Below are 56,725 nucleotides of genomic sequence, written 5' to 3' on the forward strand. Positions count from 1 at the left end.
GTTGGGGAAGATGATCCGCGCGCCCTGCTCTTCGATGATCCAGCGGGTATTGGCCAGGTCTTCGGCCAGCACATAACCCACATCCAGTTCCGAAAAGTTTTCGATGTCCGCCGGCAGGTTCAGGCGGAACGCATCGCTGTGCTTGATGATTTCCCGTGCCACGCTGAACAGTTGCAGACCGTCCAGGCCCTGCTCTGCCATTTCCGGCTCGGTGCCTTCGATGATCTGCTTCAGACGGGTTTCCAGCAGCGACACATTGACCCCGGCGTTCTGCCCGAATGGCCGCGCCTTGCCCAGTTCCAGCGTGAAGGACTCGGCCCCCAGCTTGTCATAGGTGTAGGAGCTGAACACGATCGACGGTTTGTTCTGCAACAGCACCGCTTCCATACCGGCGGCGCGCAGGCGGGCCAGTTCAAGACGGGAATGCTGGCGACCTTCCTTCCACGGATACAAAGCGAACTGCTCGATCTTCGAACCGCGAATCGCGGTGTGCAGGTCGTAGTGCAGGCGCTGACGATCAGGAAGGCTGAAGAAACTTGCCGCCAGGCGTTCCAGCTCGCAGGCGCGCAGGGCTTCGGAACCGCTGCTTTGTTCGTGACGGCCGTTGAACAGCCGATTGACGTCCTGCTCGACGAAACGCTCGCCCTTGCGAATCGCTTCCGGGTTGCCGAACAGGAACAGAATGCGTGCGCGCGGCTTCAGATCGCCGCGAGCGATGTCATGCAGCAACCGGTCGAGCAATTCGATCGGTGCCGTTTCGTTGCCGTGGATGCCTGCCGACAGCAGCAGGTCCAGGCCATTGTCGCGCGCTTCGGGTGGCCGGACTTCCAGCGCACCCTCGCTCAACCAGCGCATGCGCACGCCTTCGACAGTCAGTTGAGTCTTCTCCGCCGGTTCGCGGCCGGCGAGGGTCAGTTCAAGCAGTTTGCCGAGGGCGAGCATAGAGCGGTTTCCTTAGTGGTCGTGATTGCAATCCGGGCCGTGCACGTGGCCGTCATCGTCGCCGAGATCAGCCGGTTCCATCTCCAGTTGCAGACTTACCAGATTAGTCGCCAATGGGCGCAACAGCAGGTTGGCGTACTCTTCGTCGCCCTCTTCGACGTCCACGCCGATCAACAGTTGGCCGCGGCCGTCCTGCTGGATCCACAGCTCTTTGCCTTGCCACATGACCGCGACGCGGGTGCAGGAAGTTTCCAGTTGCTTGCCGTCGGTGTCTTCAAGGATCAGCCGCAGGGAATCGCTCATGTCTTTTTTACGCTCTGTTGGGGAGACAAGCCGCGCGCCGCGTTCAGGCAACGCGCCGGCCATCAATTGATCTGGAATGGATAAACCGCGCCCAGTTTAAGGATTTGCGTCAGTTCATCCAGTGCCGTCCGGCATTCAAGCAGCAATTGCGGATCCGCCAGATCGCTTTCGGTCAGGCGGTCGCGGTAGTGCTTTTCAACCCATGCGGTCAACGAACCGTACAACGGGGCGGTCATGATAACCCCTGGGTTGACGGCCGCCAGCTCGGTTTCGTTGAGCGCGACGCGCAGTCGCAGGCACGCCGGGCCACCGCCGTTCTGCATGCTTTGCTTGAGATCGAAGACTTTTACTTCGCGGATCAGGCCGCCGGAGCTGGTCAGGCCTTGCAGGTAATTCCACACGCGCTCGTTGCCACGGCACTCTTCCGGCACGATCAGCAGCATCGAACCGTCAGGACGCGACAACAGCTGGCTGTTGAACAGGTAGGAACGCACCGCGTCGTCCACGGTGACCGCCGAACGCGGCACGCAGACCGACTGGAAGTTGCCGCCGACCTTGGCCAGTTTGGCTTGCAGTTCGGCCAGCATCTGATCGGTGTCGAGGAACGCGTCCTCGTGATAGAACAGCACCTCGCCGTTGCCCACCGCGATCACGTCGTTGTGGAACACGCCCTGATCGATCACCGCCGGATTCTGCTGCGCGTAGACCACGCCGTCGTCACGCAGGCCGTGCAAACGAGCGACTGCTTGCGACGCTTCGAGGGTCTGGCGCGCCGGGTATTTCTGCGGTGCCGGGTAACGGGTGTCGAACGCACTGCGACCGAACACGAAGAACTCGACGCCGGCCTCGCCGTACTCACGGCAGAAACGCGTGTGGTTCGCTGCACCTTCGTCGCCAAACTGCGCCACTGCCGGCAATGCGGCGTGGTGAGCGAAGTGTTGCTGGTTGGCGAACATCGCGCCCAGCACGCGACTGGTGGTCGGGTGCTCGATGCTGCGGTGGTATTTGCAGTTCAGGTTGGCGGCGGTGAAATGCACGCGACCGTCAGCGGTGTCGGCACTCGGGCTGACCGTGGCGGCGTTGGCCACCCACATGCTCGACGCCGAGCAGCTGGCAACCAGCAGCGGCATCGCTTCTTTGGCGGCGCGCTCGATCACCTGAGCGTCGGTGCCGCTGAAACCCAGACGGCGCAGAGCAGCCACGTCCGGACGTTCCTGCGGTGCGAGAACGCCCTGCTGAAAGCCCATTTCCATCAGCGCTTTCATTTTCGCCAGGCCTTGCAGCGCCGCTTCCTTCGGGTTCGAAGACTGCTGGCTGTTGCTCTGGGACGCAACGTTGCCGTAGGACAGACCACCGTAGTTATGGGTCGGCCCCACTAGACCGTCAAAATTGACTTCATAGGATTTCATCAGCGAGGCTCCACGAGAATCTGTTGTTATAGGCATCGGGTAACAATTCAATAAGACCGAGTCGCGGCCTTCGCGAGCAAGCTCGCTCCCACAGGGATCTCATCGCCCTTGTGGGAGCTGGCTTGCTGGCGATTGGCATCACGCCATCTTCACGCCAGGCGTCAGCGCCGCCGGCAACACCAGGCTCGGGGTTTCCAGCGAGGCCACCGGGTACGCGCAGTAATCCGCCGCGTAGTAGGCGCTGGCGCGGTGGTTGCCCGAAGCGCCGACACCGCCGAACGGTGCGCTGCTCGCAGCACCGGTCAGTTGCTTGTTCCAGTTGACGATCCCGGCACGGCTTTCCAGCCAGAACTGCTGGTAGCGCTCTTCGGAATCCGACAGCAGGCCAGCGGCCAGACCAAATGCGGTGTCGTTGGCTTCGGCAATCGCCGCCGCGAAATCGGCGTAGCGGATCACTTGCAGCAACGGACCGAACAGTTCTTCGTCGGAGCGATCGGCAACCGCCGTCACATCAACGATGCCCGGGGTCAGCAGCGCCGACTGCGCCTGCGGCTGAGTCATCGCCAGCAGCGACACTGCACCGTTAGCCAGCAGATGCGCCTGGGCATCCATCAACGCTTTTGCCGCGCCGAGGGAAACCACCGAGCCCATGAACGGCGCCGGCTGCTGATCGAACGCGCCGACCTCGATGGTCGAGCTGACTTCCACCAGACGCTTGAGCAGGCTGTCGCCCCACGCGCCTTCCGGCACCAACAGACGACGGGCGCAGGTGCAACGCTGACCGGCGGAAATGAATGCCGACTGAATGATCGTGTACACCGCTGCGTCGAGGTCCGCGACCTGATCGACCACCAGCGGGTTGTTGCCACCCATTTCCAGCGCAAGAATCTTGTCCGGACGACCGGCGAACTGCTGGTGCAGGTGATTGCCGGTACGGCTCGAACCGGTAAAGAACAGACCGTCGATGCCTGGATTCGCTGCCAGAGCGATACCGGTTTCGCGGGCGCCTTGCAGCAAGTTCAGGACACCGGCCGGCAGACCGGCTTCGATCCAGCACTTGACCGTCAGCTCGGCGACTTTCGGGGTCAGCTCGCTTGGTTTGAACAGCACGCTGTTACCCGCCAGCAGCGCCGGCACGATGTGGCCGTTCGGCAAATGACCGGGGAAGTTGTAAGGGCCGAACACCGCCACCACACCGTGAGGCTTGTGGCGCAATACGGCGGTGGCGTCGCCCAGCGGGCCGCTCTTCTCGCCGGTGCGTTCGCGGTAGCTCTGCACCGAGATCGCGATCTTGTTGACCATGCTGGTGACTTCGGTCGCGGCTTCCCACAGCGGTTTGCCGGTTTCCTCACCGATGGTGCGGGCCAGTTCGTCGGCATGGTTTTTCAGCGCAGCGGCAAAAGCCTCGAGCACGCTGATACGATCTTCCAGGGTACGACGGGCCCAGCCCGGGAACGCCTGACGCGCAGCCTGCACGGCCGACTCGACCTGAGCGGCAGTAGCGCCCTCCCCCGACCACAGCACTTGCTGGGTCACCGGGTTCAGCGATTGAAAGGCCTCGCCCTGACCGGCCAGCCACTCACCTGCGATGTATAGCGAATTCATTATTTCGACTCCCGGGCAGCAGACAACGCCACGGCGCGAACCTGATCGCCAGCGTTGAGTTGAAGACGTTTGGCGGTCAGCGGATCGACCACCAGAGTGCCGGCGGCCAGACGGGCCGGCGCAGCCGTGATGCGGCAGTCTTCGCGTTTGCGGTTATGGATGATGAACGGCGTGGCGTCGTCGCCCGGCGTGCCGATGGCCAGCACCAGTGCTTCGCTGTCACGCACCGCGCGGATCTTGCTGGTCTCGCACTCGATGGCCGGGCCGGCGTCGAAGATGTCGACGTAACCCTGATAGCTGAAACCTTCGCTCTTGAGCATCGCCAGCGCCGGCTCGGTGTCCGGGTGCACCTGGCCGATGACGTTGCGCGCGTCCGGCGACAGGAAGCAGGTGTACAGCGGGAATTTCGGCATCAGTTCAGCGATGAACGCCTTGTTGCCGACACCGGTCAGGTAATCGGCCTGGCTGAATTCCATCTTGAAGAAGTGACGGCCCAGGCTTTCCCAGAACGGCGAACGGCCAGCGTCATCCGACACGCCGCGCATCTCGGCGATGATCTTGTTGCCGAACAGTTGCGGGAATTCGGCGATGAACAGCATCCGCGCCTTGGACAGCATGCGACCGTTGAGGCCGGTGCGGTAGTCGGCGTGCAGGAACAGCGAGCACAGTTCGGAGTTGCCGGTCAGGTCGTTGGCCAGGAACAGCGTCGGGATCTCGCGATAGATGTTCAGTTCCTGCGAGGCGCTGACGGTCAGGCCGACGCGGAAGTTGTACCAAGGCTCGCGCAGACCGACGGCGCCGGCGATGGCGGAAATCCCCACCACGCGACCGTCATCGTCTTCGAGCACGAACAGGTAGTCCGCGTCGCCACGGCCGGCTTCACCGCGAAAGGTCTTCTCGGCCCAGCCGACCCGATGGGTCAGGCGCTCTTCGTTGGCCGGCAAGGTGGTCAGGCCGGTGCCGGTGCTGCGGGCCAGGTCGATCAGAGCGGACAAATCGCTGCTGCGTACGGGACGAACAATCATGCTATCTCCTCAAACGGGCCGCCGTGGCCACCCGTGAAACTCGCTAAGGCGTTAAACCGCCACCAGGCGCACGCTGGCACCTTCACCGACGCCCAGGGCTTCGGCCGCTTCCAGATCCAGGGTCACCGGTTTGCCCGGCGCGTAATCCAGCTCCAGCAATACCGCGCGGTAATCCTGCAACTGGGCATTGGCCACCAGATACTGGCGACCGGCACCTTTGACCGGCTCGCCGATCTTCACCGGCACCACACGGCTCTGGGCGATCGAACGGATCCCCGAGACACGCGCATGCAGGGTCGGGCCACCATCGAAGATGTCGATGTAGTGATCGGTCTCGAAGCCTTCGCGCATCAGGATGTCGAAGGTGATCTGCGCACGCGGGTGCACCTGGCCCATCGCTTCCTGAGCGGAGTCTGGCAGCAGCGGCACGTAGATCGGGTAATGCGGCATCAGCTCGGCGAGGAACGTGCGGCTTTTCAGGCCACACAGGCGCTCGGCCTCGGCGTAGTTCAGGTCGAAGAAGTTGCGACCGATGGCGTCCCAGAACGGCGAGTCGCCGTTCTCGTCGCTGTAACCGACAATCTCGGTCACCACCGAATCGGCGAACCGCTCCGGGTGGCTGGCGACGAACAGCAGACGGCCACGGGAGTTGAGTTCAGACCACGGCGAACCCACCAGCTCGCGCTGCACGTAGAAACTGGTCAGCAAGCTGTTGCCGGTCAGGTCGTGGCATTGCGAGAGCACGTGGATCTTGTTGTGGATCTTCAGCTCGCGGGAGGCGTGCACGAAGGTCTCGTTGCGAAAGCTGTAGAACGGCTCGGAATAACCGGCCGACGCGACGATTGCCGAGCAGCCCACCAGTTTGCCGGTGGCGGTGTCTTCGAGGACGAAGAAGTAACTTTCTTCACCGTTGAAGCTCACTTCGGCAGCAAACGAGGCTTCGCTCGCAGCGATCTTGTCGCTCAGGCGTTCAACGTCATCCGGCAAGGAAGTGACACCAATCGGGCTGTCCGCAGCCAGACGCTGTACCTCGCCCAGATCAGCCATTTGCGCAGGGCGCATCACCAGCATGGTGTCACTCCTTTCTCTTATAAATTCACAGAAAAAAAACCAGGCACTGACTGCATAAACAGAGATCAGTGTGGGAGCGGGCTTGCTCGCGAAGGCGGTGTATCAGTCAGCGTAGATGGCGACTGCCACTCCCTCTTCGCGAGCAAGCCCGCTCCCACATTTGATTTTGCCCGGCATCAAAATTGGGTTCGGCGCCTGATCAAGTCAGGTGCCGAAGGGTCTATCAGGCTTGAGTCAGTTTCGCCGCAGCACGTTCGAAGCGATCCAGACCGGCGTCGATGTCCGCGTCTTCAACCACCAGGCTCGGGGCGAAACGGATCACGTCCGGGCCAGCCTGCAGAATCATCAGGCCTTCTTGCTCAGCGGCGTTGAAGATGTCCTTGGCCTTGCCTTTCCAGGCATCGCTCAGCACGCAACCGATCAGCAGACCGAGACCACGCACCTGGGTGAACAGGCCGTACTTCTCGCCGATCTGTTGCAGGCGAGTCTTGAACTTGTCGTGCTTGGCGTTGACGCCGTTCAGCACCTCAGGGGTGTTGATCACGTCGATCACCGCTTCAGCCACGGCGCACGCCAGCGGGTTGCCGCCGTAAGTTGTGCCGTGAGTGCCGACGACCAGATGTTTGGCCAGCGCTTCGGTGGTCAGCATTGCCGCGATCGGGAAACCGCCGCCCAGGCTCTTGGCGCTGGTCAGGATGTCCGGAACCACACCGAAATGCTGGTAGGCGAACAGGTTGCCGGTGCGGCCCATGCCGGTCTGCACTTCGTCGAACACCAGCAGCGCGTTGTTTGCGTCGCACAGTTCACGGGCGCCTTGCAGGTAAGCCAGCTCGGCCGGCAGCACGCCGCCTTCGCCCTGGATCGGTTCCAGAACAACCGCGCAGGTCTTGTCCGAAACAGCGGCTTTCAGCGCCGCCAGATCGTTGTACGGCACGTGGGTGATGCCGGTGATTTTCGGGCCGAAACCGTCGGAGTACTTCGACTGGCCACCAACGTTCACGGTGAACAGGGTGCGGCCGTGGAAGCTGTTGAGCGCGGCGATGATTTCGTACTTCTCGGTGCCGAAACGGTCGAACGCGACACGACGGGCCAGCTTGAAGGCGGCCTCGTTGGCTTCGGCGCCGGAGTTGCAGAAGAACACGCGCTCGGCAAAGGTGGCGTCGATCAGCTTGTGCGCCAGGCGCAGGGCCGGCTCGTTGGTGAACACGTTGGACACGTGCCACAGCTTGTTCGCTTGCTCGGTCAAGGCACCGACCAGCGCCGGATGCGCATGGCCCAATACGTTGACGGCGATGCCGCCGGCGAAGTCGATCAGCTCGCGGCCGGACTGGTCCCAGACGCGGGAACCGGCGCCACGCACAGGAATGAAAGCGGCAGGCGCGTAGTTGGGAACCATAACCTGGTCGAAATCGGCGCGTTGTACCGCAGCGTGCTCAACGGACATCGGAGTCTCCTGATGAGGGCCACCCGCCTGAAACTGGCGAGCGATGGGGGGATTGTAAGGACAGTTTTCAGCCCGGCCTTGTCGCCAAGCGACAACTTCTTATAGCGCAAACCCCGGATTTTCCCGGGTTTACGGCAATGCGACATATAGCGTCGCAAAGGCGCAGTTTAAACTGCCGCCAGCCATTTCAGCAGTCCTGCGAGCCTATCAATTGCGAAGGGCTGGCCTGTCATACATATGTACCACCTGACACGGGATGCATTTTGCTCTGCTTGAGCTCTTTTTCGACGCTCAAGGACGCCAACGATGCCTTCCACCACCGGGCAACCGCCCGCCAGTTCGCCCACGCCCGGTGCGACCGCGCAAAACCCCGCTTCGCACTATGAACCGCTGGTGAACGCGATCCCCGAATGGCTGGGCAAGGCGTCGCCCGCCCGGCGCACGGCCTTGAAGAACAGCCATCGCGCCCTCCCCGATCCGATCAGGTCAGCACCCGCAGATGAACATCAAGCGCTTAGAAGCGCCATAACGCGGCACATGACCGCGCAGAATGCCGTCGATCAGATGCTCGAACGGGTACAGAACGCCAGCAGCTTCGCCGAGCCGATTCTGACCGAGGCGCTGAAATCGCGTTTCGACCTGGATCTGAACGTCAACGACACCTTTCTGCAGTTGTACATCCCGGTGAAGGCAGCAGGCATCACCACCGGCACCCGGACGTGGACGGTGTCACTGCTGGATGCAGCCCTGCATAACTTCGAGGCTGGCGAAACAGAAGCAGATGCCTACACCAGCGGCTCCTCGTTCATCACCCGGCCGTCGGCGACAGGGCAATTCGAAACGCTGGTACCGCTGAACGCAAAACCCGGTATCCCGGCCTTCTCCCATCTTTGCCGGGAGCTGGATATCGGCGCTCGCTACAAGGTTTATCTCGAAGAAAATCTCGCCATCTCCAGCCCGGTAGCGGCTGCGGTCCTGCGGCACAGAGTCAATACAGCGCAAAAAACCGCATTGCGCGCGGCGCTGAAGATGGCGCGCATGCAGGGCGATATCGGACATGCGAATCGGCATTCGATTGAACGATTGCTGGATGGTGCGTCTACCGTATTGATGAACGGTCAGCCAATGCGCTGCCACGACTTGACGATGATGTCGGTCGCCCTGACCGGAGTCGTGATATTTGCACCAGACCTCGAACGCGCAAAAACCGCAGTCACGGTGGTGGCTTACTTTCCGGATGATCCTGAACATCCGGTAAAGGAATACCGCTCCACCGCAGACCTTGCCAAGGAACTGACCCGGCAATTACGCGATACGGAGTACCAACGATTCTTCAGCCGCTTCGTCGCTCACGAGCAGCGTGGACAATTTTTCGGCCAGCTCAGGCAACGACTGAGCGAAACCAAATGGCACCCACCACAGGCCGACAGCCAATTGCCGCCCTGGCGCGACACCCCCGTCGAAAAGCCTGACCTGCAATGGGCAGTCACGCCCTTCGTCGGCCAATTTCTGGAACACCTTTACCAAGGCAAGTTGAACAAGATTCTCAACGATGCCGCAGTGATCGCAGTTCCCACCGCCATGGTCGATCGCAACGCACGCTGGAAACGCTGGGATTCATTTGTCAGTGTCGCGGCGTCGATCCTGGAAACCGCCGCGTTCGTCGTCCTGCCGTTCGTACCGTTTCTGGGCGAAATGATGATGGCGTACATCGCTTACCAACTGCTCGACGAGGTTTTCGAATCGGTCATCGAATGGGCTGAAGGCCAGACAACCGAAGCCAGCGAACATTTCTTTGCTGCGCTCGAATCACTGATCCAGCTCGGCGCTTTCGGCGGTGGCACCGGCATTGCCATGGCCGAGCTGCCCAAGGTGTTGCCGGCCGAAGTCGTGGCGTTCATGGACCGCTTCCGGCCGGTGAAACTGCGCAACGGCAAAACCCTGTACTGGAAGCCGGATCTGCAAAACTATGCCCGCGACACCGTGCCAGCGGCAGATTCCACACCCGACGCACAGGGTCTGCATCGGCACGAGGGTAAAAAACTGCTACCGCTGGATCAGGCACATTACGTCGTCAGCGATCACGAAGTGCCCGGTAAGTGGCGCATCGAACACCCTGCCCGCACCGACGCCTATGAACCCGTCGTGCGGCATAACGGCGAGGGGGCGTTTCACACCGAGCTGGAAAACCCGCTGCAGTGGGACAGCACCACTGCGTTGCAGCGAATCGGCCACAGCGTGGAGTCGTTTACCCCGACGCAGCGCGAACGCATTCTGAAAGTCAGCGGTTATACAGAAGACGGTTTGCGCAAAATGCACGTGAATCAGGAGCGCATACCGCCGCTGCTGGCCGACACCCTCGAGCGTTTCAGGATCGACCAGGATTTGCAGACGTTCATCGAGCAGATGAGCAGCGACGATCCAGCGACTTATCGAAAGGCCGATCCGCTGATCCAGCTTCAGTTGCTCCACGAACAGGACTTGTGGCCGGACTCCCGGCGTCTGCGCCTGATCGATGCCGGGGGCAAAAGGGTCTGGCAGTCCTCCGGCGATGCGCAGCCCACACTGACCGAGATTCACGCTGACCGACTGGTAGACGGCGACTTGCTCAAGACCCTGTTGCTGACCCTCGACGAGGGCGAAATCAACACCCTGCTCAATGAAGACTTCGGGCAAAAAATCGCCCTCGATGTGCGCACTCGCCAACTCCGGATCCGGCTCGCGCAGATTGCCGAACAACAGCGGCCAGCCCTGTTCGAACAACGTTATGCGTCACGCCAGCCGCGCAATGTCCCTCTCGAACAACAGGTAGCCAGATACGCACCAGAGCTGCCAGCCCGAATCATCGAAGAACTCATTCACACCGCCACCGGCACCGAGCTGCTGCAACTGGGCGAAGGGCAAATTTCAGAGCGTCAACAGCAGCTTTGCGAAACCGCCCTGCACGAACTGCGCATCACCCGCGCCTATGAAGGACTGGAAATCGATTCGGTGCGCAACCCGGATTCCGAAACCCTGGCACTGCACAGCCTGCCGCTACTGTCGGGTTGGTCAGATGCTGTGAGTCTGGAAGTCCGCGACCAGTCGTTTACAGGGAACAGAGTCGACACCACCGGCCCCGTGGGTGCGGCCATCGAGAAAATTCTGGTGCGCCGGGCCGATGGCACGTGGCAGCCGTTTGATCAGACCGGACTGGAGTTGCACGGCCCGACAGATTTCTACACCAGCGTGCTGCAAGCCTTGCCCGACGCCCAGCGCCAGGCCCTGAACCTGCAGATCGGCGAAGGACCAAAACTCCGGCAACTGATTCGCGACAATCCCCTGCCCCGCGCCAATCTGCGCCTCACTCTGGCAGTCGAAAGCGCTCCCGCCAGTGAGGTCGACACCTTGCGTCTGCTGGGCGCTGAAGGTTATTCACGCAATGTGTCACCCGACGATTCTCCGCCCACTCTGGAAGCGCGGGTGCGCGATGTTTTTCCCGGCATCACCGAGGATGGTCAGCGGGCGATGGTGCAGCATCTGCAAAGCCATCTGGAGAACCCGATTGCCGAGCTGTCGCGCCTGCGCCTCGAATACGCACGTCTGGAGATCGACCTTGATCAGTGGCGACTGAGAGACGTGCTGGTCGATCCTGTAACCGGCCAGGAACTGTCTCTAGCCCGGCGAGCAGCGGCCGCACGCGATCGACAGCTTTTCTCCCGAACCCTGCTCAGTTGCTGGCGCCGGGAAACCCCGCAGCGCTTTGGCTACCGCATGCGTTTTATCGAACCGTTGCTGGGCGATCTGCCGGCGCTGACGGCAGACTTCAGTCACGTCGTCAGCCTGGAGCTCTGCGGCAGTGGAACATCGGCGGACATCGAGAACTTTATTGGTCGCTTCCCTCGACTGACCCGTCTGGATCTACAGCACTTCGACCTGCACAACCTGCCGCAAGGCCTCTCGACCATGCCGACCCTGCGCCAATTGCGCCTGCGTCAATGTGGAATCGTTCTGACCCCGGAAAACCAGGCGCTGCTGACGTCACTCGACGAGCTGGTTGAGCTGGATCTCAAGGACAATCCGCTGGGGACGAGCTTTGACGTGACCTTCATGCCATCGCTGACCTACCTCAACCTGTCCCGCACCGGGATTTCCGAAACCCCACCCGGTTTGATCGACCATCCGCAAATCAGAAGCGCCTGGCTGACCGACAACCGGATCAGCACGCTGCCGCCAGCGCTGTTCGAGTTCTCGCCCGTCGCCGGCGCCGGATACGACTTCTCCGGCAATCCACTCTCCGCTGTCACACGCGAGCAAGTGAAGACCTATTTCACCGGCACCGGCGTCAATTTCGGCGTGCGCGCCGAACAAGCCGATATCGCCCGCACCAGGGCGCTTTTTCCGGATATCGACGAAGGCCAGGCCAGCAACCTGATTTATCGCTTGCCCGGTTCACTGATCCAGGGTCGCTTGCAACTGACCGCGTGGGAAACCGAGCTGGCCACATTGAACGCGGACCTGAACGTTTGGGCGCGGGATACCCCCGACCGCCACCCGGTAAGTGGCGCAATGCTTGAGGCCAACGAGCGCTTCACCGAACAGGACGCACGCGAGACTTTCGCCGGCAAGTTGCTGCGCCTGTGGCGTCACCGCTCGAAAATCCATCCGCACGCCAGGGCCGATGTCTTCACGGCCGATGCCCCGTTCATCGGTGACCTGCCGGAGCTGAGCGCCGACTTCAGCCACATCACCGCACTGACCCTCAACGGCAACAAAGGCCTACGTGGTGACGCGCCGTTTCTGCGCAGTTTCTCTCGGCTGAAACGCTTGATTCTGCGTAACGGCGAACTGGATCAACTGACCCGGACGCTCAATAGCCTGCCGATGCTGGAGGTATTGGTGCTGGATAATTGCGGCGTGAGCTTCACTGCCGAATCACTGACAGCACTGGCCGCGATGCCCAGACTCGAATCACTGGAACTGCCGGGCAATCCGCTGAACCTGGTGCCCGACCTGCAAACCCTGAACACCCTGACCTACCTTGATCTGTCACGCACAGGCTTGCTGGAAATCCCGCCCGGCCTCCTCGATCACCCGAAAATCAAGACCGCCATCCTCAGCGAGAACCAGATCACCGAATTGCCCGAAGCCCTGTTTGAGCTATCGGCCCAGGCCGGTGACAGTTATGACCTTTCAAACAATCCGCTGAGCACCGGCACTCGCGAGCGGATCAAGCAGTACTGCCGCGAAACCGGCCAGGACTTCGCCGTACTCGCCGACGCGGCGGATATCGAAACCACCCAGCAGCTGTTTCCCGACCTCGACACACAGGACGCCAGCGACGTGTTCTACAGTTTGCCGGGCTCGCTCGAACTCGGCCGCAGCCAACTGCGGCACTGGCAGGCCGAAATCCGTCAACTGAATGCCGACCTCGCGCAATGGGCTGTTGCCGGGCCAAGTGTTCATCCGACCACGGGGCAATTGCTCAATCCACGACAAATCTTCGTGACGCAAACAAACAGGCGATTGTTCGCTCAGCGGATCGAAGAACTATGGCGCTTCCGGTTTGCCGAAAAGCCCACAGAACGAGGCAACGTCCTGATCGCGGAGCTGCCCTTCATTGGCGAGCTACCCGCGCTGTCGGCAGACTTCAGCCACATCGCCGAACTGACCCTCGACGGCAACTCGACCCTGAGCGGCGTCGACGCTTTCCTATCGTCCTTCACCGGTCTTCGCCATCTGGAACTTCACGAGTTCAAACTGGAGCAACTGCCCGAGGCTTGCGAACGCATGCCGTTGCTGGAGCGTCTGGTGCTTGAGTACTGCGAGTTGACCCTGACACCGCCAACCCCGTCCCGCCTGTCCTCCATGACCCGGTTGCAGATGCTCAACCTGAGCCACAACCCGTTGGGCGCCGCACCGGATTTGCAGGCATTGCCGGCACTGACTCACGTGCGTTTGATCGACACCGGGATCACTCACCTGCCCGAAGGCCTGGTCGAACATCCGACTCTGATCATGGCCAACTTCGATCACAACCGGATCAGCGAACTGCCAGACAGCCTGTTCGACCTGCCCGTGCTCTCGCCCAATCAATTCATTCTCGGGGAAAACCCGCTGTCACTCGCCACTCGCGAACGGATCAAGTCCCGTTACCAGCGCACCCGACAGAATTTCGGCGTATCGATGCCACAGGCCGATATCAGGCGCGTGCTCGCGCTGTTTCCAGAACTGGATGCCGAGCAAGCGAGCCGCCTGTTGTATCTGTTACCGGGAACACTCGATCACGGTCGACTTCAAATCGGCCACTGGGAATCGGAATGGCAACAGCTGGAGACCACGCTCAGCCGCTGGGTCGGGGAGATTCCCGAGCGACATCCGTCAACCGGCACCCCGCTGACTGAAGAGGACAACGTCGTCGAACGCTCCGGCCGTGATCAATGCCGCCGGGATCTGCAAGCATTCTGGCGTGCACGCTCGACCGCCCAGCCCGAGTTGCGGTCAGACCGGCTGGTGCTCAACCTCCCTTTCATGGGTGAGCTGCCAGCACTGGACGCTGACTTCAGCCACGTCACCACCTTGTCCATTACGGGTAACGCCCAACTGCGCGCCGGCGATGATTTCATCGGCGCGTTTACAGGGCTGAAAACCCTGGAGCTGCGCGATCTCGGTTTGCAGCAAATGCCGGCCTCGCTCAAACGCATGCCCACCCTGGAAAATCTGGTGCTGAGCAATTGCGCGGTGGTGCTGGATACGCAAGGGCGCGCCATTCTCGCCACCCTCACACGCCTGAAGAAGCTCGACCTGTACAACAATCCGCTGGGACTGGCGCCAGACATCCGCACCCTGCCGGCACTGGATTTTCTCGACCTGGCCGGCACTGCCATCAGCGAAGTTCCCGACGGCGTCATCAACCATCCGGAGCTGGAAATCGTCATCCTCAACAACAATCGCATCAGCGAAATTCCCGAGGAAATCTTCAACTTGCCGGCGGATATCGGCAATGGCTACGACTTCGGCAACAACCCCCTGAGCCCCGCGATACGCGAGCGGGTCAAGGACTACTTCCGGCGCACCGGCGGTGATCTCGGCGTGCTTGCCGATGAGGCAGATCGGGCAAGGGTACAGACGCTATATCCCGCGATGGACAATGAGCAGGCCAGCACTTTTATCTATCGCCTGAGCGGGACATTGGCCGATGGTCGCAACGAAGTGGCTCGTCGGGAAATGGCGCTGAGCGATCTCACCCGCAGCCTCGCGCAGTGGAGCGGCGACATCCCCGTGAACCCACTCAACGGCCAACCACTGCCCGAAACCGCGCGCCTGCGTCAGGAGCAACTGCGCTCACAGTTCGCCGAAGCGCTGCTGACTTGCTGGCACAAAATCCCGATGGAGGATTCAAGTCTCGACAGCTACGGGTTCAGCCACACCGTGAGTTTCCTCGGCGAACTGCCGACACTCGGTGCCCGGTTCCCCTATGTGCCGGACCTGTTCCTGGTGGGTGACGGCCACTCGTCACGGCTTGGACGCTTCCTTGAAGCCTTTCCCGGGCTGGACAGCCTGGCCATTCGCGAATGCAATCTGGGCGATATTCCCAAGGACATTTTCACCATGAGTCAACTGACGGCGCTGAGCCTGCCGGACTGCGAAATCAGCCTGACGCCAGAATCGGTAGCAGCACTGGCGAGCATGGACAAACTCGAAGTGCTCAACCTGCGCGACAACCCGCTGGGCCTGACGCCCGACATCAGCAATCTGCACAGCCTGACCGACCTCGACCTGAGCGATACCGGGATCACCGAAATCCCCAAAGGGACACTGGAGAACCTGCACTGGAACGAGATCGACCTGTCCGGCAATGCGATCACGGATGTGCCGGAAGAAATCATGGATGTGCCCGCGTCAGTCGGCGACCGCTACGACTTGCGCAACAACCCGCTGTCGCCGCAAAGCCTGGCAAGGGTTCGGGCCTACTATCAGGAAACGGGCAACAACCTGAACGTCAACGGCATCGACGGCATGCCGCGCCCGCCGGAAATGAGGCCTGATCTGGAAATCGAAGACTGACGGGTGCAGCGCCATGGCAGCCAATGCCATGGCGTGAAAGGCGAGGGATCAACCGCGCTCTGGCGGCACCGACGACAGTTCGAATGGACTGCTGCTGCGTCGCTGATTGCGGTCTTCCCGCGGCGTGGCGCCGAAGAAGTTGCGATAGGCGCTGGAGAAATGCGGCCCCGAGGAAAAGCCGCACGACAGGCCGATCTGGATGATCGACTTGCTGGTTTGCATCAACATCTGCCGGGCCTTGTTCAGGCGCAGTTCCAGGTAGTACTGGCTCGGCACGCGGTTGAGGTATTGCTTGAAGATCCGCTCCAGTTGGCGACGGGACACGCACACATGCTGGGCGATTTCGTCGGTGGTCAGCGGCTCTTCGATGTTGGCTTCCATCAGCAACACCGCCTGGGTGAGCTTTGGATGGCTGGAGCCGAGACGGTTCTGCAATGGAATGCGCTGACGCTCGCCGCCTTCTCGGATGCGTTCGACCACCAGTTCTTCCGAGACCGCACCGGCCAGTTCCGCACCGTGATCGCGGGCCAGTACGGCCAGCAGCAAATCGAGTACCGACATGCCGCCGCATGCGGTCAGGCGATCGCGATCCCAATCGAACAGATGGCTGGTGGCGATGACTTTCGGGAAGCGTTCGGCGAAATCGTCCTGCCAGCGCCAGTGCACAGCGGCGCGGTAACCGTCGAGCAGACCGAGTTGCGCCAACGGATACACACCGGCCGACAGACCGCCGATCACACAACCGGCGCGCACCACTTGCTTGAGCGCGCTGCTGAGTGCCGGCGCCAACGTGGTCGGTGGCTCATCGGCGAGCAGGAACAGTTTCTGGAAGTTTTCGAGTTTGCCGGCCCAGGGTTCGCCGGGCAGTTGCCATTCACCTTCGGTCGGTGCTTCGGCCTGCAGGAACGACAGCTCGTAAACCACGTCCGGATGCACACGCTGGGCAACACGCAAGGCCTCCTCCGCCAGCGCCAAAGTCAGAGCTTTAGTGCTGGGCCAAATCAGGAAACCAATTCGATGGGCAGTCATGGCGGGCGATCCGAAACGTAAACAAAGGGAAAAACCGAAATCGGCTGCAACCAAATTAGACCATCTGGCGCGCTGCGCAGCATGACCTAATCTGGTGCATAACGGGAGCGATTACTTGAGGCTGCCCGAGAGGAATTGTTGCAAACGTTCCGATTGCGGATTGACCAGCACTTCACGCGGGTTGCCGCTTTCTTCCACGACGCCTTTGTGCAGGAACACCAGCTGGTTCGACACTTCACGGGCGAAGCCCATTTCGTGGGTCACCACCACCATGGTCCGGCCTTCCTGAGCGAGGGCCTGCATGACTTTCAGCACGTCGCCGACCAGTTCCGGGTCGAGGGCCGAAGTCGGTTCGTCGAACAGCATCACCTCAGGTTCCATCGCCAGCGCACGGGCGATCGCCACACGCTGCTGCTCGCCACCGGACATGTGCCCCGGGAACGCGTCTTTACGATGAGCCACGCCGACCTTGTTCAGGTAGTGCTCGGCTTTCTCGCGGGCTTCGGCCTTGGACACGCCCAGCACGTGAACCGGCGCTTCCATGATGTTTTCCAGCGCGGTCATGTGCGACCACAGGTTGAAGTGCTGGAACACCATCGACAGGCGCGAACGCATGCGTTGCAGCTGTTTTGGATCAGCGGCTTTCAGCGCGCCATCCTTGTTCGCTACCAGCTTCAACTCTTCGTTGTTGAGCAGGATCTTGCCCGCGTGCGGCTGCTCGAGCAGGTTGATGCAGCGCAGGAAAGTACTTTTGCCGGAGCCACTGGAGCCGATGATGCTGATCACATCGCCGGCGGCCGCTTTCAGGGAAACGCCCTTGAGCACTTCGTGACTGCCATAGCGTTTATGCAGGTCTTGGACTTCAAGTTTGTACATGCGGTCGGTTCTCACAAAAACAGTCAGTCGTTGAGCAAAGGGCCGTCGCGCAGCGCATCGCGCCCCGCCACTTTGGCCAGCCAGAAACCGGGTTGGGCGTAACGCAGCCGCTCAATGGCAAACAGCACCCCGGACGTACCAGCACACACCGTGCTGACCCGATCCGACAGCGGATCGATCACTTCGAAAATCTTGTCACCGGCTTCAACCCACTCGCCGGGCTTGCGCAGAAAACTCACCACGCCAGGATGCGGCGGCAGGAGCAATTCAGTGCCTTCGAACGGCATGCCTTCGCACGGCTCGTGTGCCGCGCTCGGCCACTCACCACGGATCAGGCCTTGCTCGGCGAGGAACGCCAGAATGCCTTCGGCCCAGGCTTCGGCCTGCGCCGGCGTGGTGTCAGCCTGACCGCCGAGTTCAACGGTGGTCGACAGGCACGCCAGTGGAATCTGTGCATCCGGGAACAGGCGCGACAGACGCAGCCACGGCAACGAACAGGCTTCATCGAACGAGCTGCCGCCGGAATCTTCCGCCAGCAGGCCGACCTTCACATCCAGGTGCGCGGCGAGCGAACGCCACTGCGGCCAGTGCTGCGGCAAGGCGTACATGTGCAGCGCGGCTTCGCAGTCGCAATGCAAGTCCAGCACCACATCGGCGGTGGCGGCGTGTTGCAGCAGGATGCGCTGCATGCCTTGCAACTGGCTGCTGGCCTCGGGCAATGCGGCCAGGTGATCGGCCATCGCCTGACGGATCAGGCGGATGTTGGCGTGCGGATCATCACCGAGTTGTCCTTCCAGCCTGGCGGCCACGGGCGCGCTGAGCTCGACGAAATCACGGTTGAAATTCTTGCCGCTGCCGGCCTCGAAACGGCCCTGATGGTTGCCTTGCAGCAACTGGCCAAGACCCAGCGGGTTGGCCACCGGCACCAGTTCGATGACGCCGTTGAGCAGGCCCTTGGCTTCGAGTTCGCCGAGGCGTTTTTTCAGTTCCCAGGCGGTGCGCATGCCGGGCAATTCGTCAGCGTGGAGGCTGGCCTGGATGTAGGCCTTGCGCTCGCCGTTGCCGAAGCGAAATACCGAAATCCGGCGCTCGCTGCCCAGGTGGCTCCACGGCAGAACGTGGTCGATGCGTTCCATATCAGTGCTTCCTCGGGGCCAGGTAGCTCAGCCAGCGACGCTCGGCCAGCTTGAACAGGCGCACCAGAATGAAGGTCAGGCACAGGTAGAACACGCCGGCGGTGATGTACGCTTCGAACGGCAGGTAGAACTGCGCGTTGACGGTACGGGCCGCGCCGGTGATGTCAATCAGGGTCACAATCGACGCCAGACTGGTGGTCTGCAGCATCATGATCACTTCGTTGCTGTACTGCGGTAGCGCCCGGCGCAGGGCCGATGGCAGCAGGATGCGCTTGTACATCTTGAAGCGCGACATGCCCATGGCCTTGGCGGCTTCGATCTCGCCGTTAGGCGTGGCCTTGAGGCTGCCGGCGATGATTTCGGCGGTGTAGGCGCTGGTGTTGATCGCGAACGCCAGGCACGCACAGAACGTTGCGCTGGACAGCCACGGCCAGAGGAAGCTTTCACGCACGGCTTCGAACTGGGCCAGACCGTAGTAGATCAGGAACAGCTGAACCAGCATCGGCGTGCCGCGAATCACGTAGGTGTAGAGCCAGGCTGCGCCGTTGACCACGGCGTTCTTGGACACACGCATCAGCCCCAGCGGCAGGGCCGCGAGCAGACCGAAGAACAGCGACAGCGCGAGCAACTTGAGGGTGGTGACCAGACCGCCGAGGTACAGCGGCAGGGCCTCCCAAATGACGTTGTAGTCGAAGATCATAGATCAGCCGCCCTTACGCCTACCGAGTAGCGCTTCTCAAGGTGACGCAGCGCCAGCAACGAGACACTGGTGATCACCAGGTACATCGCCGCCACTGCGAGGAAGAAGGTGAAAGGCTCGCGGGTGGCGTCGGCCGCCTGCTTGGCCTTGAACATCATGTCTTGCAGACCGACCACGGAAATCAGCGCGGTGGCCTTGGTCAACACCAGCCAGTTGTTGGTGAAACCCGGAATCGCCAGACGAATCATCTGCGGCACCAGCACGCGGAAGAACACCTGGAAGCTGCTCATGCCGTACGCCATGCCGGCTTCGGCCTGACCTTTGGGGATTGCCATGAACGCGCCGCGGAAGGTTTCCGACAGGTAAGCACCAAAGATGAAGCCGAGGGTGCCGATACCGGCGGCCAGCGGGTTCAGGTCGATGTAGTCGTCATAGCCGAGCATCGGCGCGACGCGGTTGAGCAGGTCCTGGCCGCCGTAGAAGATCAGCAGGATCAGCACCAGGTCGGGAATCCCGCGAATCACCGTGGAATACAGATCGCCCAGCCACGCCAGCCAGCGCACCGGCGACAGGCGCAACGCGACGCCGATCAGCCCGAGAACGATGGCCAGGGCCATGGACGACAAGGCGAGCTGAAGCGTCAGCCAAGCGCCATCGAGGATGACAGCCCCGTAGCCTTTCAACATGATTCAGGTCCTCGAAAGTTGGGATGAAAAAATGGCGCAAACCGCAGAGATCCTGTTGCTTGCGCCATTTCGGACGGGTCGAGCGACGTCTTTACTTGCCGTAAATGTCGAAGTCGAAGTACTTGTCCTGGATTGCCTTGTACTTGCCGTTCTCGCGGATGGCCGCGATGGCGGTATTGATCTTGTCTTTCAGGGCGTCGCCCTTGCGTACCGCGATGCCTACGCCGTCGCCGAAGTATTTGACGTCGGTGAACGCCGGGCCCACGAACGCGAAGCCTTTGCCGGCGTCGGTTTTCAGGAAGCCGTCATTCAACAGCGTAGCGTCCGCCACGGTGCCGTCGAGGCGGCCGGCGGCCACGTCGAGGTAGATTTCGTTCTGCGAGCCATACGGCTTGATCTCGGCACCCAGCGGGGCCAGGACTTCGCGGGCGAAACGCTCGTGGATCGAACCACGCTGCACGCCGATGTTCTTGCCTTTCAGCTCAGCCAGACCTTCGCTGACCTGAGTGCCTTCCTTCATCACGAGGCGGGCCGGGGTGTTGTAGTACTTGTTGGTGAAGTCCACGGACTTCTTGCGGTCGTCAGTGATCGACATGGACGACAGGATCGCGTCGATCTTGCGCACTTTCAGTGCCGGGATCAGACCGTCGAACTCTTGCTCGACCCACTGGCACTTGACCTTCATTTCTTCGCACAGCGCGTTGCCGATGTCGTAGTCGAAACCGACGATGCTGCCGTCCGGCGCTTTGGAGGCGAATGGAGGGTAAGCCGCTTCGATACCGATTTTCAGAGGCTTTTCATCGGCGAATGTCGGCAGGGACAGCACGGACAGTGCCAGGGCGCCAAGCAGCACAAGTTTCTTCATCTTGGGACTCCATCGGTAAAGGGCAAAAACGGCAGAGTGAGCGACAGCCCAATATGCGAATGGGTGAAACAGAAAAGCGGTGCTGCATCCGTGGGAAATTTCCCATTGAAACCGTCAGCGATTTCAACACGAGCCACGACGAGCGAGTGATCGGCATTCTAACGACAGGCCCGAAGCCGATATTTCTTCAATGCGACAACTAATTACAGATGCATCGAGAAACCCGCTTGAGCACATTGACAGCCCTGCAATTTCATGCAAGAGCGAAAGACAGTGAACCGATCTATGCTGCAAATTGCGGGCCTATTATTCGCAAACCCTTCTAATCCGGCAAGCGCGGGGTTGTGTCTTATTTTTCACCGGGGGTTTTGAGGCCCGAAAACGGGGCAATGCGTTTCCGGATGCCCCGTTGCGGAGCAGGCGGTTACACATTCAGTTACTTGAAGGCGAACGGGTAACAGTGGGAATGGGCTGACGGAGCAATTCGATAATTATTGGTTGCAGATCACCCACGCCCTGCCCCCCCTCCTAACTGATCGTTCCCACGCTCCGCGTGGGAATGCAGCCCGGGACGCTCCGCGTCACAAGAGCGTCCAGGGAGGCGTTACCACGCGGACGGTTCGACGCCTCGACGTGGGAACGATCACGCCACAAATGAAAAAGCCCCGCCCGGCGTGATGCCGGACGGGGCTTTTCAGCCTTCAGACCCGCCGCTTACGCGACGTTCATGGTCTTGTGCGTATCGATCAGATGCTGCACCACTCCCGGATCGGCCAGGGTGGAGATGTCGCCCAGGCCTTCATACTCGGCGGTCGCGATCTTGCGCAGGATGCGGCGCATGATCTTGCCCGAACGGGTCTTCGGCAGCCCCGGCGCCCACTGGATCACGTCCGGCGAAGCGATCGGCCCGATCTCCTTGCGCACCCAGTTCTTCAGTTCCAGACGCAATTGCTCGCTCGGCTCTTCGCCGTTCTTCAGGGTGACGTAGACATAGATGCCCTGCCCCTTGATGTCGTGCGGCACACCGACCACCGCCGCTTCGGCGACTTTCGGGTGAGCGACCATCGCGCTTTCGATCTCGGCAGTCCCCATGCGGTGGCCGGAGACGTTGAGTACGTCGTCCACGCGACCGGTGATCCAGTAGTAGCCATCGGCATCGCGACGGGCGCCGTCACCAGTGAAGTACATGCCACGGAAGGTCTTGAAGTAGGTATCGACGAAACGGTCGTGATCGCCGTACAGGGTGCGTGCCTGACCTGGCCACGAATCGAGAATCACCAGATTGCCTTCGGCCTCGCCCTCGATGATGTTGCCGAGGTTGTCCACCAGCGCCGGCACCACACCGAAGAACGGACGTGCTGCAGAACCCGGTTTCAGCGCATGAGCGCCCGGCAGCGGGCTCATCATGTTGCCGCCGGTTTCGGTCTGCCACCAGGTGTCGACGATCGGGCAACGGGACTTGCCGACATTCTTGTAGTACCAGTCCCAGGCTTCCGGGTTGATCGGCTCGCCCACCGAACCGAGCAGACGCAGGCTGCTGCCGTCCGCGCCTTCAACAGCGGCGGTGCCGGAGGCCATCATCGCGCGGATCGCGGTCGGCGCGGTGTAGAGGATATTGACCTTGTGCTTGTCGACGATCTTCGCCACCCGGGTGATGTCCGGATAGTTCGGCACGCCTTCGAACAGCAGCGTGGTCGCGCCGTTGGCCAGCGGGCCGTAGACGATGTACGAGTGACCGGTGACCCAGCCGACATCGGCGGTGCACCAGTAGATTTCGCCCGGACGGTAGTCGAACACGCGCTCGTGGGTCATGGCCGCGTACAACAGATAACCGCCGGTGGTGTGCTGCACGCCCTTCGGCTTGCCGGTGGAGCCGGAGGTATAAAGGATGAACAGCGCTTCTTCGGCGCCCATCTCTTTCGGCGCGCAGACAGTGCCCGCCACTTTCATCAGGTCTTCGTACCAGATGTCGCGATGCTGGTTCCACTTGATGTCGCCGCCGGTGCGCTTGCACACGATGACTTTCTGGATGCTGCTGGTTTCCGGGTTGGTCAGGGCGTCGTCGACGTTGGCCTTGAGGGAAATTTTCTTGCCGGCACGGATGCCTTCGTCAGCGGTGATCACCACTTTCGAGCGGCAGTCGATGATGCGACCGGCCAAGGCTTCCGGCGAAAAACCGCCGAACACCACCGAGTGAATCGCGCCGATCCGGGTGCAGGCCAGCATGGCGACCACGGCTTCGGGAATCATCGGCATATAAATGGTCACCACGTCGCCGCGGTGAACGTCCTGACCACGCAGGGCGTTGGCGAGTTTGCACACCTGTTCGTGCAGTTCGCGGTAGGTGATGTTGCGGCTTTCGGAAGGATCGTCGCCTTCCCAGATGATGGCGACCTGATCGCCGCGCTCGGCCAGATGGCGGTCGAGGCAGTTGTAGGAAACGTTCAGGGTGCCGTCGGCAAACCACTTGATGTCGACATGGTGATCGTCGAACGAAGTCTGTTTCACCGTGGTGAAAGGCTTGATCCAGTCGAGGCGCTTGGCTTGTTCGCGCCAGAAGCCGTCAGGGTTGACGACCGACTGTTGGTACATGGCTTTGTAGGTCGCCTCGTCGGTCAGCGTATTGGCCAGAACCTCGGGACGAACGGGATACAGGGAAGCCGCACTCATCTTTCCTACCTCGGTGTAATAGTTGTTTTTGTATGACCCTGTTGTAGCCGGGGCGCCCGTATAGAACCATTCGACGATGGTAGTAACAAGCCCCTACAAAATGTGGCGATTGCCCCGAACCCCGTCGGCCACGGCCTTTCAGGCATTGGCCCGGGCCGGGATATTTTGGTTTTTGGGGGATTGTTACCAAATCTGCCAAAGGTGTTTATCAAAACCGGGTCTGTTTACCCCTGCCCCGCCTCCCTAAAATTCACCTCGCCGACAAGGCAAAGCGATTAACAAGGTTACAGCCCCCACGAAGGCCGTTAATCCAGTTCTGAAGTAACAAACCCAAATGATGAAGTTCCACACGCAACCCCACAAAGGTTGCGTGACCCCACTCGACCTCAAGAAGGTAAATTTCAAATGAAAGCTTTATTGGTTCTGGCCCTCAGCAGTCTGTGCGCAACCGCCATGGCAGACGAGGTTCCGACTGATGTCGCACAGCAACAACCGGCTATCGAGGAATACACTTACTCCACTCACCTGGACATCGCCAAAGTTGTTTCCATGAGCGAAGTTCCGAATGTCTGCGAAGTTGTTCCGGCAAAAATGGAATACGACGACTCCAAGGGTCAGCGTCACATCCTGCGTTACAGCATCATGGGCAACGGCTGCACCAATTGATGAGTTGAGACTGCACCGAATCGGATCACTCAGCGCAACATCGAGGGTCGATTCCAGCCCGGCTTCGGTCGGGCTCAGTTGTGTTTGAAGCGGCGCAAAATGGTTGCAAAACACAAGATATAGTGAAAAACGCGGTTTTTTGCTCGTTTTTTGAGCAATCAATCACACGCCAAAAAATTAATGAAAAAATTTTCTCCGGGGCCAATCCCGGCGAAAGCCCTGTAAACCCTCGCTCCGATCGAAATCACCCCCTGCGCTCGACCGCCCTGCGCTGTTTCGCCCTCCCCCACGCCCGCGTTTTTTTCCCTATAATGCCGCCCAATCGGGTCAGCAATATTCCCTTACAGGGATCAAAGCCATTCTGAAGCCCCGCAGCAGCGACAACGCTGACCTGCGCCCGTCAGAGGCTCTCGGAAACCCGTAAAAATTTTCTGTTTATTGCCTGCGTTGCACCGCTGCAAAAAACGACATCCAACGCGGCCTGTACGGCCGTGTGAAAAACCAACCAATCAGTTTTCACACGGGCACAGGCCCTCACGCAGGAGACGACACGTCATGCTGAGCTGGGACGAATTCGACAAAGAAGACAGTGAAGTAGCAGCAGTGAAAGGCGCCAACGCCGGCCACGCTAGCGAAGCCAACATGGACCGCCTCGACAGCGCCGGCGGTGCCGCCGCCCTCGAAGCCCGCGCCGTGACCGCCGAAGACTCGGCCGCCGTGGCCCGCGCCAAGGCTGCACTGGATTCCCTCGACGTTGCCGAAGGCCTCGCCGAACTCGAAGGCTCCGCCGCCCGTGTCGCCGTTGACGAAAAGCGCATGATCAACTGCCGCGCCGACCTCAACCAGCTCGTGCCATTCAAGTACGACTGGGCCTGGCAGAAATACCTGGACGGCTGCGCAAACCACTGGATGCCGCAAGAAGTCAACATGACCGCCGACATCGCCCTCTGGAAAAACCCGGAAGGCCTGACCGACGACGAGCGCCGCATCGTAATGCGCAACCTCGGCTTCTTCTCCACCGCCGACTCCCTGGTTGCCAACAACCTGGCCCTGGCCGTGTACCGCCTGATCACCAACCCGGAATGCCGCCAGTACATCCTGCGCCAGGCGTTCGAAGAGGCGATCCACACCCACGCCTACCAGTACTGCATCGAATCGCTGGGCATGGATGAAGGCGAGATCTTCAACATGTACCACGAGATCCCGTCGGTCGCGAAAAAAGCCGCCTGGGGCCTGAAATACACCCGCGCCATCTCCGACCCGGAATTCAACACCGGCACCGTAGAGACCGACAAAGAACTGCTGCGCAACCTGATCGCCTACTACTGCGTTCTGGAAGGCATCTTCTTCTACTGCGGCTTCACCCAGATCCTCTCCATGGGCCGCCGCAACAAAATGACCGGCGTCGCCGAGCAGTTCCAGTACATCCTGCGCGACGAATCCATGCACCTGAACTTCGGCATCGACGTGATCAACCAGATCAAAATCGAAAACCCACACCTGTGGGACGCCGAAATGAAGGAAGAAGCTTCGCAGATGATCCTGCAAGGCACCCAGCTGGAAATCGAATACGCCCGCGACACCATGCCTCGCGGTGTGTTGGGTATGAATGCTGCGATGATGGAGGACTACCTGAAGTTCATCGCTAACCGTCGTCTGTCGCAGATCGGTTTGAAGGAAGAGTACCCAGGGACGACTAACCCGTTCCCTTGGATGAGCGAGATTATGGACTTGAAGAAAGAGAAGAATTTCTTTGAGACTCGGGTTATTGAGTATCAGACTGGTGGTGCTCTGAGCTGGGACTAATCGTCTCGGTCGCCACGATTTGACGATTGCTGCTTGAGTCGTCGAGTTGAGAAAACAAAAAGCCCCGATTTGATCGGGGCTTTTTATTGGCAGCGAATTATCTTCCCAATGGGTTAGCTAATGCTTGTCGTCGGCAACGGCGCTTTTGTAATGGCCCCCATCTAAATCAACCTTCAATTACTTCTAATCGCTGCTTCAGTCTTTCATTCACCGCCACTCCGTGCACCCCAGAATGAATCTCCCGGTGACAACTTGGACACACGGCCGCCACATACCGTGGGTGGTCTAACCCGCCATCGGAGACTCGGTTTACGTGATGCGGTTCCAAGTAAGGTGTGCCGTCCTTTTTCGTGAAAGGAGCCGGCCGCTCACAGCTCTCGCATGCGCCTTTGGCACGCATCAGCACATAGTGCGCAACCTTCCGGCTGCGCTGATAGATCTTACGGGGACCGGATTGTTTTAAATCATCACTCCCTGGCTTGCATGCCGCCAACGCAACCAAACGCGCAGCGGCCAAAGAGTCCGGGAAGTCAGCCTCTTCCTCATTCTCCACTTCAGACTCAATCATTTCACTCGGAAAACCAACAGGAACTAGCCGAAAAACAATCGCCGTTCGAGTCTCGCCTTTCACATCCAATTGGTTACGTTTAAACATGTCGGCGCAAGAAAACTCACCCTCGTAAACGTAGCCTTTTCCTTTGCCGAGGGACCTAAACATGTGCAGAGCTCGACCATCCTCGGCATGCCGAGCAATGGCTCGGTTTCCGCGAGTCAATGTCATTGGACCTTGCTGTCCTTCTCCGGTGTATAGATAAGCGCCGTCCTCCCATCCGTCGCTGTAGCCGTATTGCTCTCCGCTATCGCCCGTGAACAAAAAAATCACGGGGTAGGTGGAAGACGCTGCAATTCCGCTTTGTCGACTTCCACCGAACGGTCCGTTGATCTCAGTTCTTCGGTCGTAAACCGCATTATGTGTGAACTGCAATAGAGGTTGAGCTTCCCCACGCGGTAACTCCACAACTGTGAAGCCTCGCTTTTCTAGGTAGCTGTTGGTCGGATGCCCCCCGGAAAAATCTCCGACAGCAAGACCGGTCGCTAATGAGACGATTTTCTTCGCAGGATAGAGCTCACCGCCTACGTTAATGGCATAACGGTGGGCTTGGTTACTTTCCCAACTTTGCCATTCACGCCTGCCCCGAAATTTATGATCAAATTCCAGCATCGCTTTGCTTATTCGTTCCTTCGATACTGCTTTGATCACCACGGATGCTGCCCTTTTTCGACTTTAGCTGTAGGAAAATTCCTATACTCACCAAAGTGCGAAAGGGTTTCAATGCGTAACAGAGCAAAACGCCACTATTTATAGCTTTCAGGTGCGCCATAACTCGCCTCCCGCTATTAATACCCCTCCCCCACTCAAGGACCCGAGCCCCACCATGAAATTCGATCTCGCCTACTGCCTCAGCCTCGACGACAAACTGTCGATCTATGACGTTCGCGATCTCAATTTCGATGAGACGGTGGCGTTCGATTCCGCGAAGGAACACTTCCAGTGCCCCAACGACGCCTGTCGTTCGGCGTTCGATGCCTCCAACGAGTTGGGTACGTTCAACGCCAAGAACGTGAATTACGTGCGTACGCCGCACTTCAAGAACCTGCCCGGTACGCAGCATGTGGCGGGTTGTCCGTATGTGAGTTTGAAGACGTCGGCGTCGGGGGTTGAGGCGGCGGATGGGGAAACGGATGACGGGCGGGAGGAGCATTTCCCGTCGGAGTTGTTGCTGACGCGTCGTGAGTATGTGCGCAAGCCTGCTGCGCCTGCGGGGGCGGCGGATGTGTTGCGGGATGATCCGGTGCGCGTGGCGACTGCCCCCTCAAAAGAGTCGCCGAGTCGTGAGTCGGCACCGGACAAGACCAGTGTCTTCGCTCACCCCGTGGAGTGTTTTGTGTCGAACTTCGCGGACAAGGATTTGCTCAAGCGCATGCCGTTGAAGATTGGCGAGCATACGGCGCCGTACAGTTCGTTCTTCAAGAAGATCGAGTACTTGATGGACAACAAGGGGCTGATTTACTGGGGCCGGATCAAGAAGATCGAGGACTTCCACAGCGCCAGTTTCCGGATCGATTTCGAGGACAAGGTCTGGTTCAAGAAGCCGGATGACAGCAAGAAGAAGCCTTATCCGGTCAGTGTCTATCTCAACAAGAAGCTGATCGACAACTACCGCAAGCGCAAGGCGTTTCTGGAAGAGATCAAGCACGCGATCGACAGTGACAAGGAGTTGTTCTGCTTCTTCTATGGTGTGACGCCGGAGTTGAAGCAGGTGCCGGGCAAGAAGAACCCCGAAAAGCCTTTCGAGGTCTTCAATGCCAATATCGAGAACCTGGATCACTTCATCATTCGTGAAGCGCCGGGTCTGGCGTGATGGTCAGCCCTGGGGCAGTTGCAGATTGACGGCGCCGGGGTGTTGTTTGATGAGGGAGTACGGCAGGATCGACCAGTCCGGCGCATCGCAGGCGCGGGCGACGCGAGCGAAGTAGGCGCCCAGGTACAGACCTTTCGGGGTGAAGTGCCAGGACGGATAACCCCAGATGCTTTCATCGGTATAGTCGCAACTGTCCTCATCGCCCTCCGCTGGTTTCTTCATTTCCTCGGGGTACAGCGCAGTGAGTTGTTTGATCAGCCACGGCACCAGCACTTCGCGCTGGTAAGTCGAGCGCGCTGCACTTTCTTTTTCGCTCAGCGGCTGATCGCCCAGACTATCGCGCTCGGCGTGCAGCAGTGGTTTGCCCTCACCTACCCACAACACATCTTCCAGCGACAACGAATGGCCGGTGTTCACGTCGATGTTGAGCGGCGAATCGCCGAAGTCCGGATGTGCGCCGCCGCAGTAATAACTGGTCGAGATGTTCAGGCTGACCACGGCTGGCGAGATCAATTGCGGTTCTGCCTGCTGCATGAACTCGACGTTTTCCCCGCCCTGCAACTGGCAGCCGTGATAGCTGATGACTTCGCTCCACAAGCGCCCGAGCAACTGTTGGTTGACCCGCTGCAGGTCATCTTTTGGCAGGCCGGACTCCACGGTAAACAAGGCAATCTTCGACTCGGGCTCCGTCCACCATTGCAGGGTGTAGCCCATGAAATCTTCTTTCTTCGTGGCTTTGAGCTTGAGCCCCTGTAGCCGCAGATATTCGTACGGTTCGCTGGCGGGCAGCGTGGCGATGAAGGGCAAAGTTGTGGAGACCGGCGCCGCAAGTTTGGCCTCGGAGAGTTGCACCGCAAGCTTTTTGCCCTGAGGGCTTTGCCATTCGCCCTGCCAGCCGTCGGCCGTTTCTTCCAGCTTGAGGGTCGGCAACGGCTTGTCGTCGCCGTAACGATTGTTGCCTTCGACCAGCGTCAGAGTGGTGTCCTGCAATGCCCCGCTAAGGGGCAAGTCGCGGTGGTACTTCTCGTAGAAGTAACGGCCGGTCACTTCGTCCTGCTGCTGCGTATTGAGCTCAACCACAATCGGCGTCTTGCCCAGCGTGCCGGTGAACACACGTCTGCCATCGTCAGCCTGAGCGGTGGAAAGCAGTGAAAACAGCACGGCGGCATATGGCGCCAGGCGCAACAGTCCCTTGAGCATGGATCGATCCCTGAGTGAGTCGGAGGTCGCGCCGGGACGTGAGTGCCGGCGCTGGTAAATGCGGGGCGGATTATGGCGGGGGTTGTTTAAGTAATCGAGTTTTGTCGGTTGTACTCTTCCAGCCAGGCTTCGCGCTCGACTGCTGCGATCTCCCGATACACTTGCATGCGGCGCGTCTTGGCCGCTTGAACTTCGTCCTCATCCAGAGCGCAATAACGACGAAGCCAATGAACGGTCATTTCCTCATCCGGATAGTAGTAACCCTTGACGCCCTTGCTGTTTCTCGGGGTGTCGTTCATCTGTGCATCAAACACCATGGATGCGACTTCATCAGGCGGTAAACAACCGGCCCCTGCGGCCTTGTCCTGGAAGACCCAGGCAATTTCATCGATGTGTTTTTGTGCGCTGCGATGGCTGCGGCGATATAACTGCTGCGGTCGACACATCCACTGGAATCGCTCAATCAACGGTTCAATATCAATCCATTCGGAGAGCCCGTGATGGGTTGCATGAAGCATTACACCGTTGAACCAGCGATCAGCGAATTGCCCCACAAATGCATCCAGATCGGCCTTTTTCATGTCGGCGAAAACCATGCAATAGCGAGTCTTGATATGCATGGCGAACAGCACATGCTTTCGTTGCACGGTGATCGCATGCACCAGCCACTGTTCGACACCACTGTCCATCTCATCATCTTCGATGGTTGATGACGGCGGGGCGAAATCCACCGGGGTGATTTTTTTGCCCTGGTGAACGCGGCTGAAGAATTTGCTGGCAGCTTCGGTGCAGTTGAAGATCAGCATCCTTGATCTCTAATAAATACTGGAAGTGGTCGATTATGGGGCTGTCGATTGACGGCTACTTAACCGACATTACCACCATCACAATAACCAACAATCCAATATAAACCCAAGCATGCACCCGATCCGGTATCCGCCCGATCCACCGTGTGGCCAGTCGAATCCCCAGCATCGAGCCCAGCGTCAGCACCGCAAACGCCAGCAGATCCACATACCCGACAAACCACGGCCCGAGTTCTGTCTCGCTGTACCCCGCCAACAGCATGTACGTCAGCGTTCCCGCCAGCGCCACTGGCACGCTCAACGGGTTGGCCATCGACGTCGCCTGCGACATGCTCAACCCACAACGCCGCAATAACGGCACGGTCATGACGCTTCCTCCTACACCGAGAAAGGTCGCGATGGCGCCAATGCCTACACCACCGCCGGACGTTTCCAGCGTTCCCAATTGTCGTGGGATGACACCTTCAGACTGCGTAAGAAATCCGCGTCGCAGCAGGCAATCGACAATCGTCACGCCGAGGTAGGCGATGAAGGCATAACGAATGACTTCGCCGCTGACCCACACCGCGGCGATTGCACCGACGACCGCGCCCAATCCGATGAACCCGCCCAAGGGCCACAGGTAATCACGGATGAGGTTGCCGGCGCGGCGATGTTTGCCGGTGGCGACCAGGGCGTTGACGATCATCACGCAGGTCGAGGTGGCGACGGCGATGTGCATGGCGGACTGGCTGATCGGGTCATCGGCGCCGTGGCTCGCGGTGAGCATGCGGTACAGCAGTGGCACGACGACGAAGCCGCCGCCGAAGCCGAAGAGCACGGCGGTGACGCCGGTCAGGCAGCCGAAGAGTGTCAGCAGGAGGTAGAACATGGCGTGTCGTCCGTTGTTTGGGAGCGGTCGACGATAGAGCGGCGGCGCTTGGCCTGCTTCAGCAAGTCAGCCAATAATGTTTGCGTTTACGCCAACTGCTGGGTGCCGCTCGATGCGCAATGTTTCGATCAATCTGCTGGATGACACGCCGCGCCCGGTGGTGGCGATCGGTACGGATTATTCCCACGGCTATCTGTTGCCACGTCATACGCATCGGCGGGCGCAATTGTTGTACGGCGCGACCGGGGTGATGCAGGTCAGCACGCATGACGGCAACTGGGTGGTGCCGCCGCAGCGAGCGGTGTGGATTCCGCCGGGGGTGGCGCATGAGGTGTTGATGCTCGGGGTCAGCACTCGCAGTTTGTATATCGAGCCGGGGGCAGTGGATCTGGGTGAGCGTTGCCAGGTGATCAGTGTGTCGCCGTTGATGCGGCACTTGCTGATGGAGGCCGTGGAGTTGCCGCTGACCTATGACCTTGCCGGGCGTGACGGCGTGCTGGTCGATTTGTTGCTGCATGAATTGGTGCGCAGTGCACCGTTGCCGTTGCATATCCCGCTGCCGTCTGACGGAAGGCTGCTCGAACTGTGTCAGACCTTTCTGCATCAGCCGAATGCCCACCAATCACCCCAGCATTGGGCCGATCAGCTGCACGTAAGCTTACGCACCTTCAACAGACTGTTTCGTCAGCAGACCGGCCTGAGTTTCAGTCAATGGCGCCAGCGCGCCTGCGTGGTATTGGCGCTGGCACGTCTGGCGGCGGGTGAAGCGGTGACGCGGATTGCCCTGGATTTCGGCTATGACAGCCCGGCGGCGTTCTCGACGATGTTCCGCCGGATCCTCGGTCAGGCACCGTCCGTCTGGTTGGAGGCGGCGAACTAGGGCAAATCAAAAAATGCGTTTGATCCCGGCCGAAAACAACTGTACAAAAACACAGTACATTTTCCATCAGCACTCTCGAGCCCGGAGCACACCATGGCCTCTTCAGCGATGAACCTCATCCTCGAACGTATCGCCCTTTTCCAGTTCACCCCGACCCATTGCGCCCAGGCCCGAGGGATGTTGGGCTGGAGCGTTGAACAGTTGTCGCGAGAGGCCAAGGTTTCAGTAGACGACATTCAGCGATTCGAAGCGCAGCAGGACGTGGCGGATGAGGTGCGGCTGGCGTTGACCTATCGGTTTGAGGCGCAGGGGTTGGTGTTCTTTCCGGGGTTTGCGCCGGGGCGTGGGGGGAATGTCAGAGGTGCGATGCCCACGTCGGTTGATCACGAAACTTATGCAATGGCTGATTAAAAAGACCCGTTGAGGTCGGCCCACACGCGGAAGGAACTCGAAATTGATTGGAATCGAAGAAAGCAGCGGGAACATCTACGAGGATCTAGAGATACCAAACGCCAATGAGATGAGGATCAAGTCACAGCTTTCCGCAAAGATCGGTGAAATCATCAAAGCGCGTCATCTCACTCAATCTCAAGCTTCTGAAATTTTGGGGCTGTCACAACCCAAGCTGTCCGAAATGCTGAGAGGAAAATTCCGCGGAATCAGTGAAGCCAAGATGATGGAATGCCTTTCCCACCTCGGCCGAGATGTGCAGATTGTGGTCAAACCGGCCCCCCGCTCTCGCAAAGAGGGCCGAATTGAGGTGGTGTTCGCTTGATACGGCAGTGCTTCAAATATTCGAAGACAACACAGTGCCAGCAAGGAGTTTAATCCTTGAACCCCGGATGACGCAGTTCCATCGAAGCCTGTTCGTAGCTGTACGCCATGGCAAACAACTGTGGCTCGCTCCACTGCTGGCCGTAAAAGAACACGGAGGTCGGCGTGTCGTCATCGCTTATGCCCGAGGGCAAGGTGATTGCCGGGTAGCCTGCGGTGGCGGCGGAGAACTGGGAAAAGCCGTCCGATTCGGCGAACAGGGCATCCAGATTGTGCTCACGCACCTGCTCATCGATAGCGTCTTTGAAGTTCTGGCTGATGGTGGTAATCAGTGCGGTCGCCTCCTGATGGGAAAGCGCCGATGCGTTGATGGCCTCCAGCGTCTGCTGGCCGTGTTGCTCCTCACCGGGGTTGGCCTGGTTGAAGTCGATCAGCGTCTGTAATGAATTGATCGGCAGTCCCTGGCGGCTGGCGAGATATTCGGGCAGTTCGTGCTTCATGCCACCCATCAGGCCGTTAACGTAGTCATCGATGTCCGGCAGACGCACAGTCAGCGGGACCAGCGTAGCGCCCTGCTCTTCCAGGGTGGCCATGGCGGCAAGCATCTCCAGACTCGGCTTCAGTACCATATCGTGGGACCCGGTGTACGCAATCGGATAACCGATCCGTTTGCCTTTCAAGGCTTCACTGGAAAGCAGTGCGGTGTAGTCAACGCCAGTTGGGGCATCGGCAGTCGCGCTGTCCGAGGTGTCAATGCCTTGCATGACATTGAACAGCAGCGCGGCATCCCGCACGGTGCGGGTCAGCGTGCCCGGCGTGTCTTGCAAGCGGGTGATCGGCACGATGCCGGAACGACTGAATAATCCCAGCGTCGGTTTGACGCCAACCACACCGGTGGCCGACGCCGGGCAACTGATCGAACCATTGGTTTCAGTCCCCAACGCCAGCGGAGTGAAACCGGCGGCGACCGCTGCCGCCGGGCCGGAACTGGAACCACAGGTGCTTTCACTCAGCACATGAGGATTTTTCCCCTGGCCGCCGCGCCCGCTCCACCCCAAGGGCACGGCCATATCACGCATCCCTGACCACTCGCTCATGTTGGCCTTGCCCAACAGAATGGCGCCGGCATCGCGCAGTTGTTTAACCGTAAATGCATCTTGAGCTGCCGGTTGCCCGACCATGGCCAACGAGCCGGCACTGGTTTGCATGCTGTCGGCAGTATCGAAGTTGTCCTTCAACAGAACAGGAATGCCATGCAGCGGACCACGGAGTTTGCCTTGCGCACGCTCTTCATCCATCACGGTCGCGATGTCGAGAGCCTGAGGGTTCATTTCGATGATGGCGTTGAGTGTCGGGCCTTGCTTGTCCAGATCCGCAATGCGCGTGATCAGATGTTGAACCAGTGCGACCGAGGTCAGTTCGTTGCTGACCATCATTGCACTCAGCTCGCTGGCGCTGGCGTATTCAAGTGTTGCACTGGAGGGCGCCGCGAAAGCGGCGCTGCTGGTCAGCGAAAGCAGGATGGCCTGCGCCAGCGTGTTCGCGCTGCGTTTAAAGCGAATTTTCATTTTCTAGTCCTTGTTTAAGCCAATCACGAGTGAGTCATTTCACTCGCGACCAAGCCTACCGAAGCCGCAGGAAACGGCTGTCAGCAACAAGAACCAGTGCTGGTAGGAAAACTCACCCAGCCTTGTAGCCGCTACAAGCAACGCGCCCTTTTTCTGACATCTCCTGTTCCATTTCCAACCACCACGCGTCCCCACGTTGCGGTTGCATCAGGTTGAATGCCTCGCCCATTTTCGGCGTGGTGATCGACACGCTACGCTCCCAGGCCAAAGCAAGAATGCGGTCGAAGGGCTCATGCCAGGCGTGCATTGCCAGGTCGAACGTGCCGTTGTGGATCGGGAACAGCCAGCGGCCCTTGAGGTCGATGTGGGCCTGCAGGGTTTCTTCCGGTTGCATGTGCACGTAAGGCCACTCGACGTTGTAGGCACCCGTCTCCATCAGGGTCAGATCGAAGGGACCGAACTGTTCACCAATGCGTTTAAAACCGTCGAAGTAGCCGCTGTCACCGCTGAAGAAAATTCGCGTGTCGCCATCGATGATCACCCACGAAGCCCACAACGTCTGGTTGCCGTCGAACAGGCCACGTCCGGAGAAGTGCTGCGACGGGGTGGCGATGAAGCGGATGCCGGCGACTTCGGTGCCTTGCCACCAGTCGAACTGGCGGATCTTGTTGGCATCAATGCCCCATTTGACCAGGGTGTCGCCAACCCCCAGCGGAGTCAGGAACACGTTGACCTTGTCCGCCAGTTTCAACACTGCTTCGTAGTCGAGGTGGTCGTAGTGGTTATGCGACAGGATCACGGCTTCGATCGGCGGCAATTCATCGATGCTGATCGGTGGCTGGTGAAAGCGTTTCGGCCCGGCCCATTGAACAGGCGAGGCACGCTCGGCGAACACCGGGTCGGTGATCCAGAACTTGTCTTGCAGTTTGAGCAGCAAGGTCGAGTGGCCGAGGCGATAGACGCTGTGGTTGGGCGCCGCGATCAGGTCCGCGCGGGTCAGTGGCTGCACCGGAATGGCCGCCGCCGGCCGGGTGTTGCGCGGTTTGTGAAAGATCATGTTCCACATGATCCGCAGCATCTTGCGCACACCTTCGCGCTGCACCGGCGCGTGGTTGCGGAATACGCCTTCGGCCTGACGCGAAGGTTCAGGGGTTTGACTGCCCGCAGAAGCAATGGATTTGGCCATGACTGAATGACTCCGGAAACACCGCGCAATTCACGGCTTTCCACGGTGGGACGATAAATGGCCAAGGCACGCACGCATCAGCCGGACATCTGGTTTTAGGTTGCACCGATTAACGCAACATTACACTGACCGGTGTAGTTTCTAGGTTGCATCAAACTTGATGACAAGTAAACTGCCTAGTGTAATTTCACCCTTTTCCTGCCGAATCGAATTTATGACAGCTCCCCAGCGACTCACCGACCGTAAACGCGAAGCCATCATCCAGGCCGCGATCGCCGAATTCCGAACCAACGGTTTCGAGGTCACCAGCATGGACAAGATCGCGGCCACTGCCGGGGTATCGAAGCGCACGGTGTACAACCATTTTCCGAGCAAGGAAGAGCTGTTCGCCGAAATTCTCAACCAGTTGTGGGCACGGATCAGCACCGAGCAAGCCGTGTCGTATCAGCCTGATCAGCCCTTGCGCGATCAATTGCGAACGATGCTGCTGGCCAAACTGCAGATGATGGCGGACGACAACTTCATGAATCTGGCCCGCGTCGCCATCGCGGCCGCGATCCACTCGCCGGAGCGCGCGCAGAACATGGTGGCGCGCATGGGCGAACGTGAGGAAAGCGTGACCGTGTGGATTCGCGCAGCCCAGGCGGACGGTCGGCTGAAACCGGTCGATCCGGAGTTCGCCGCGCATCAGGTGCAGGGATTGCTGAAGACCTTTGCCTTCTGGCCGCAGATATCCATGGGCCAGCCCTCGCTCGACAGCACAGCGCAAAATGCCGTGGTCGACTCTGCACTGGACATGTTCCTGGCTTGCTATCAGCTCTAGATTGGGCCTGCGCCACGGTAAATGGCTCACAAGGACACTGAAATTTCCCGCTGGAATAAATGACAATGTCTGTCATTGGCCGATGAACGGTCAGTCTGAAGAATTACACTACAAAGTGTTTCAGAATGAATCTGGCGCAGAACACCATGGAAAACCAACGCGGCAAAGGCTTGTCATTCGCCAGACGCATTTACTTGCCAAGGGCCATCGGACTGGGCATCGGTTTCTTCAGTGTCGGCGCCGCGCTGTATCCGTTGAACATGCCGGGCTGGCTCTGGGCGTTGTTGCTGTTCAACGGTTTTCTCTGGCCGCACGTGGCCTATCAATGCTCGACCCGCTCGGCTTTCCCCTACCGCGCCGAACGCCGCAACCTGCTCTATGACTCGGTGTGCGGCGGATTCTGGACCGCGTGTTTCCAGTTCAATCCGCTGACCACCGTGACCATCCTGTCGATGATGACCATGAACAACGTGGCCGCCGGCGGCCAGCGTCTGTTCCTGCTCGGCGCCCTCGCCCAGGTGATCGGCGTGCTGCTGGGCTGGTCAGTGTTCGGCGTCCATTTCACCCTGACGGCCACGCAGACTCAGGTCTGGGCCTGCCTGCCGATGCTGACGCTTTATCCGCTGGCGCTGGGCATGGTCTGTTACCGGTTGGCGATCAAACTCGCCGAGCACAAACGCAGCTTGAGCGCCCTGAGCCGCACCGACAGCCTGACCGGCCTGCTCAACCACGGCGCCTGGAAAGACCTGCTACACCTCAAGTTCCAGCAATGTCGGCAGCACAATTCCCAAGCCATTCTGGCGCTGATCGACATCGATCATTTCAAGTCGATCAACGACAGTTACGGACACATCGTCGGCGATGCGGTGCTGCGGCAATTGAGCCGCGAGCTGAAATTCGTGCTCGATGAAAGCGAGCTGGCCGGGCGGTATGGCGGCGACGAATTCTGCGTGATCCTGCCCAACCTGCCGCTGAACAAAGCCGAAGCGCTGATGGAGCGACTGCGTCAGGGAATGGATCGTTACCGCCATTGCGACGTCCCCGAGCTGCGCGTCAGCCTGAGCATCGGCCTCGCCCGTTATCAAGCTTCTTACGCCGACGCCCTTGAGTGGTTCGACGATTCCGACAAGGCGCTATACGCGGCCAAGCACACGGGACGTAACACAATCAGCGTAGCGTTGAGTCGATCCAACGCTTGAAAAAACTTGTACAAAATTGAGAAAAATCGATTTCTTGTACAAGTTTATAAAGTTTTGTATAAGTGAATTCGCCAGCCGGGATGCTGGCACACTGCTTCCAGCCATTGATATATCTGGCTGGCTGACGCGGAAACAGGGAACCCACCTCCAGCCCTATTTCCAGAGTGCCATGAGCATGATTTTCAACCGTCACAAGACTGCCCTCGTCGATCTCCAAGACACCATCAACCAACAAGCCGGCCTGCTGGAGGCGATCAACCGCTCCATGGCAGTGATCGAATTCGACGTCGACGGTGTGGTTCTGCGCGCCAACGACAACTTCCTGAAAACCATGGGTTACACCCGCGAACAGGTGATCGGCCAGGCCCATCGCCACTTCTGCTCGCCAGAGTTTGCCCGTGGCAATCAGTACACCGAGTTGTGGTCGCGATTGAAAAGTGGCCAGTTCCAGTCTGGCACCTTTGAACGCATCGACAGCCAGGGCCGCCCGATCTGGCTCGAGGCCAGCTATAACCCGATCAAGGATGACTCGGGCCGCGTGGTCAAAGTGGTCAAGTACGCCATGGATGTCACCGCCAAAGTGCAGCAGGAAAGCGAAGCCAATGCGAAATTGCAGGCGATCGACCGCGCCATGGCGGTGATCGAATTCGATCTCGACGGCAATATCCTCACCGCCAATCAGAATTTTCTGACGCGCATGGGCTACACCCTCGCCGAACTCAAAGGCAAACATCACCGTTTGTTCTGCCCCGCGCAACTGGTCAACAGCAGCGCCTATCAGGATTTCTGGCGCCGGTTGAATCAGGGCGAACTGTTTCAGGGCCAATTCGAACGCATCGACAAACGCGGTCAGACCGTGTGGCTCGAAGCCAACTACAACCCTGTTTATGACGCTGCTGGCCGATTGTGCAAAGTGGTGAAGTTCGCCTCGGACGTCACCGCCCGCGTCGAGCAGCACGAGCAGGATGCACGCAGCGCCAGCGCCGCCTATCACATCTCCGTCGCCACCCGAAAAGTCGCCGAGCAAGGTACGCAAGTGATCCAGCAAGCGGCCAGTGAAATGCGCGACATCGCCGACGACATTGCCGAATCCTCGACCTTGATCGCGCAACTGGGCGAGCGCTCCGAACAGATCACCGCCATCGTCAACACTATTCGCGCGATTGCCGATCAGACCAACCTGCTGGCCCTGAATGCCGCCATCGAAGCCGCCCGTGCCGGCGAGCAGGGTCGTGGCTTTGCCGTGGTGGCGGATGAAGTGCGGCAGCTGGCGGCGCGCACCAGCGGCTCGACAGCGGAAATTTCCAACATGATCGGCCTGATCCAGAGCGAAACTCGTCAGGCGATCAAGAGCATGGAGGGCACCCAAGGTCGCGCGGCGCAAGGTGTCGAACTGGCGAATCAGGCCGGCACGGTGATTTTGCAGATCCGCGACGGCGCCAGCGAAGCAGTGGAAGCTGTGAGCATGTTCGCCAATGACCGGGCGCCGGGTTAAACACGATCACGGCAAACGCAGCGCCCGCCCCAGTTCATCGAACAGCGTGACCACCGAGCGCAATGCGCGGCAGTCCGGGCGGGTCAGCAGCCACAGCGCGGTGTCGTAACCGTGCAAGGGTTCGCTCAAGGCTTGCAGCCCTTCGTTGATGAGAAAGTCCGGCAACGCCGCTACGCCCAGTCCGGCGCGGACCAACTCCGTCACGGACAGCATGCTGTTGCAGCGATAGCTCGGCGTCACACCGGGCAATTGCTGGCGGCGCCAGGCGACGGTCGGGTGATCGGGCAGAAAGTCGTCCGGGGCGATCCACGTCAGCGCTGCCAGATCGGCCGCTTCAACATTTTGTAGATAACGCTGACTGGCGCAGACCCGGTAGGAAATCTTCGCCAGCTCCCGTCCGACCAGATGCTCCGGCGGTGTACGCGTCAGGCGCAGGGCGATGTCGGCATCGCGGCGGCTGAGGTTGGCGAAATCATTGGAAGTGCTCAGCTCGATGGTCAGCGCCGGATAGTTCGGCATGAACTGCGCCAGCGCCGGCAGCAGCAGACCTTGCAACACCGAATCGGTACAGGTCAGGCGCACCGTGCCGCTGACTACTTCGCCGCCCTGCTCCACACCAATACGCGCAGCTTCGAGTGCCTGCTCGGCACGTTCGGCCTGCTCGGCCAGGGTTTGCGCGAGGCTGGTGGGCAGATAACCGGCGCGGCTTTTTTCGAACAGTTGCTGACCGAGTGAAGCCTCCAGTCGGCGTACGGCGCGAAACACCGTCGATACATCGACCTTCAACAGCTGCGCGGCCCGGGCCAGAGAGCCTCCGCGCACTAAAGCGAGGATCAGGGCCAGATCCGGGAAATCAAGTTGGTATTGCGTGGCTGCATTGATCACTTGGGCAAACGCCAATTTAGAGTGCGTGAACGCCAATCTATAGTGAGCTTCGTCCCTCAACAAGCACAGCGAGTACTCATGGAATCCAGAGCCCTGCGCATCGCCCTGATCGGTGATTTCGATCCGCAAGTCACTGCCCACCAGGCCATCCCGATAGCCCTAGGACTGGCGGCGGAACACCTTCGCCGTCCGGTCGAATTCGAATGGTTGGCCACCGACCGAATCCTGCCCGAGACGCCGCTGGAACCATTCGACGGTTTCTGGTGTGTGCCGGCCAGCCCCTACAAAAGCGAAGACGGAGCCCTGCGAGCCATCCGTTTTGCCCGCGAGCAGCAGCGCCCTTTCCTCGGCACCTGCGGCGGTTTTCAACATGCCGTACTGGAGTTTTCCCGCAACGTGCTGGGCTGGGTCGACGCCGAACATGGCGAAACTTCACCTGACTCGAGCCGCGCAGTGCTCACACCGCTGACCTGCTCGCTGGTGGAAGCGGTGGACAGCATTCATCTGGTGCCCGGTTCGTTGATCGCCAAGGCGTACGAAACGTCGGAGATTCGTGAAGGCTATCGCTGCCGCTACGGTGTAAATCCGCAGTTCGAACGGGAGTTGCTGACCCATGAACTACACGCCGTGGGGCACGATTCGGCAGGCGATCTGCGCGCCATCGAACTGAAAAACCATGTGTTCTTCGTCGCCACGCTGTTCCAGCCGGAACGTGCGGCGCTCAAGGGGCAATTGCCGCCACTGGTGCGGGCGTTTGTTGAAGCCTGCTCGGAGCAATGTCGATGAAACCGAACACTGAGTGTTTCGCCGTGATCTTCACTTCGACCCGCACCGAAGGTGACAACGGCTATGCCGAAGCCTCCGAGCGCATGATGCAACGGGTTGCCGAGCAACCGGGGTTTCTCGGTATCGATTCGATCCGTGGGGCAGACGGAGTGGGGATTACGGTTTCGTACTGGGAGAGTGAGGCGGCGATTCTCGCCTGGCGCGTGCATCCGGAGCACCGGGTGATTCAGGCGCGTGGGCGGGCTGAGTGGTATTCGGCTTTTCAGACGCGAGTGTGTCGGGTGGAGCGGGAGTATCGGTTCGGCCAGTGAGTATTGAGGTGTACTCACTGGCCCTTTCGCGGGCAAGCCCGCTCCCACTTCTCAAGATCACGCGGTACCTGTGGGAGCGGGCTTGCCCGCGAAGGGGCCGGAACAGTCACAGCAGAACCTCAGCCCCTCACCAGACTACGCATCGCCTCAATCTCCGGCACTTCGCGTTTACTCATGTAAACGCGCAACGGCTCGGTGATGTTGATCCGGTCATCGATGTTCTGATTCAGCAATAACTGGATCAGCTCACGCTTGAGAGTCATGGTCTGTTCGGTGGTCGGTGCCCAGACAAATTCGCTGCACGGGATGATGCCGTCATCGGCCACGTCCATGCCGAACGAGTCCTCACTGAAGCGCACGATGTACTGGCCGGTCTTGCGGTTGAGGCCGACGAAGCCTTTGAGGTCGTCGGCGGCCTGGCAGATGAGTTGCGATGTGATGCGCATGGTAAACCTCACAAGAGTGATCCAAGGTTTACACGCAGGGCATTGAGGCACACCCTCTACCGGGGCGGTTGCCGTGGCCAAGCGTACTGCAAACAAACGCACAAAAGTGCGGAAATTTTCGCTTTCAGTACGTTTATGTCGGTCTTGCGATAGCACGTTTTCGTTTGAGTTGCTAAAAGGGACATCTTCGAAAATACCTGCGAAAGGACCTCGACATGCCCGCCACGTTTACCAAAAGCGCTCTGCTGCTGAGCCTGATGCTCGGCTTCGGTCAGGCCCACGCCGCCAGCCAGCCAAACCCGGTTGCGCTCGCTGCCTCCGAGGGCATTCCGCACCCGGCGGTGATCGCCCACCGTGGCGCGTCCTTCGATGCCCCGGAATCCACCGCTGCGTCCTACAAACTGGCGCGCGACCTGGGGGCCGATTACCTGGAAATGGACTTGCAGCGCAGCAAGGACGGCGTGCTGTTCGCCCTGCACGACGACAACCTACAGCGCACCACCGACGTTGCCACCAAGTTTCCGGAGCGCAAGGACAGCCCGGCCAATGCCTTCACCATGGCCGAACTGAAAACCCTCGACGCCGGCAGCTGGTACAACGCCAAGTACCCGGATCGCGCGCGGCCGTCCTACGTCGGTCTGAAGATTCTGACCCTCGACGAAATCATCGACATCGCCCGGGCCAATCCGAAGCACAAGCCGGGCCTGTACATCGAAACCAAGGAGCCGAAGCTGTTCCCGGGGATCGAACATGACCTGAAGGAAAAACTCCAGGCCCGCGGCTGGCTGATCCCGGCGGGCGCCAAACCGGCTAAAAACGTCGCCAGTGTCGGCGAAAGCAACGGCAAGGTGATCCTGCAAACCTTCGAGAAGAGCAGCCTGGAAATGCTGCAAAAGGAAATGCCGCAGGTGCCGAAGATCCTGTTGCTGTGGGTCGGCGAAGGCAGCATCGAGCCGAAATCCAAAGTGACCTTTGCCGAATCCGGCGAGAAGGACAAGAACGCGTTTTACGGCAAGCAGGAGCCGAAATCCGAAGCCGAGTTCAAGCAATGGATCGACTACGCCAAGGCCCAGGGTGCAATCGGCACCGGCCCTTCGGCGAAGCTGACCCACGGCGGCGATCAGAGCTATTCGGATCTGGTGCAGCCATGGATGAACAAGTACACCCACGACAAGGGTCTGCTGGTGCACGTCTACACAGTGGATGAGCCGGTGGACTTCGAAAAAGTCATGGCCTCTGGTGTCGACGGCATCTTCACCAACCGCGCCAGCGAACTGCTGAAATTCTACAAACGCCCGGCCGCCAGTGTGGATCAGGTGTTGAAGAACAACGGCTTCTGATGCAACCGGACACCCCGTGGACAGGCCGCCTCTGGCTGGGGCACGACCATGGCCTGATCCACGGGATGTCGGGGCGCACTGCGCCCCACTCCCACTATGCCCACCAACTGATTCTTGCCCCTGACCGCCCGGTGACGGTGTTGGTCGAGGACAACCCCGTCACCACTTCCCGCCTGCTGATTGCCTCGCAGACCCGGCATGCGATTGTCGAGGCACCGGATCCTGTGTTCACCGTTTACGCCGAACCATTGCGGTTTGATGCCGAGACATTGCGCGATGCGCTGTTCGACATCGAGTGGTCGCTGCCGGCGCTGGATCTCGCCATTGGCCAATGCCCGCGTCGCCCTCTGAATGACCCGCGAATCGAACGGGCCCTCGCCAATGTCGATGCCTCGCTGTCGAGCAAAGTCGCCGCCAGCGCTGTGGCCGATTCCGCCCATGTGTCGCTGAGCCAGTTGCAGCGGTTGTTCGTCAGTCAGGTCGGTTTGCCGGTGCGGCGGCTAGTGCTGTGGCGCCGGTTGCGGCTGGCGATGGCGGCGATTCTGGCGGGTAGCCCGGTGACCGAGGCCGCACACGCCGCCGGGTTTGCCGACTCCGCACACTTCTCCCGCAGCCTGAAAAAACTCTTCGGTGTCACCGCGCGTCAGGCGTTGCAGCACATCGAATTGCGCTTGCTGGACTGACTCAACGTCTCAAGCCCTCCGGCACTTTCGGTTCGTTGCCCAACGCTGCCGGCTCGAACGGATCGAGCAACTGCGCCACGTAGTCACGGGGAAAATCCGGACGACTGCCGATGCCCAGATCGCCCTCGCCGATCCGGTAATCCTTAGTGCAAAACCCAGTGCCCAACAGCCAGTCCCACAGGGTAAAGAACAGCCCGAAATTGACGTCACCGGCGCGCCCGTACTTCATGTGATGAAATCGGTGCAGAGGCGCCCAGGCGAAAATCCAGCGCAACGGGCCAATACGCATGTCGACGTTCGAATGCTGCAACAACAGCTGGATCGCAATGGCGAATGCCAGCAACACCGCCACCTCGGACGGAATGCCCAACACCAGCAACGGCAACAACCCCGCCGTCGCCTCCAGCAGTTGATGCAGCGGATGCTTCATCAAACCGTTGAACCCGTAGAGCCGCTCGACGCTGTGATGAATCGCGTGCAGCCGCCACATACACGGCACGCGATGGCTGGCGTAATGCATCAGACTCACGCCCGCATCGGCGATGAAAATCGCCAGCGCCACTTGCAGCCACAGCGGCCAGCTCGACGGCCACGCACCGTCAATCGCCAGCAGCGCCACCAGCCCCGGCAATGCCAGCAGGCCGAGGGCATTCAGCGCTTCGTTGACCAGCGCGTGCAGGATGTCGCGCCGACGGTCACCGGCGGGTCGGTTCCAGTTCACTTCATAAGGCAACAGCCATTCACCCGCGAACGACACCGTCAGCGCTAAAACAAAAAGCGGCAACAACCACAACAGCGAATACCCCGCCAGCCCAATTCCGCCGCCAATAAATCCAACCCAGAACAACGGCGCGTACAGCCACGAAAAGATGCGTTTCATGCTCACCTCCATTTATCGAAGGCTAAGCATGAAAGTTTGCGCAGAACCGCAATTGAACAAACGACGCAAACCGGTCGGGGTTTTTTAAGGGTGAGTTAAGTTGCGGCGATTAACCTGAACTCACTTAAACGAATCACCCAAAGGAATAACCGATGAAAACCCTGACTGCCCTGTTTACCGCTGCCGCCCTGACCCTCACCGCTGGCCTGGCCCAGGCTGACGTTCGCGTTGACCAGATCCCGCAACTGGTCAAGGAAGGCAAGATCAAGTCGCTGGAGTCGATGAACGAACAAGCGCTGAAACTGCATCCGGGCGCGACCATTACCGATACCGACCTGGATAATCACTTCAATGGTTATGAGTACGAAGTTGAATTGCGTACTGCTGATGGCAAGGAGTTCGATGTGGACTTCGATGCGACCACTGGCAAGGTGCTGAGCGACAAGCAGGACACTTGATTGGCTGATAAATCAAAGCCGCACGACTTTTGGGTTGTGCGGCTTTTTTGTGTCTGCAATTTATGCGGAGGTGCTGACCAGCGAGCCCGACGTACTCGAATCCGAATCCTGCAAAGCCGCCAACAACGCCGCCGTCGCCGTCTGCAACGAAGCCGACGTCGTCGCGATCTGCGACTGCGCCGCCGCAACATCCGCCGCCTTGGCATCCTGGCTTTCCTGCTTCGCCTGAGCCGCTTGCAGCGCCTTTTGCTCTTCCTGCAACTGCTTCTGCAACTCGGCAATCTGCTTGCGCAGTTCTTTCACGGTGTCCGATTCATCGCTGCTGGAACTGCTGTCCCCCGCCGGCGCCGCCCCGCCGCCCGCCGCGACTTTGCTGGTGTCGGCTTTCACGCCGGTGCTGGCCGCCGCGGTGGTCGAGGTGTCGTCACCGGTGTCGGCAATCGAGGTTTTGCTGGTGGGCGTGGTAACGGTCTGATTGATCGAAACAGACGTGATGCTGACCATGGGAAATCTCCAATGCCGGTTATAGATAACCGGGCATCGGCGGCGGTCTGCACGAATTGAGATCGACTGTGTACCGACTCGGTAACCGAACCGGTACACAGTCACTGGCCGGTCGGATTTCACGTCACCCTGCCGTCACACAACCGTCATGTGACATTGCGATGCTGCGGCTCAGGTGAATCTGCAAATCCCGCGACAGACGCCTCCTCGCAGCGAGCCTTCATGAACCACAGCCTCGATATCAGTCATCGTGATCCTGACCTGTTCGGCCTGCTTTACGGCTTTCGTTTTCGCCCCGGCGAACGTGGGCGCGAGGTGGATTCGGCGACCGCCCTGCGCTGCCTGCAGGACGACAGCGAGGGCGATGAATTTCTCTGGCTGCACCTGAACCTGGCCCACGCCGCGTGCGAGCGCTGGATGAAAAGCCATCTGCAATTGCCCGAAGAGTTTTTCGAAGCGCTGCACGAAGGTTCGCGCTCGACCCGCATCGAGCATGTCGATTCGGCGTTGCTGGCGGTGGTCAACGATGTGGTGTTCAACCTCAGCAGCATGGTGTCGTCGGACGTGTCGACGCTGTGGGTCTGTGTGCGCAGCAAACTGATCGTCAGTGCGCGTCTGCAACCGCTGCACTCGGTGGACAAGTTGCGTTCGTCGGTGAAGTCCGGCGAGTGCTTTCGTTCGCCGCTCGAACTGCTGGTGCACTTGCTGCGCGATCAGGGCGAAGTGCTGACCCAGATCGTGCGCAAGACCAGCATGAGCGTCGATCAGGTCGAGGACGAATTGCTCTCCTCGCGACTTTCGACCAACCGCGCCGAACTCGGCGCCAACCGACGAGTGCTGGTGCGCCTGCAACGGCTGCTGGCGCTGGAGCCGGGTTCGCTGCTGCGCCTGCTCAACCGCCCGCCGCCGTGGCTGCAGAAGGAAGACGTGAAAGAGCTGCGCAAATCCACCGAGGAGTTCGCGCTGATCATCAACGACCTCACCGCCCTCGGCGAGCGGATCAAGCTGTTGCAGGAAGAGATCGCCGCCAACCTCAACGAACAAAGCAACCGCACGCTGTTCACCCTGACCGTGGTCACGGTGCTGGCGCTGCCGATCAACATCATTGCCGGTTTTTTCGGCATGAACGTCGGCGGTGTGCCGCTGGCCACCGATCCGGAAGGTTTCTGGATTCTGGTGGCGCTGGTGGCGACGTTCACCGTGATTGCCGGGCGCTGGGCGTTTCGCAAGCGGCGGGATTACTAAGCGCCGACCGCCCCTGCCGCTCGTTCCCACGCTCCGCGTGGGAATGCCGCCCGGGACGCTCCGCGTCCCTGTGACGCAGAGCGTCACCTTATGCATTCCCACGCGGAGCGTGGGAACGATCACCGCCTTCAGATCAGCGGTGAAGCTAAAAACCCAAACACTGATCTGTCGCAGCCTCTCTGTAATATTTAGCAACGATCATGGGCGACATTCCTTCCCCCGCTCAGGATTGTCCTCCCATGGCTACTCCCTCCCTGACCGCCAGCCCGGCCCCCGCTGCCAGTGGCAGGCCGGCCCTCGACAAGAAAACCGGCCCGTTCACCTACGTAGTGTTTTTCGCGGTGCTGGCGATGGGGCTGCTGTTCACCGCCTACAGCCTGATGCACGACATGCACGAACTCGGCACGGTGGTCACCACCTGGACGCCGTTCCTGCTGCTCGGAGTGGCGCTGTTGATTGCGCTGGGCTTCGAGTTCGTCAACGGTTTCCACGACACCGCCAACGCCGTGGCCACGGTGATTTACACCCATTCGCTGCCGCCGCATTTTGCGGTGGTCTGGTCGGGGTTCTTCAACTTCCTCGGCGTGCTGCTGTCGAGCGGCGCGGTGGCGTTCGGCATCATTGCGTTGCTGCCGGTGGAGCTGATTCTGCAAGTCGGTTCGTCCGCCGGTTTCGCGATGATTTTCGCCCTGCTGATCGCAGCGATCCTGTGGAACCTCGGCACCTGGTGGCTGGGCCTGCCGGCCTCGTCGTCGCACACGCTGATCGGTTCGATCATCGGCGTCGGCGTGGCGAATGCCTTGATGCACGGCCGCGACGGCACCAGCGGTGTGGACTGGGCCCAAGCGACCAAGATCGGTTACGCGCTGCTGCTGTCGCCGCTGGTGGGTTTCGGTTGTGCGGCGCTGTTGCTGCTGGCGCTGCGCGCGTTCGTGAAGAACCGTTCGCTGTACAAGGCACCGGAAGGCAACACCCCGCCACCGTGGTGGATTCGTGGTCTGCTGATCCTGACCTGCACCGGTGTGTCCTTCGCCCACGGCTCCAACGACGGCCAGAAAGGCATGGGCCTGATCATGCTGATTCTGGTCGGCACCCTGCCGATGGCTTATGCGCTGAACCGCACCATGCCGGAAGAACAGTCGCTGCAATTCGCCGCTGTCGCCCAGGTGACCCAGCAAGCGCTGGTGAAAAGCGCGCCGCTGCCGGCACCGGCCGATCCACGCGCAGTGCTCTCCGACTACGTGCGCAGCAAGGAAGCCACGCCGCAACTGATCCCGGCCCTCGCCTCCCTGACCGGGCACATCGGTGAAGAAGTCAAAGGCTACGGCTCGCTGGCGAAAGTCCCGGCCGAGGCCATGGGCAACGTGCGCAACGACATGTACCTGGCCAGCGAAACCATTCGCCTGATGGACAAGAACAAGGTCGGCACCTTCGACGCCGACACCACCGGCAAACTGCAACTGTTCAAGCAACAGATCGACAACGCCACGCGGTTTATTCCGCTGTGGGTGAAGATCGCGGTGGCGATTGCTTTGGGGCTGGGCACCATGGTCGGCTGGAAGCGGATCGTGGTCACGGTCGGCGAGAAGATCGGCAAGACCCACCTGACCTACGCCCAGGGCGCTTCGGCGGAAACCGTGGCGATGCTGACCATCGGCGCCGCCGACATGTTCGGCCTGCCGGTGTCGACCACTCATGTGTTGTCCTCGGGCGTGGCCGGGACCATGGTCGCCAACGGTGGCGGCCTGCAGATGAAGACCATCCGCAATCTGCTGATGGCGTGGGTGCTGACCTTGCCGGCGGCGATTCTGCTGTCGGGCAGTTTGTATTGGTTGTTTACCCAGATCTTCTGATCCAGCCGAATCCCTGTGAGAGCCTTTACTCCCACAGGGATTTGCGGCAGAAATCAGAGCGTCGAACGAATCAAATCCCCCAGCCAGTCCATGAACACCCGCACCCGCAACGGCAGATGCCGCTGCCTCGCGTACAACAGTGAAATGCCCATCGCCGGCGCGGTGTATTGCGGCAGCACCGTCACCACCTCGCCGGTATCCAGATAGGTGTTCATGCCGGTACGCGGCACCTGAATCAGACCGAATCCACCTAGGCACGCCGACTCGTAGGCATCGGTGCTGTTGACCGTCACACTGCCGGCCATCGGCACGCGATGCACTTGCCCGTCCTGCTCGTAAACAAACCCTTCCGAACGCGAACCCAGCACACCGACGTAATGCACCAGCCGATGCTGCGCCAGATCCTCAAGCGTTTGCGGCACGCCGTAGCGCTCGAGATACGCGGGGCTGGCGCAGTTGATCATGCTGAAGTCCCCCAGGTGCCGCGCCACCACCGATTGATCGGGCTGCGCGCCGATGCGCACCACGCAATCGAAGCCTTCGGCGAGCAGGTCGACCCGGCGATCGGTGCTGCTGATTTCCAGCTCAAGGTTCGGATGACGGGCCATGAATTCCGGCAGCTTCGGCATGATCAGCCGCCGCGACAGAATGTTCGGCATATCGACCCGGATCCGCCCGGTCAGCGACGCTTCGTCCTGGCGAAACAGGTTCTCGATTTCGTCCATGTGCGACAGCAGATCCTTGCTCCGCTCATACAGCGCGAGGCCGTCCTGAGTCGCCTGGACCTTGCGCGTGGTGCGTTGCAACAGACGCGTGCCGAGCAGGCTTTCCAGCGCCTGCACCTGTTCGGACACCGTCGAGCGCGGCAGCCCGAGACTCTCCCCCGCCATCGTAAAACTCGACAATTCGCTGACCCGGACGAAGGTGCGCAGCAGTTCCAGTTTGTTCATGGGCCACCTATTGATTGTTCGGACAATCCGACCAGTGATTCCGGTTTCAGTCTGTTTATCACCTCATAGCGGATAAATAAACTGAGCTCCATCAACCGTCACTGCCTTCGAGGAAGACCCATGAACCGCAAAATCGCATTGATCACCGGTGCCAGCCGTGGCCTCGGCAAGAACGCCGCCCTGCACCTCGCCGCGCAAGGCGTAGACATTATCGGCACTTACAACAGCCGCGCCGATGAAGCGCAGTCGTTGGTCGCTGAATTGAAATCCCTCGGCGCCAACGCCGTAATGCTGCAATTGGATGTCGGCCGTAGCGAAGGCTTTGCCGATTTCGCCGTGCGGGTCGAGCAAGCGCTGCAACAGCTGGAGCGTCCGCGCTTCGATTTCCTGATCAACAACGCCGGGATTGGCGTGCATGCCTCCTTCGCCGACACCACGCCGGAGCAGTTCGACCTGCTGATGAACGTGCAGTTGAAAGGGCCGTTCTTCCTGACTCAGCAACTGCTGCCGCTGATCAACGATGGCGGGCGGATCATTAACATCTCCAGCGGTCTGGCGCGTTTCACCCTGCCGGGTTATGCCGCCTACGCGGCGATGAAAGGCGCGATGGAAGTGCTGACCCGTTATCAGGCCAAGGAGCTGGGTGCGCGGCAGATCGCCGTGAATATCCTGGCACCGGGCGCCATCGAAACCGACTTCGGCGGCGGCGCGGTGCGCGACAATTCGGCGCTGAACGCGATGGTCGCCAGCAACACCGCGCTGGGCCGGGCCGGGCAGCCGGATGACATTGGCGGTGCGCTGGCATTGTTGCTGTCGCCGGGGGCGCAGTGGATCAATGGTCAACGGATTGAGGCGTCGGGCGGGATGTTTCTGTAAGCCCGAACAAAGCCCGGACAAAAAAAATCGCAGCCCTCACAGGCGGCGATTTTTTACTTTCAGCTCTGGCAAACGCTGCGCATCACCAGCCGCTCGCGCACCACGTCATAACCCCAGTGGTAAATGTAGGTGTACGGCAGGAAGAACAGCAGCACGCCGATGTCGAGCAGGAACGCCTGCCACAGGCTGGCCGACAGCCACCAGGCAATCAGCGGCACGCCCATCACGATCAACCCGCCCTCGAACAGCAGCGCGTGCGCCACTCGCACCCAGGCGTTGTGGGCGATGTTCCAGCGTTTGAGCATACGGTCGAAGAAGCCGTTGAACACCACGTTCCAGCCCAGGGCCAGCATCGCGATGGCGATAGTGACGGCGCCCATTTCGACCAGCGGTTTACCCATGATCCACGCCAGCAACGGGGTACAGATCAGGATCGCCAGCAGTTCGAAACCGATGGCCTGGAAGATACGTTCAGTGATGGATTTGTTGGCAGTCATGGCCGAAGTCCTCTGTGAAGATGGTTGCCATGATCCAGCACCCCACCGATACTTCATAACCAATAACCATCGATCAAGGCGATAGTTCATGGCGTCTCAGGAAGTGTTGCTCGCGTTTGTACAGGCGGCGACTCAAGGCTCGTTTTCAGCGGCAGCGCGCAAACTCGGGCGCAGTCAGTCGACGGTGAGTGCGGCGGTGGCCAGTCTGGAGATTGATCTGGATTTGATCCTGTTCGACCGCAGCAGCCGCAAACCGACGCTGACTCCGGCCGGGCACGTGATGCTGCAACGGGCCGAGGCGATTCTGTCGGCCACCAGCCGTCTGGAAATGACCGCCCGGCAATTGGCCCAAGGTGTTGAGCCGAAACTCACGGTGGCGATTTCCGACACTTATCAGTCCGACCGTTTCGAATCGGCACTGGTGGGCTTCGAGCAACGTTATCCAGATCTGGAACTGGAATGCCTGATCGCCGAATGCGATGACCTGGTCGAACTGGTGCAGCGCGGTCGGGCGCATCTGGCGTTTGCCGAGATGCAGGACAATTACCCACCGGATCTGGCGACCGCGACCGTTGCCGAGCGCACGGAAATCGCCTTGTTTGTGGGTCGTGGGCATCCGCTGGCGACGCAGGATTCCATCGATCAAACGGTCCTTGAACAGCATCGCGAGCTGCGCCTGGCCACCATCGTCAATCCCTATGACAGTCGCGGCAAAGGCCGGGTGTGGTCGGCGCCGAGTTATCTGATGTTGCTGGAGATGGCCGAGAAAGGTTTCGGCTGGGCGCCGCTGCCGCGCTGGCTGGTGGAGCGTTTCGGCAATGACTTGCTGGTGGAACTGAAGGTGCGCGGCTGGCCGAAACCGGTGTTCGTCGATGCACTGTGGTCGAGGCTGTACCCGCCGGGGCCGGCGGGGAGCTGGTTGCTGAGCAAGATGCTGGAGTAGCTCACGCCGCTTCGATCGCTGCCGGCCGATTGACCTGAAAATACTCGTGCAACCCACGCATCGTCGGCAACTCCAGCGCTTGCGCCGCGTAGCACAACCCCACCCGCCGGGTCGGCGCCGGCAGGTGCAGCGCGCGCACGACGATGCGTTCATGCCCGCTGACCAGTGACTGCGGCAACATCGCCACGCCGACGCCCGCCGCCACCATATGCAACGCCTGTTGCAGTGAACCGGCATGTCCCGCCACCGCTTCCGGCGAGCGTCCGTACAGCGCCATCAACCGCTGATGTGAAGGATGCTGCGGGCAGGTGATCCAGTCCTCGATCGGCGCCCAGCCGGCCTGCGCGTTGGCCATCGGGTGATCGAGGGGCAGCGCCATCACATAGGACTCTTCCCACAGCGGCAGGAACAGTTCGTCCTCGCAGCACATTTCCTCGACCGCCAATCGACCATCGCCGTGACAGCCCTCCTCCAGGGTCAGCAGCAGATTGGGCAACGCCTGATGGGCCATGCGCACAAAGGCTTCGATGTGGCTGGCGGCGATATCGCCCTCGATACCGAGGGTCAGCGGCGCACGGTTTTCGCGACCGCGAAACATCCGACTCAGCGCCTCGGACTCGGCCACCATCCGCCGTGCCTGCGGGTACAGAAGACGCGCTTCGTCGCTGACTTCCACACCACGGGGCTGACGCACGAACAACGTCGCGCCGAGCTCTTCTTCCAACTGTTTGATGGTCACCGACAACGTGGGCTGACTGATGAACAGCCGTTGCGCGGCAGCGGTGATATTGCGTTCCTCGAACACGGCGAGGAAAGCTTTGAGATGGCGGATATCCATAGGAGATTCCGATAACAGACAGAGGAATAAGGCATTTTTCAGCCTCCAGCGGGCTAAATATACTGCGTCACGAATCTGGTTATTTGTTTTTCTTATCTCAGGAGTTCAACCATGAGCAAGCCATTGATCATCATCACCGGCGCCAGCTCGGGCATCGGCGAAGCGACCGCCCGCCGCTTGAGCGCTGCTGGCCACCCGCTGCTGTTGCTGGCCCGGCGCATCGAACGCCTTGAAGCACTGGCCCTGCCGAACACCCTCAGCCGCCGCGTCGACATCACCGACCGCGCCGCATTGCTGGCCGCTGTGGCCGAGGCGGAAGCGCAATTCGGTCCGGCCGATGCGCTGATCAACAACGCCGGGGTGATGCTGCTGGGCGAGATGAGCAAACAGGACCCGGCGCAGTGGGACCAGATGCTCGACGTCAACGTGAAGGGTCTGCTCAACGGCGTGCACGCGGTGGTCGCCGGGATGATCGAGCGCAAGCACGGCACCATCATCAACGTCAGCTCGGTGGCCGGGCGCAAGACCTTCCCGAACCATGTGGCGTATGTCGGGACCAAGTTTGCGGTGCATGGGTTGTCGGAGAATCTGCGTGAAGAGTTGTCGCCGCATAATGTGCGGGTGACCACGATTGCGCCGGGGGCGGTGGAGACCGAGTTGCTGAGCCACACCACGGATGAGGCGATCAAGACCGGGTATCAGGCTTGGAAGCAGGACATGGGTGGGACGGTGTTGAGTGCCGAGGATGTGGCGACGGCGATTGCTTATGCGTATGGGCAGCCGCAGGGGGTTTGTATTCGGGAGATTGTGATGGCTGCTACGCGCCAGCAGGCCTGATCCATTGTTACAGACCTTAACGGCCTCTTCGCGGGCAAGCCCGCTCCCACATTTGATCGCATTCCAATTGTGGGAGCGGGCTTGCCCGCGAAGAGGCCAATATTGCCAACGATCCTTTCGGATCAGTCCAATGCCCTAAGCCGCCCTTCAATAAACCGTCGCTCCGGCTCCTGCCGCGTCAACTCCAGCGCCCGCGAATAAGCCGCCCTAGCATCCTCCACCCGCCCCAACTGCCGACAAAATTCCGCCCGCGCCGAATGCGCCAAGTGGTAATCCTGCAAATCCCCGCGCCCCAGAATCCCTTCAACCAGGGTCAACCCCGCCAACGCCCCATCACGTTTGGCCACCGCCACCGCCCGGTTCAACTCGATCACCGGCGACGGCACCGCCCGCAGCAACACGTCATACAGCCCGACGATCTGCGCCCAGTCCGTCTCCCCTGCCGTGGGCGCTTCCGCATGCACCGCCGCAATCGCTGCCTGCAGGCAATACGGCCCGAAGCGCCCCGTGGTCAGCGCTTTTTCCACCAGATCGCAGCCTTCGACAATCAGCTCGGCATTCCACAATCCGCGATCCTGGTCATCCAGCAGAATCAATTCCCCATCAGGCGTCGACCGCGCCGAGCGCCGCGATTCATGCAATAACATCAACGCCAGCAGCCCCATAACTTCCGGATCCGGCAACAACTCCAGCAACAACCGCCCAAGGCGAATCGCCTCGCGGGTCAGGTCCTCGCGGGTCACCTGAGCGCCGCCCGACGCTGAATAACCCTCGTTGAACACCAGGTAAATCACCCGCAACACGCTGTCGAGGCGCTCGGGCAATTCGCTCAGGCTCGGGACTTGATAAGGGATTTTCGCGTCGCGGATCTTCGCCTTGGCGCGCACGATGCGCTGGGCAATCGCCGCCGGGGCCGAGAGGAATGCCCGGGCGATTTCCTCGGTGGTGAGATCGCAGACTTCACGCAACGTCAGCGGCACTTGCGCGTCCGCCGCCAGTGCCGGGTGGCAGCAGGTGAAGATCAGGCGCAGGCGATCGTCTTCCACGTCTTCGGCGTCCCATTCGGACTGTTCCAGTTCTTCCAGTTGCGCCAGCAATAACGGCTGCGAGGCCTTGAACCGCGCGCGGCGACGCAACACGTCGATCGCCTTGAAGCGCCCGGTGGACACCAGCCAGGTCCGCGGATTGTCCGGCACGCCGTCGCGCTGCCAGCGCTCGACCGCGACGAAGAACGCCTCGTGCAAGGCTTCTTCGGCGAGGTCGAAATCGCCGAGCAGGCGAATCAGGGTCGCGAGGATCCGCCGCGAGTCTTCGCGATAGACCTGCTCGACCCGCGTCCTGACCTCAGACATTCAACTGGCGCACGGGACGCACTTCGACGCTGCCGACCCGGGCCGCCGGAATGTTGCCGGCGACCTGGATCGCTTCGTTGAGGTCCCGCGCGTCGATCAGGTAGAAACCGGCCAGCTGTTCCTTGGTCTCGGCGAACGGGCCGTCGGTGATCGACAGCTTGCCGTTGCGCATGCGCACCGTGGTGGCGGTCTGCACCGACTCCAGCGCTTCGGCGGCGACCATCCGGCCGCTGCCCTGGATCGACTCGGCGTAGGCCCAGCACTCGGCATCTTCCGGGCTGTCGGGCGACGAATGCAGCAGGCGCTCATCGCTGTAGACCAGGCATAAATACTTCATGGCGTTCTCCTGAATCGGACGGATCAACTATGGCTGAAGATCAGGGTTTCACATCGAACAGGGTCGCGCCGCTCATCGGGTCGAACGGTGCCGACCAGTGTTCGTGGGCGATCTTCCACGCCCCGCCGACCTGCCGGTAGCAGGCGGTGACGCGCATCCAGCAACTCTGGGTTTCGCCCTTTTCATTGGTACCGCCGCAGTTGGCGACCCAGTGGGCGAAAGCGATGTTGTCGGCGGTCTCGATGGCGATTTCGTGGAATTCGAAGATGTGCGGGCCAGGGCACATTTCCATGCAATCCACCCAGTGCGCGCGGTAGGCCGGTTTGCCCTTGAATTGCAGGGCCTTGATCGCATCGAAGGAAACGATGTCGTCGGCATACAGGGCCATGACTTTTTCCACGTCCTTGGTCATCACCGCCTCGCGGTAGGTGTCGATCAGGCTTTGAATCTGCGCTTGCGTACTCATGGGGTTTCTCCCTGGTTTTTGTTGTAAAGACACCCTTAGTCGTTCGGCGATTTACCGGATCGACAGTTGAAACAAAAAAATTCCGGAGAAGACAAAATCGCTAGAATCCGAAGCTCATCTTTGTAGGAAAAAGGAAATTCCCGTGTCAGCCCGACTTGTGCCTTACGAAAGCCTGAACGCCACCCAACGCCAACAGGTCGAGGCCATTGAAATCCACGCCGAGCAGATCAAGTTCTCCGGCGACATCCACGGCGCCCTGCACACGCTGCTGTCGAAACCCGGCCCCGGCGTGAAAGGTTTTGCGCTGCTGGCCGAAGACGTGCCGGTGGCCTTCCTGCTGCTCAAGCGCCCGCCGGTGTTGCCGGAATGGGCCGATGAACACAGCGCCACCCTGCATGCGTTGCAGGTCGATCACCGCGCCCAGGGCAAGGGTTACGGCAGGGCCTGCCTGCTGGCGTTGCCGGACGTTGCGCGCCAGGCCTGGCCGGAAATCAAAGGGCTGGAACTGTCGGTGGACGCCGACAACGACGCCGCGATTGCGCTGTACGCCAAGTACGGCTTCGTCGACAGCGGCGAAGCATACAAGGGCCGCATCGGCTACGAGCGGCGCATGGGGCTGTTCTTCTAATCGTCGAGGGAGCAACGATGATCGATTCAATCGAGGCGCTGGAAGCCATTTACGGATTTCCCCACGAACGGGCGGTGCGCAAGCAGATCGGCTTTCTCAACGAGGA

The 56,725-nt window shown here is 60.2% G+C and carries 52 protein-coding genes (2 of these 52 cut by a window edge); 22 read left to right on the forward strand and 30 right to left on the reverse strand.

All coding sequences use genetic code 11. From position 1 onward, the window contains the following. The 7 genes from astE to LOY31_RS22045 all read right to left on the reverse strand — a co-directional run. Positions 1–942: the 5' portion of a succinylglutamate desuccinylase gene (gene astE, locus LOY31_RS22015; RefSeq protein ID WP_007951052.1), read on the reverse strand. The gene continues 69 nt to the left of window position 1, outside the view; the window shows 942 of its 1,011 coding nt (coding positions 1–942); it begins with the start codon at positions 940–942; the stop codon falls past the left edge of the window. Positions 943–954: 12 nt separating this feature from the next. Beyond that, on the reverse strand, positions 955–1,245 hold the full coding sequence (locus LOY31_RS22020) for a hypothetical protein (RefSeq protein WP_064598799.1): 291 nt from the start codon (positions 1,243–1,245) through the stop codon (positions 955–957). 62 nt (positions 1,246–1,307) lie between these two features. Then, positions 1,308–2,654 (reverse strand): N-succinylarginine dihydrolase, encoded by a 1,347-nt coding sequence (gene astB / locus LOY31_RS22025; protein ID WP_085607454.1) that lies wholly within the window; start codon positions 2,652–2,654, stop codon positions 1,308–1,310. 138 nt (positions 2,655–2,792) lie between these two features. Continuing rightward, positions 2,793–4,262 (reverse strand): succinylglutamate-semialdehyde dehydrogenase, encoded by a 1,470-nt coding sequence (gene astD / locus LOY31_RS22030; RefSeq protein WP_164872184.1) that lies wholly within the window; start codon positions 4,260–4,262, stop codon positions 2,793–2,795. After that, complete coding sequence (gene astA / locus LOY31_RS22035) at positions 4,259–5,284, reverse strand: arginine N-succinyltransferase (RefSeq protein ID WP_007951056.1); 1,026 nt, start codon at positions 5,282–5,284, stop codon at positions 4,259–4,261. Before astA ends, astD begins: the two co-directional genes overlap by 4 nt. Positions 5,285–5,335: 51 nt before the next feature. Beyond that, positions 5,336–6,355: an arginine/ornithine succinyltransferase subunit alpha gene (gene aruF, locus LOY31_RS22040; RefSeq protein WP_007951057.1), complete on the reverse strand. Its 1,020-nt coding sequence runs from the start codon at positions 6,353–6,355 to the stop codon at positions 5,336–5,338. Positions 6,356–6,578: 223 nt separating this feature from the next. Next, positions 6,579–7,799 carry an aspartate aminotransferase family protein gene (locus tag LOY31_RS22045; RefSeq protein ID WP_007951058.1) on the reverse strand — a complete coding sequence of 407 codons (1,221 nt, stop codon included), beginning with the start codon at positions 7,797–7,799 and terminating at the stop codon, positions 6,579–6,581. 306 nt (positions 7,800–8,105) lie between these two features. On the opposite strand from LOY31_RS22045, the gene LOY31_RS22050 reads away from it, so the two are divergent. Next, the gene (locus LOY31_RS22050; RefSeq protein WP_258712199.1) at positions 8,106–15,845 is read left to right on the forward strand and encodes a dermonecrotic toxin domain-containing protein; all 7,740 of its coding nucleotides are present in this window, start codon (positions 8,106–8,108) and stop codon (positions 15,843–15,845) included. Positions 15,846–15,893: 48 nt separating this feature from the next. On the opposite strand, the gene argR is transcribed toward LOY31_RS22050, so the two are convergent. The 7 genes from argR to acs all read right to left on the reverse strand — a co-directional run bounded on the left by argR (position 15,894) and on the right by acs (position 23,807). Continuing rightward, the gene (gene argR / locus LOY31_RS22055; RefSeq protein WP_258712200.1) at positions 15,894–16,874 is read right to left on the reverse strand and encodes a transcriptional regulator ArgR; all 981 of its coding nucleotides are present in this window, start codon (positions 16,872–16,874) and stop codon (positions 15,894–15,896) included. A gap of 111 nt (positions 16,875–16,985) precedes the next feature. Beyond that, positions 16,986–17,750: an ABC transporter ATP-binding protein gene (locus LOY31_RS22060; RefSeq protein WP_003227281.1), complete on the reverse strand. Its 765-nt coding sequence runs from the start codon at positions 17,748–17,750 to the stop codon at positions 16,986–16,988. Positions 17,751–17,773: 23 nt separating this feature from the next. Next, a complete protein-coding gene (locus LOY31_RS22065; RefSeq protein ID WP_258712201.1) occupies positions 17,774–18,886 on the reverse strand; it encodes a succinylglutamate desuccinylase/aspartoacylase family protein in 1,113 nt (370 codons plus the stop codon). Position 18,887: 1 nt separating this feature from the next. Beyond that, positions 18,888–19,586 (reverse strand): ABC transporter permease, encoded by a 699-nt coding sequence (locus LOY31_RS22070; protein ID WP_007951062.1) that lies wholly within the window; start codon positions 19,584–19,586, stop codon positions 18,888–18,890. Continuing rightward, complete coding sequence (locus tag LOY31_RS22075; RefSeq protein ID WP_007951063.1) at positions 19,583–20,272, reverse strand: ABC transporter permease; 690 nt, start codon at positions 20,270–20,272, stop codon at positions 19,583–19,585. Before LOY31_RS22075 ends, LOY31_RS22070 begins: the two co-directional genes overlap by 4 nt. Before the next feature lie 91 nt (positions 20,273–20,363). Further along, positions 20,364–21,137, reverse strand: coding sequence for an ABC transporter substrate-binding protein (locus LOY31_RS22080; protein ID WP_011335541.1), 774 nt, complete (start codon positions 21,135–21,137; stop codon positions 20,364–20,366). A gap of 714 nt (positions 21,138–21,851) precedes the next feature. Further along, positions 21,852–23,807 carry an acetate--CoA ligase gene (gene acs, locus LOY31_RS22085; protein WP_007951065.1) on the reverse strand — a complete coding sequence of 652 codons (1,956 nt, stop codon included), beginning with the start codon at positions 23,805–23,807 and terminating at the stop codon, positions 21,852–21,854. Positions 23,808–24,212: 405 nt separating this feature from the next. Between acs and LOY31_RS22090 the strand changes: the two genes are divergently transcribed. Together LOY31_RS22090 and LOY31_RS22095 are read left to right on the forward strand one after the other, a co-directional pair. Beyond that, positions 24,213–24,473 carry a DUF2790 domain-containing protein gene (locus LOY31_RS22090; protein WP_011335542.1) on the forward strand — a complete coding sequence of 87 codons (261 nt, stop codon included), beginning with the start codon at positions 24,213–24,215 and terminating at the stop codon, positions 24,471–24,473. Between the two features lie 555 nt (positions 24,474–25,028). Then, positions 25,029–26,279: a ribonucleotide-diphosphate reductase subunit beta gene (locus LOY31_RS22095; RefSeq protein WP_007951068.1), complete on the forward strand. Its 1,251-nt coding sequence runs from the start codon at positions 25,029–25,031 to the stop codon at positions 26,277–26,279. Between the two features lie 166 nt (positions 26,280–26,445). Here LOY31_RS22095 and LOY31_RS22100 read toward each other — a convergent pair whose 3' ends face one another. Next, positions 26,446–27,543, reverse strand: coding sequence for an HNH endonuclease signature motif containing protein (locus tag LOY31_RS22100; RefSeq protein WP_064383633.1), 1,098 nt, complete (start codon positions 27,541–27,543; stop codon positions 26,446–26,448). Between the two features lie 172 nt (positions 27,544–27,715). Between LOY31_RS22100 and LOY31_RS22105 the strand changes: the two genes are divergently transcribed. Continuing rightward, positions 27,716–28,702 (forward strand): hypothetical protein, encoded by a 987-nt coding sequence (locus tag LOY31_RS22105; protein ID WP_258712202.1) that lies wholly within the window; start codon positions 27,716–27,718, stop codon positions 28,700–28,702. Positions 28,703–28,705: 3 nt separating this feature from the next. On the opposite strand, the gene LOY31_RS22110 is transcribed toward LOY31_RS22105, so the two are convergent. From LOY31_RS22110 to LOY31_RS22120, 3 genes are all read right to left on the reverse strand, one after another. Then, on the reverse strand, positions 28,706–29,902 hold the full coding sequence (locus tag LOY31_RS22110; protein ID WP_258712203.1) for a hypothetical protein: 1,197 nt from the start codon (positions 29,900–29,902) through the stop codon (positions 28,706–28,708). Between the two features lie 86 nt (positions 29,903–29,988). Further along, on the reverse strand, positions 29,989–30,708 hold the full coding sequence (locus LOY31_RS22115; RefSeq protein ID WP_258712204.1) for a DUF6933 domain-containing protein: 720 nt from the start codon (positions 30,706–30,708) through the stop codon (positions 29,989–29,991). 55 nt (positions 30,709–30,763) lie between these two features. Continuing rightward, positions 30,764–31,579, reverse strand: coding sequence for a sulfite exporter TauE/SafE family protein (locus LOY31_RS22120; protein WP_258712205.1), 816 nt, complete (start codon positions 31,577–31,579; stop codon positions 30,764–30,766). 112 nt (positions 31,580–31,691) lie between these two features. Between LOY31_RS22120 and LOY31_RS22125 the strand changes: the two genes are divergently transcribed. From LOY31_RS22125 to LOY31_RS22135, 3 genes are all read left to right on the forward strand, one after another. Next, positions 31,692–32,459, forward strand: coding sequence for a helix-turn-helix domain-containing protein (locus LOY31_RS22125; protein WP_258712206.1), 768 nt, complete (start codon positions 31,692–31,694; stop codon positions 32,457–32,459). Positions 32,460–32,552: 93 nt separating this feature from the next. Further along, a complete protein-coding gene (locus LOY31_RS22130) occupies positions 32,553–32,870 on the forward strand; it encodes an XRE family transcriptional regulator (protein ID WP_258712207.1) in 318 nt (105 codons plus the stop codon). Between the two features lie 43 nt (positions 32,871–32,913). Further along, on the forward strand, positions 32,914–33,234 hold the full coding sequence (locus tag LOY31_RS22135; RefSeq protein ID WP_085606488.1) for a helix-turn-helix domain-containing protein: 321 nt from the start codon (positions 32,914–32,916) through the stop codon (positions 33,232–33,234). A gap of 49 nt (positions 33,235–33,283) precedes the next feature. Here the strand turns inward: LOY31_RS22135 and LOY31_RS22140 are convergent, their stop codons facing one another. Beyond that, positions 33,284–34,801: an amidase family protein gene (locus LOY31_RS22140; RefSeq protein WP_258712208.1), complete on the reverse strand. Its 1,518-nt coding sequence runs from the start codon at positions 34,799–34,801 to the stop codon at positions 33,284–33,286. Between the two features lie 112 nt (positions 34,802–34,913). Further along, positions 34,914–35,987 (reverse strand): MBL fold metallo-hydrolase, encoded by a 1,074-nt coding sequence (locus LOY31_RS22145; RefSeq protein ID WP_258712209.1) that lies wholly within the window; start codon positions 35,985–35,987, stop codon positions 34,914–34,916. 214 nt (positions 35,988–36,201) lie between these two features. On the opposite strand from LOY31_RS22145, the gene LOY31_RS22150 reads away from it, so the two are divergent. From LOY31_RS22150 to LOY31_RS22160, 3 genes are all read left to right on the forward strand, one after another. After that, positions 36,202–36,810: a TetR/AcrR family transcriptional regulator gene (locus LOY31_RS22150; protein ID WP_258712210.1), complete on the forward strand. Its 609-nt coding sequence runs from the start codon at positions 36,202–36,204 to the stop codon at positions 36,808–36,810. A 146-nt stretch (positions 36,811–36,956) separates the two neighbouring features. Continuing rightward, positions 36,957–38,009 (forward strand): diguanylate cyclase, encoded by a 1,053-nt coding sequence (locus tag LOY31_RS22155; protein WP_085607015.1) that lies wholly within the window; start codon positions 36,957–36,959, stop codon positions 38,007–38,009. A 175-nt stretch (positions 38,010–38,184) separates the two neighbouring features. Further along, the gene (locus LOY31_RS22160; RefSeq protein WP_085607017.1) at positions 38,185–39,504 is read left to right on the forward strand and encodes a PAS domain-containing methyl-accepting chemotaxis protein; all 1,320 of its coding nucleotides are present in this window, start codon (positions 38,185–38,187) and stop codon (positions 39,502–39,504) included. 6 nt (positions 39,505–39,510) lie between these two features. Here LOY31_RS22160 and LOY31_RS22165 read toward each other — a convergent pair whose 3' ends face one another. Then, complete coding sequence (locus LOY31_RS22165; RefSeq protein WP_258713627.1) at positions 39,511–40,452, reverse strand: LysR family transcriptional regulator; 942 nt, start codon at positions 40,450–40,452, stop codon at positions 39,511–39,513. Positions 40,453–40,467: 15 nt separating this feature from the next. On the opposite strand from LOY31_RS22165, the gene LOY31_RS22170 reads away from it, so the two are divergent. Beyond that, positions 40,468–41,175, forward strand: coding sequence for a CTP synthase (locus LOY31_RS22170; protein ID WP_258712211.1), 708 nt, complete (start codon positions 40,468–40,470; stop codon positions 41,173–41,175). Further along, entirely contained in the window at positions 41,172–41,486 is a 315-nt protein-coding gene (locus LOY31_RS22175) for an antibiotic biosynthesis monooxygenase (RefSeq protein ID WP_258712212.1), read from the forward strand. Before LOY31_RS22170 ends, LOY31_RS22175 begins: the two co-directional genes overlap by 4 nt. A gap of 119 nt (positions 41,487–41,605) precedes the next feature. Here the strand turns inward: LOY31_RS22175 and LOY31_RS22180 are convergent, their stop codons facing one another. Then, positions 41,606–41,932: a DUF2025 family protein gene (locus LOY31_RS22180; protein WP_258712213.1), complete on the reverse strand. Its 327-nt coding sequence runs from the start codon at positions 41,930–41,932 to the stop codon at positions 41,606–41,608. A gap of 215 nt (positions 41,933–42,147) precedes the next feature. Here LOY31_RS22180 and LOY31_RS22185 point away from each other — a divergent pair, with 215 nt between their 5' ends. Then, complete coding sequence (locus tag LOY31_RS22185) at positions 42,148–43,272, forward strand: glycerophosphodiester phosphodiesterase (RefSeq protein ID WP_258712214.1); 1,125 nt, start codon at positions 42,148–42,150, stop codon at positions 43,270–43,272. Then, the gene (locus tag LOY31_RS22190) at positions 43,272–43,955 is read left to right on the forward strand and encodes a helix-turn-helix domain-containing protein (protein WP_258712215.1); all 684 of its coding nucleotides are present in this window, start codon (positions 43,272–43,274) and stop codon (positions 43,953–43,955) included. The genes LOY31_RS22185 and LOY31_RS22190 overlap by 1 nt, the downstream gene beginning before the upstream one ends. Before the next feature lies 1 nt (position 43,956). Here the strand turns inward: LOY31_RS22190 and LOY31_RS22195 are convergent, their stop codons facing one another. Continuing rightward, positions 43,957–44,835, reverse strand: a complete 879-nt coding sequence (locus LOY31_RS22195; protein WP_258712216.1) for a sterol desaturase family protein — start codon at positions 44,833–44,835, stop codon at positions 43,957–43,959. Between the two features lie 152 nt (positions 44,836–44,987). Here LOY31_RS22195 and LOY31_RS22200 point away from each other — a divergent pair, with 152 nt between their 5' ends. Then, the gene (locus LOY31_RS22200) at positions 44,988–45,293 is read left to right on the forward strand and encodes a PepSY domain-containing protein (protein ID WP_011335562.1); all 306 of its coding nucleotides are present in this window, start codon (positions 44,988–44,990) and stop codon (positions 45,291–45,293) included. A 60-nt stretch (positions 45,294–45,353) separates the two neighbouring features. Here the strand turns inward: LOY31_RS22200 and LOY31_RS22205 are convergent, their stop codons facing one another. Next, positions 45,354–45,797: a hypothetical protein gene (locus LOY31_RS22205; protein ID WP_085606509.1), complete on the reverse strand. Its 444-nt coding sequence runs from the start codon at positions 45,795–45,797 to the stop codon at positions 45,354–45,356. A 222-nt stretch (positions 45,798–46,019) separates the two neighbouring features. On the opposite strand from LOY31_RS22205, the gene LOY31_RS22210 reads away from it, so the two are divergent. Then, the gene (locus LOY31_RS22210) at positions 46,020–47,042 is read left to right on the forward strand and encodes a transporter (RefSeq protein WP_085606510.1); all 1,023 of its coding nucleotides are present in this window, start codon (positions 46,020–46,022) and stop codon (positions 47,040–47,042) included. 239 nt (positions 47,043–47,281) lie between these two features. After that, entirely contained in the window at positions 47,282–48,895 is a 1,614-nt protein-coding gene (locus tag LOY31_RS22215; protein ID WP_258712217.1) for an inorganic phosphate transporter, read from the forward strand. Positions 48,896–48,948: 53 nt separating this feature from the next. On the opposite strand, the gene LOY31_RS22220 is transcribed toward LOY31_RS22215, so the two are convergent. After that, complete coding sequence (locus LOY31_RS22220; RefSeq protein ID WP_007951094.1) at positions 48,949–49,845, reverse strand: LysR family transcriptional regulator; 897 nt, start codon at positions 49,843–49,845, stop codon at positions 48,949–48,951. Between the two features lie 120 nt (positions 49,846–49,965). Between LOY31_RS22220 and LOY31_RS22225 the strand changes: the two genes are divergently transcribed. Further along, positions 49,966–50,721, forward strand: coding sequence for an SDR family NAD(P)-dependent oxidoreductase (locus LOY31_RS22225; protein ID WP_258712218.1), 756 nt, complete (start codon positions 49,966–49,968; stop codon positions 50,719–50,721). Positions 50,722–50,780: 59 nt separating this feature from the next. Here the strand turns inward: LOY31_RS22225 and LOY31_RS22230 are convergent, their stop codons facing one another. Continuing rightward, complete coding sequence (locus tag LOY31_RS22230; protein WP_258712219.1) at positions 50,781–51,218, reverse strand: multidrug/biocide efflux PACE transporter; 438 nt, start codon at positions 51,216–51,218, stop codon at positions 50,781–50,783. Positions 51,219–51,306: 88 nt separating this feature from the next. Here LOY31_RS22230 and LOY31_RS22235 point away from each other — a divergent pair, with 88 nt between their 5' ends. Next, entirely contained in the window at positions 51,307–52,161 is an 855-nt protein-coding gene (locus LOY31_RS22235; RefSeq protein WP_258712220.1) for a LysR family transcriptional regulator, read from the forward strand. Position 52,162: 1 nt separating this feature from the next. On the opposite strand, the gene LOY31_RS22240 is transcribed toward LOY31_RS22235, so the two are convergent. Further along, the gene (locus LOY31_RS22240; RefSeq protein WP_085606519.1) at positions 52,163–52,999 is read right to left on the reverse strand and encodes a LysR family transcriptional regulator; all 837 of its coding nucleotides are present in this window, start codon (positions 52,997–52,999) and stop codon (positions 52,163–52,165) included. Positions 53,000–53,110: 111 nt separating this feature from the next. Here LOY31_RS22240 and LOY31_RS22245 point away from each other — a divergent pair, with 111 nt between their 5' ends. Beyond that, positions 53,111–53,836: an SDR family oxidoreductase gene (locus LOY31_RS22245; RefSeq protein ID WP_011335572.1), complete on the forward strand. Its 726-nt coding sequence runs from the start codon at positions 53,111–53,113 to the stop codon at positions 53,834–53,836. A 122-nt stretch (positions 53,837–53,958) separates the two neighbouring features. Here the strand turns inward: LOY31_RS22245 and LOY31_RS22250 are convergent, their stop codons facing one another. From LOY31_RS22250 to LOY31_RS22260, 3 genes are read right to left on the reverse strand one after another with little or no spacing between them, the layout of a single operon-like run. Then, a complete protein-coding gene (locus LOY31_RS22250; RefSeq protein WP_258712221.1) occupies positions 53,959–55,188 on the reverse strand; it encodes an RNA polymerase sigma factor in 1,230 nt (409 codons plus the stop codon). Beyond that, positions 55,181–55,525, reverse strand: coding sequence for a YciI family protein (locus LOY31_RS22255; protein WP_007951101.1), 345 nt, complete (start codon positions 55,523–55,525; stop codon positions 55,181–55,183). Before LOY31_RS22255 ends, LOY31_RS22250 begins: the two co-directional genes overlap by 8 nt. Positions 55,526–55,565: 40 nt before the next feature. Continuing rightward, on the reverse strand, positions 55,566–55,991 hold the full coding sequence (locus LOY31_RS22260) for a nuclear transport factor 2 family protein (RefSeq protein WP_085606525.1): 426 nt from the start codon (positions 55,989–55,991) through the stop codon (positions 55,566–55,568). A gap of 142 nt (positions 55,992–56,133) precedes the next feature. Between LOY31_RS22260 and LOY31_RS22265 the strand changes: the two genes are divergently transcribed. Both LOY31_RS22265 and LOY31_RS22270 read left to right on the forward strand, forming a co-directional pair. After that, positions 56,134–56,619 carry an N-acetyltransferase gene (locus LOY31_RS22265; protein ID WP_085606527.1) on the forward strand — a complete coding sequence of 162 codons (486 nt, stop codon included), beginning with the start codon at positions 56,134–56,136 and terminating at the stop codon, positions 56,617–56,619. Positions 56,620–56,636: 17 nt separating this feature from the next. Continuing rightward, positions 56,637–56,725: the beginning of a pyridoxamine 5'-phosphate oxidase family protein gene (locus LOY31_RS22270; protein WP_085606529.1), read on the forward strand. Its footprint extends 517 nt past the window's final position; the window shows 89 of its 606 coding nt (coding positions 1–89); it begins with the start codon at positions 56,637–56,639; its stop codon lies beyond the right edge, outside the window.

The sequence above is a fragment of the Pseudomonas sp. B21-021 genome (genome assembly GCF_024749205.1).
In the GTDB taxonomy this organism is placed as follows: Bacteria; Pseudomonadota; Gammaproteobacteria; order Pseudomonadales; family Pseudomonadaceae; genus Aquipseudomonas; species Aquipseudomonas paraglycinae.

Coding starts and splice junctions, on each gene's coding strand:
- LOY31_RS22145 (WP_258712209.1), bottom strand. CDS start 35,987: ATGGCCAAATCCATTGCTTCTGCGGGCAGTCAAACCCCTGAACCTTCG.
- LOY31_RS22105 (WP_258712202.1), top strand. CDS start 27,716: ATGAAATTCGATCTCGCCTACTGCCTCAGCCTCGACGACAAACTGTCG.
- LOY31_RS22050 (WP_258712199.1), top strand. CDS start 8,106: ATGCCTTCCACCACCGGGCAACCGCCCGCCAGTTCGCCCACGCCCGGT.
- LOY31_RS22190 (WP_258712215.1), top strand. CDS start 43,272: ATGCAACCGGACACCCCGTGGACAGGCCGCCTCTGGCTGGGGCACGAC.
- LOY31_RS22060 (WP_003227281.1), bottom strand. CDS start 17,750: ATGTACAAACTTGAAGTCCAAGACCTGCATAAACGCTATGGCAGTCAC.
- LOY31_RS22200 (WP_011335562.1), top strand. CDS start 44,988: ATGAAAACCCTGACTGCCCTGTTTACCGCTGCCGCCCTGACCCTCACC.
- LOY31_RS22240 (WP_085606519.1), bottom strand. CDS start 52,999: ATGGATATCCGCCATCTCAAAGCTTTCCTCGCCGTGTTCGAGGAACGC.
- LOY31_RS22110 (WP_258712203.1), bottom strand. CDS start 29,902: ATGCTCAAGGGACTGTTGCGCCTGGCGCCATATGCCGCCGTGCTGTTT.
- LOY31_RS22260 (WP_085606525.1), bottom strand. CDS start 55,991: ATGAGTACGCAAGCGCAGATTCAAAGCCTGATCGACACCTACCGCGAG.
- acs (WP_007951065.1), bottom strand. CDS start 23,807: ATGAGTGCGGCTTCCCTGTATCCCGTTCGTCCCGAGGTTCTGGCCAAT.
- LOY31_RS22155 (WP_085607015.1), top strand. CDS start 36,957: ATGGAAAACCAACGCGGCAAAGGCTTGTCATTCGCCAGACGCATTTAC.
- LOY31_RS22210 (WP_085606510.1), top strand. CDS start 46,020: ATGAACCACAGCCTCGATATCAGTCATCGTGATCCTGACCTGTTCGGC.
- LOY31_RS22090 (WP_011335542.1), top strand. CDS start 24,213: ATGAAAGCTTTATTGGTTCTGGCCCTCAGCAGTCTGTGCGCAACCGCC.
- LOY31_RS22255 (WP_007951101.1), bottom strand. CDS start 55,525: ATGAAGTATTTATGCCTGGTCTACAGCGATGAGCGCCTGCTGCATTCG.
- argR (WP_258712200.1), bottom strand. CDS start 16,874: ATGACTGCCCATCGAATTGGTTTCCTGATTTGGCCCAGCACTAAAGCT.
- astA (WP_007951056.1), bottom strand. CDS start 5,284: ATGATTGTTCGTCCCGTACGCAGCAGCGATTTGTCCGCTCTGATCGAC.
- LOY31_RS22220 (WP_007951094.1), bottom strand. CDS start 49,845: ATGAACAAACTGGAACTGCTGCGCACCTTCGTCCGGGTCAGCGAATTG.
- LOY31_RS22195 (WP_258712216.1), bottom strand. CDS start 44,835: ATGAAACGCATCTTTTCGTGGCTGTACGCGCCGTTGTTCTGGGTTGGA.
- LOY31_RS22140 (WP_258712208.1), bottom strand. CDS start 34,801: ATGAAAATTCGCTTTAAACGCAGCGCGAACACGCTGGCGCAGGCCATC.
- LOY31_RS22150 (WP_258712210.1), top strand. CDS start 36,202: ATGACAGCTCCCCAGCGACTCACCGACCGTAAACGCGAAGCCATCATC.
- LOY31_RS22130 (WP_258712207.1), top strand. CDS start 32,553: ATGGCCTCTTCAGCGATGAACCTCATCCTCGAACGTATCGCCCTTTTC.
- LOY31_RS22245 (WP_011335572.1), top strand. CDS start 53,111: ATGAGCAAGCCATTGATCATCATCACCGGCGCCAGCTCGGGCATCGGC.
- astB (WP_085607454.1), bottom strand. CDS start 2,654: ATGAAATCCTATGAAGTCAATTTTGACGGTCTAGTGGGGCCGACCCAT.
- LOY31_RS22215 (WP_258712217.1), top strand. CDS start 47,282: ATGGCTACTCCCTCCCTGACCGCCAGCCCGGCCCCCGCTGCCAGTGGC.
- LOY31_RS22180 (WP_258712213.1), bottom strand. CDS start 41,932: ATGCGCATCACATCGCAACTCATCTGCCAGGCCGCCGACGACCTCAAA.
- LOY31_RS22075 (WP_007951063.1), bottom strand. CDS start 20,272: ATGTTGAAAGGCTACGGGGCTGTCATCCTCGATGGCGCTTGGCTGACG.
- LOY31_RS22250 (WP_258712221.1), bottom strand. CDS start 55,188: ATGTCTGAGGTCAGGACGCGGGTCGAGCAGGTCTATCGCGAAGACTCG.
- LOY31_RS22175 (WP_258712212.1), top strand. CDS start 41,172: ATGAAACCGAACACTGAGTGTTTCGCCGTGATCTTCACTTCGACCCGC.
- LOY31_RS22095 (WP_007951068.1), top strand. CDS start 25,029: ATGCTGAGCTGGGACGAATTCGACAAAGAAGACAGTGAAGTAGCAGCA.
- LOY31_RS22235 (WP_258712220.1), top strand. CDS start 51,307: ATGGCGTCTCAGGAAGTGTTGCTCGCGTTTGTACAGGCGGCGACTCAA.
- LOY31_RS22225 (WP_258712218.1), top strand. CDS start 49,966: ATGAACCGCAAAATCGCATTGATCACCGGTGCCAGCCGTGGCCTCGGC.
- LOY31_RS22125 (WP_258712206.1), top strand. CDS start 31,692: ATGCGCAATGTTTCGATCAATCTGCTGGATGACACGCCGCGCCCGGTG.
- LOY31_RS22080 (WP_011335541.1), bottom strand. CDS start 21,137: ATGAAGAAACTTGTGCTGCTTGGCGCCCTGGCACTGTCCGTGCTGTCC.
- LOY31_RS22185 (WP_258712214.1), top strand. CDS start 42,148: ATGCCCGCCACGTTTACCAAAAGCGCTCTGCTGCTGAGCCTGATGCTC.
- LOY31_RS22205 (WP_085606509.1), bottom strand. CDS start 45,797: ATGGTCAGCATCACGTCTGTTTCGATCAATCAGACCGTTACCACGCCC.
- LOY31_RS22160 (WP_085607017.1), top strand. CDS start 38,185: ATGATTTTCAACCGTCACAAGACTGCCCTCGTCGATCTCCAAGACACC.
- LOY31_RS22070 (WP_007951062.1), bottom strand. CDS start 19,586: ATGATCTTCGACTACAACGTCATTTGGGAGGCCCTGCCGCTGTACCTC.
- LOY31_RS22065 (WP_258712201.1), bottom strand. CDS start 18,886: ATGGAACGCATCGACCACGTTCTGCCGTGGAGCCACCTGGGCAGCGAG.
- LOY31_RS22045 (WP_007951058.1), bottom strand. CDS start 7,799: ATGTCCGTTGAGCACGCTGCGGTACAACGCGCCGATTTCGACCAGGTT.
- LOY31_RS22170 (WP_258712211.1), top strand. CDS start 40,468: ATGGAATCCAGAGCCCTGCGCATCGCCCTGATCGGTGATTTCGATCCG.
- LOY31_RS22020 (WP_064598799.1), bottom strand. CDS start 1,245: ATGAGCGATTCCCTGCGGCTGATCCTTGAAGACACCGACGGCAAGCAA.
- aruF (WP_007951057.1), bottom strand. CDS start 6,355: ATGCTGGTGATGCGCCCTGCGCAAATGGCTGATCTGGGCGAGGTACAG.
- LOY31_RS22120 (WP_258712205.1), bottom strand. CDS start 31,579: ATGTTCTACCTCCTGCTGACACTCTTCGGCTGCCTGACCGGCGTCACC.
- LOY31_RS22230 (WP_258712219.1), bottom strand. CDS start 51,218: ATGACTGCCAACAAATCCATCACTGAACGTATCTTCCAGGCCATCGGT.
- LOY31_RS22115 (WP_258712204.1), bottom strand. CDS start 30,708: ATGCTGATCTTCAACTGCACCGAAGCTGCCAGCAAATTCTTCAGCCGC.